Consider the following 54,539-nt stretch of genomic DNA (forward strand, 5'->3'; position numbering starts at 1 on the left):
ATAGACCACACTCCATTCATGACGCCGCTGGGGCCTAGCGACGGGGCGTTCGACCCGTCCATCGTAGAGGCTCCGGTCAGGGTCGAGGGGGTTACTCGGACCGTTCCAGGACCGCGTCGTCGCGCGGCCTGCCCGTCATGGGCGCCGGGAGTAGCCGCAAACAGCGGCGCCTGCCCCGAGCTCATGTCCAACTCTTCGCGCGGGGCGTCGGCCTTCGTCGAAACGGTAAAACTACAACCTCTCCGGGCGAAGGCCCGGCGCCCCGCCCAGCCCTCCGCCGCCCGCGATTTCGCGAGGCGGGCAGCGGCGTTCAGCCAAAGAAAAGGCCCGCTCCGGTTTCCCGGGGCGGGCCTTGATCTTTCAGCCGAGGCTGGAGCCGTATTAACGGCCGCCCGGAACCCGGGGCTTCGGAGCCGGCAGCAGGCCCTCGCGCTGGGCGCGCTTGCGAGCCAGCTTGCGGGCGCGACGGACAGCTTCAGCCTTTTGACGGGCGCGCTTTTCCGAAGGCTTTTCGAAGTGCACGTGGCGCTTCATTTCACGGAAGCTGCCTTCGCGTTGCATCTTCTTTTTCAGGGCCTTGAGGGCCTGATCGACGTTGTTGTCGCGGACGAAAATCTGAACCAGGGTTATCTCTCCTTTGGCCGCCCGCCGCGTCCTTTCGAAGGGAGACGGGCAGACAAAATAAAAACCTCTTCCGAAAGGCGGGGCTCTCGGATGAAGGCGCGCTGATACACGACCAGCCTGGGCCTGTCCAGATCGACACAGGCAATCGTGATGGGTCGAAAAGCCCGAAGGACAGGACTATTCTGGGGATATGACCGAAGCCGCCGACGCCGATCCCAAACCCGCCCCCAAGGACGATTGGGCCGCCCGCACGGAACAGGGCGTCCTGGACGCCGCTATAGAACGCGCGCCCGTGCTGGGCTGGAACAGCCGCCTGGTGCGCGCGGCGTGCGAGGCGAACGGCCTGTCGCTGGGCGACGAGGAGTTGCTGCTGCCCAACGGCGCGCGCGATCTCGCCGTCCTGCTGTCGCGCCGTCACGATTCGCGGGCGTTGAAGGCGCTGGAGGCCACGCCGCCGGACACGATGAAGATTCGCCAGCGAATCGCCGCCGCCGTCTCGGCGCGGATGGAGGCCGGGGCGCAGGACATCGAGGCGGCCAAGCGCTGCGCCGGTTTCCTAAGCCTGCCGACCAACGTCGACCTGGGCTTCAAGCTGGCCTGGGAGAGCGCCGACCACCTGTGGCGCTGGGCCGGGGACACGGCGACGGATCAGAACCACTATTCCAAGCGGGCCATCCTGGGCGGCATCCTGATTCCGGCCCTGACCATGCGCTGGTTCGACGGCAAGGAGGCGGCGGAGGCCTTCGTCGGCCGCCGCATCGAGAACGTCATGGCCTTCGAGAAGTGGAAGGCGGGCAAGGATTTCGACGCGCCGCTAAAGGCCGTGACGGATGCGCTGGGGCGGTTACGCTATGGGGCGAAGGAAGCGTAGCTCCCTCTCCCGATGGGAGAGGGCTTGAGCGCACGAGAGCGAAGCGATCGTCCTAGCGCGAAAGGGTGAGGGTTCCCGGCTTGCCGTTGTTTCTCGCGGCTTGCACACTCTAACCCCATGACATCCTTACGAGCCGACCGTGCGCGTGCGTTGCGCCAAGCTTCCGGACGCGCTGAGGAACGTGTCTGGTCGGCCCTGCGCGGCGGGCGGATCGACGGACACAAGTTCCGCCGTCAGCATCCTGTGGGACCGTATTTCGCGGACTTCGCTTGCGATCCACTACGCCTGATCATCGAGGTCGATGGCGGCGTGCATCGGCTGGATGAGGTCGCGGCGCGCGACCTTGAGCGGCAGCAGACGCTTGAGGCATTGGGTTGGACCTTGATCCGGGTGTCTAATAATCAGGTCTTCGGCGCGCCAGAAGAGTTGATCGAAGCCGTAAGGATGCACGCGCAGCGCTTGAACGGCTGACCGCCGACCCTCCCCCTTTCGCCTTGCCAATCGCTTCGCTCTTGGAGGCTCAAGCCCTCTCCCATCGGGAGAGGGATCAGAGGATGCGGTTCACATGCGCCATCTTGCGGCCGGCGCGAGCCTGATGCTTGCCGTAGAGGTGCAGTCGGGCGTTCGGCTCAGCAGCCAGGGCGCGCCACTGATCGACCTCGTCGCCCAGCAGATTGGTCATCTCGATCCGAGCGTGGGCCTCGGTGGGGCCGAGGGGCCAGCCGACGATTGCGCGGACGTGCTGTTCGAACTGATCGCAGACGCAGCCGTCCTGGGTCCAGTGGCCGGTGTTGTGGACGCGTGGGGCGACCTCGTTCACCAGCAGTTCGGGCTTTCCTTCAGAATTGGCGCCCATGTCGAACAGTTCGATGCCCATGACGCCGACATAGTCGAGGCCGTCGAGGACGGCGGCGGCGATCTCGTGGGCGCGCGCTTGCGTCTTCGCATCGACGGCGGCGGGTGCGAGGGTGGTCTTCAGCACCCCGTTGGCGTGGATGTTCTCGCCCAGCGGATAGACGGCGACCGCGCCGTCATGGTCGCGCGCGGCGATCACCGACAGTTCGCGGTTGAAGACGGCGGCGGCTTCAAGAATGGCGGGGCGGCGGCCGATGGCGTCAAAGGCGGCCTCGGCCTGGGCGGCGTCGCGGATCCAGACCTGACCCTTGCCGTCATAGCCTTCGCGGCGGGTCTTCAGCAGGGCGGGCAGGCCCAGAGCTTCGATGCCGGCGGTCAGGTCGTCCAGCGTGGCGACGGACGCGAAATCGACGGTCGGGGCGCCGACGGCGTTCAGATAGGTCTTCTCGTCCACTCGGTCCTGGGCGACGGCCAGAGCCGTCGGCCCGGGCGCGACCAGGGCGCCGGCCTCGGCCAACTGTTCCACCGACAGAGCGGGCACGTTCTCGAACTCGAAGGTGACGACGTCGCACAGTCGGCCCAGGGCCTGAAGCGCGTCAGGGTCGTCATAGGGGGCGGTGATCTGGGCGCGCGAGACGCGGGCGGCCGGGCAGTCGGGCTCGGGGTCGAGGATCACCACGTCGAAGCCCAGGCGCGAGGCGGCCTGGCTCAGCATCCGGCCCAGCTGGCCCCCGCCGAGAATGCCGAGGGTCGATCCGGGGGGCAGGGGCAACTGGGGCAAGTCAGTCCTCGACGGTTTCGGCGACGGATTCGGTCTGGGCGGTGCGGAAGGCGCTCAGGCGCTCGGCCAATGCGGGGTCCGACAGGGCCAGGATCTGCGCCGCCAGGATGCCGGCGTTGGCGGCGCCCGCCTCGCCGATGGCCAGGGTGGCGACCGGCACGCCGCCGGGCATCTGGACGATGGAGAGCAGGCTATCCAGCCCCTTCAGCGCCTTGGACTGGACCGGCACGCCCAGCACGGGCAGGTCGGTCATCGAGGCGGCCATGCCGGGCAGGTGGGCTGCGCCGCCGGCGCCGGCGATGATGACCTTGTGGCCGTTCGCCTTGGCGTTCGTGGCAAAGTCATACAGACGCTTCGGGGTGCGGTGGGCGCTGACGACCTTGGCTTCCCAGGCGACGCCCAACTGGTCCAGACGTTCGGCGGCCAGCTTCATGGTCGGCCAGTCGGAACGGCTGCCCATGATGATGGCGACAGGTGGCGTCGAGGCGGTCATGCGCGAAGGCTCCCCACACGGAAAGCGGCCCGTTACAGCACGCGCGTTGCGCCCGCAACCAAGGTCGCTAGAATCCCTAGCGTCGCGAGGGCCTGAGTCGCCCGCGATTCGCGATACCGGAGCCTGACTTGACCGACGTGGCCGAACCGACTGCAGAGACCGATCTGCACGCCGAGATCGAACGGCTGCGCGCCGAGGTCGTCGCCCTGACCGCCCGCGCCGAGGAGGCCGAGGCCCTGGCGGATCATGATGTCCTGACCCGGGCGCTGAACCGGCGCGGCTTCATGACGGTATTGAACCGCAGCATGGCCTTCTGCCGCCGTCACGAGGTTCAGGCGGTGCTGTTGTACCTCGATCTGGACGGGTTCAAGGGCGTCAATGACCGGCTGGGCCACGCCGCCGGGGACGCCGCCCTAGTGCGGGTCGCGGACCTGCTGCTGGAAAATGTGCGCGAGTCCGACGCCGTCGGGCGGTTGGGCGGCGACGAGTTCGCGCTGCTGCTGCTGCACGCCGGGGTCGAGGAAGGTCGCGACAAGGCCCGGCGTCTGGCGGAAACGCTCGAAGCCGACGGCTTCCAGTGGCAGGGCGAGCGCGCAGCTCTGGGCGGTTCGTTCGGCGTCCGGGCCTATTCCGGCCAGACCGATCCCGAGATCTGGCTGTCGGAAGCCGACGCGGCCATGTGGCTGAGGAAGAAGGGCCGCTGACGGCGCTTATCAGTCCGGCTCAGGCGATGATGTCGGGCAGGATGCGGTCTTCGACCTTCACGATCTCGTCGCGCAGGGCCAGCTTCTTCCGCTTCAGGCGCGCGATCAGCAGTTGATCGGGGATCGGCATATGACCCAGGGCGTCGATCGAGGCGTCCAGGTCGGCATGTTCTTGCAGGAGCGTTTTCAGCTCAGCCCGCAGCCGCTGGTCCTCATCGGACAGAAAAGGTTGGTCGTCGTTCATGGTTCGCCCCGGACCCGTTATCTTATAGCTGACCGGCCGTCAGGCGGGAAGGCGTTCGGCCAGGGTTGTCAGCGCGGGCCGCGGCACGATCCGGGTCCACTGCCGGGCGGTCTCGGCCAGACCGTCGATGGCGCGGCGCGGCGCGCCGGACGGGGCGGGGGCCAGGCTTTCCAGCTCCAGCATCAGGCGGCGCTCGGCGTCCAGCTCGACCGTCTTGACCTGTTGTCGCAGCGCCTCGCGCGCCGCATCGTCGATGTCGGGGATGGGCGCCTTCAGCGTGCGGCGAACGGCGCGCAGGTGGGCCACGATCACGGTGTCATAGGCTCTCGCCGTGTCGCAGGCGGCCTCAAGGGTTTCCTCGTCCGGGCGGCGGCCGGTCACGGCGACCCAGGCGGCCCACAGCAACAGGGGCACGTTCTGCTCGTTGTGGTCCTGCAGGCTCAGGCAGACCTCGGCGACGCCCGGCGCGTCATAGGCTGCGACGGCCCAGGTCCACAGGTCGCTCATGCTTCGCTTGCGCCCTTGAGGCCTTCCCAGCGGCGCACGGCGGACCAGTCCAGGCCGAACAGGTCCAGCGCCCGGCCGACCGACTGGTCCACCATGTCGGCGATGGAGGCGGGCTTGGCGTAGAAGGCGGGCAGGGGCGGGGCGATGACGGCTCCCATTTCGGCCAGGGCGGTCATGGTGCGCAGGTGGCCCAGGTGCAGCGGCGTCTCTCGCACCATCAGCACCAAGGGGCGGCGCTCCTTCAGCGCCACGTCGGCGGCGCGGGTCAGCAGGGTCGAGGTCACGCCGGTGGCGATCTCGCTCATGGTGCGCACCGAGCAGGGGGCCACGATCATGCCGAGCGTGCGGAAGGAGCCCGAGGCGATAGCGGCGCCGACATCGGCCAGTTTGTAGACGACGGAGGCCTTGGACATCAGGTCGTCGGGCGTCAGGTCTGTCTCCTGCGACAATGTGAGCAGGGCGGCCTTGCTGACCACCAGATGGCTCTCGATGCTCAGTTCCCGGAGCGCATCCAGCACCCGTGCGCCGTAGATCGCGCCGGAAGCGCCGGAGATTCCAACGACCAGCCGCAAGGGGGCCGGCTTGCTTATGGTCGAGTTCACATCATCGGCCATTTTGACTTCCACAGTGTCCGTGTTCGGAGCGGCGGAGGGTCACCGCAATGTGATTCCACAGCCCGTCGTTCCGGGCGCTCAGTGTAGTGGTCCCTTAGACATGGAGGCGCAAGCCATGACCATCGAGGCTCGTATTCGCGAACTGGGAAACCGTCACCGTTCGCTGGACGAAACGATCCAGCAGGAGGCGCGGAGACCCACCGCGGACCCGATCCAACTCAGGGAACTCAAGCAGCGAAAGCTCAGGCTGAAGGAAGAAATCACTAGTCTGGAGGCCAGGGCCCACTAGCCACTCCTCCCAAAACGAGAACGGCCCCGAAGAGCGATCCTCGGGGCCGTTTCTTGTTTCAGGGCAGAACGATCAGTCGTTCTTGCCGAACACCGACTCGGCGGTGGGCTCGGCGCCGGGGCGCACGCGCTCTTCCGGGACGAACTCGGGCTCTTCCGGTTCGGCTTGGATGGATTGCAGGGCGGCGCCGCCGGCCTTGGCGTCGTCCTTGGCCTTCTTGTCGGCGGCCTTCTTGACGATTTCATCGAGCTGCAGCTGGCCGACCAGGCCGAGCGTTACCGGATCGACCGGCTTGATGTTGGCCGAGTTCCAGTGGGTGCGGTTGCGCACGGTCTCGATGGTGGACTTGGTGGTGCCCAGCAGCTTGGCGATCTGGGCGTCGGTCACTTCCGGGTGGTTGCGCACGAACCAGGCGATGGCGTCCGGACGGTCCTGACGACGCGACACGGGCGTGTACTTGGGGCCGCTCTTGCTGGGCTTCATCAGGTCGGCGTGGCGGCTGACCACAGCCTTCATGCGGTAGTCGGGGTTGTCCTGGGCTTTTTCCAGTTCTTCACGCGTCAGTTGGCCGCCCGTGACCGGGTCCACGCCGCGGATGTCGCGGGCCACGTCGCCGTCGGCGATGCCGCGCACTTCCAGCGGGTGCAGGCCGCAAAAATCAGCGATCTGCTCGAAGGAGAGCGAGGTGTTGTCCACCAGCCAGACCGCGGTGGCCTTGGGCATCAGGATGTCGGTCATGGGGCGTGCGTCCCGGCGTTTGCGGCCCGAATATCGGGCGTTTGAATCGGCGGCGCCCGACCTTTCGGCCGGGCGCGAGAGCTTCTGTATAGGCGATTTTCCGGCAAATGAAAACGTCGTCTGACCTTGGCATACAGCCAAGGTTCATCCGTGATGGTGAACTGTGTGGCCGAGGGCGCGTTGTGCGCCCTGGGAGCAGCGGAGGAGACCGTCCCATGAGAAGGTTCTTGATTGCAGCCGCAGGTGTGGTCGCGGCGGTCGGCGGTCTGTCGGCAGTTACTGTCACGTCGGCGGACGCCCAGGCTCAGACGCGCGGCGCCCCGCGCGGCAGCTATGCGCAGAGCTGCTCCGGCTCCTACGTCAATCAGGGGCGCCTGTACGCCGACTGTCGCGACCGTTCCGGCCGGATGCGCGAGACGTCCATCGAACTGGCGCGCTGCTCCAGCAGCGACATCGGCAACGATAACGGCCTGCTGGTCTGCTACAATCATCGCGGCGACTATGAGAACGGCGGCCGTACAGGCGGCGGACCTGGCAACGGTCCCGGTCGGCCTGGCGGACCGGGCGGCGGCCACGGCGGGGGCTGGGGCAATGCTTCGATCACTGTCTATCGCGACGCCAATTTCCGCGGTCAGTCGATGACCTTCCGCGAAGACATCCCGAACCTGCGCAGTAGCGGTCTGAACGACGCGATCAGTTCGTTGCGTCTGGAGCGCGGCAGCTGGGAAGTCTGCGAGGACGCCAACTATCGCGGGCGTTGCCAGGTCATCAACGGCGACGTGCGGGACCTGGGCCGCTCGGGCATGAACGACCGGATTTCGTCGCTTCGCCCCGCCCGTCGCGGCTACTGACACCGGAAACGGGAGGCTTCGGTCTCCCGTTTTTGTTCGGGTGCTCAGAGCGTCAGGACGATCTTGCCGACATGATCGCCGGCTTCCAGCCGCTGATGTGCGGGGGCGGCCTGTTCCAGCGGAAAGGTCGCCTCGACCTTCGCCCGGATCTTGCCCGAAGCGACCCAGGGCCAGACGGTTTGCTCGAGGGCGGCCGCCAGGCGGGCCTTTTCGTCGGCGGGGCGGCTTCGCAGGGTCGAACCGGTCAGGACGATCCGTTTCAGCATCACCCGCATCAGGTCGATCTGCGCCAGGGCGCCGGTCAGGGTGGCGATGACGACCCAGCGGCCGCCGGGCTTGAGGGCGTTGAGGTTCAGTTCGGCATAGGCCGCCCCGACCATGTCCAGCACCACGTCGGCGCCGCCCGCAGCCTTGATCGCGGCCAGCAGGTCGCCGTCGGCGGCGTTCAGACTGACGTCGGCGCCGAGCGCGCGGGCGGCTTCGGCCTTGGCCTCGCCGCGCGAGGTGGCGATGACGCGCGCGCCCGCGGCCTTGGCCATCTGGATCGCCATGACGCCGATGCCGCTGGTCGCGCCGTGGATCAGCAGGGTCTCGCCGGCCTTCAGTCCCCCGCCCTCGAAGACGTTGGCGAAGACGGTGAAGGCGGTCTCGGGCAGGGCCGCGGCGTGAACGAAGTCCAGATCGTCGGGGACGGGCAGGGCGTGGCGGGCATCGGCCATGGCGTAGTCGGCGTAGCCGCCCCCGCCCAGTAAGGCGCAGACACGGTCGCCGACGCGCCAGCGGGCCACGCCTTCGCCCACCGCATCGACCTCGCCCGCGACTTCCAGCCCCAGAATGTCCGAGGCGCCGGGCGGGGCGGGGTAGAGCCCCAGACGCTGCACGATGTCGGGTCGGTTGACCCCGGCGGCGCGCACACGGATGCGGATTTCGCCGGGCGCGGGCGTCGGCCGCGGTCGTTCCGCCAGATGCAGGGCTTCGGCCGGACCCTTGCCGCCTTCGATCTCGATGACCCGCATGATGGCTCCGCCGCTTGCAATCGTCGTCATTGGGGCGTTTTCATACGGCTTCGTGCGGTCGCTGACCACGGAGGCGATGATGACGTTGGAAGATCTGGAGCCCCGGCCCCAACGCGGCGAGGCGCTGACGGCGCTGGAACGCGAGGACCTGGACCTCTACGCCGTGGACGAGTTGCACGAGCGTATCGCCGCCCTCGAGGCCGAGATCGCGCGCGCCAAGGCGGCCATTGAAGGCAAGTCCTCCAAGCGCAGCGCGGCGGACGCCCTGTTCAATTTCCGCTGAGAAGGCCCTCCCGCGATTTCGTAATCCGTGGCATGACGATTGCAGTTCCGGTCCGTGCGGCGTCCTTTCGACCCGCGAGTTCTGACGGACGCGCGTGACTTTTCATGGGTAGAACCGAGTTGACAGCCATCGACGCCGATGTGGCCGGGTCGCGTTCGCGCAGCGCCGAGGTGCTGGATTTCGCGCGTTCTGAGCTGTTCGATCGCACCTTCCGCGAGGGAATGGAGCTGGTCGAGGAGACGGCCGCCTACTTGGACGGCGACGGGCGTCAGGATTCGCGCCTGCTGTCGCGTGCGGCGGCCCTGGCCTATGCGGGCGAGAGCATGAAGCTGACGACGCGGCTGATGCAGATCGCGTCCTGGCTGCTGGTCCAGCGCGCCGTGCGCGAGGACGACATGAGCGCGGCCACGGCCTGCGAGCCGCGTTACCGGCTGGCGGATCGCCGGATCGAGACCGAACCGAGCCACCGTGAACTGCCCATCGCCCTGATCGAATACGCCGTGCGCGCCGAGAAGCTGTACGACCGTGTCCTGCATCTGGACCGGCGCATGTACCTCGACGGCGGCGATGAGCCGGCCGTCAATCCGGTCCAGAGCCAACTGGACCGGCTGCAGGCGGCCTTCGGGAGCTGACCTTCTAAAGCGTTCGTTACGGCCCGACGTCGTTGGCGTCGCTCGGCCCGTCGGCGATGACGCGCGGCAGGGTGACGGCGATGCCCAGGGCTTGCGCCAGCTTGGCGTCCCGCTGATAGACGTCTTCGCGGAAGGCGACCCGGCCCTGTCCGTCGACGAAGGCCGTCCAGTAGAGCAGGCGCACGGCGATTTCGCGGCCGGTGGTGACGCGCTTGGTCTCGCGGCTGTCCTGGGCGGCGTCGAATTCGGCCAGCTTGGTCGGATCGGGCGACAGCAGCAGGCGGGCGAACTCGACCGCGTCCTGCACCCGCACGCACCCGTGGCTGCGCTGACGCACCGTCAGGTTGAAGGCGGCCTTTGACGGGGTGTCGTGCAGGAAGATGGCGTAGCTGTCCCGCAACTCGAACTTCACATAGCCCAGCGACGACTTGGGCCCAGCGCGCTGCACCACCCATCCGTCGCTGTTGATGTACATGTCGTGGGCGGCCAGATAGCCGGGACCCTTGGGCAGGATTTCGCGGCGGGCGATGCCCATGGGCACGGTCCACGGCGGATTGGCCACGACCGAGGCGAAGGGTTTTTCCAGGCTGGGGGTCTGGTTCTCGTCCGTGCCGACGATGACGCGGTTGGAGTGAACCGGCTTGCCGTCCTTCCAGTAGACCATGATGGCGGCGGCGGTGTTGACCTCGATCCGCTCGGGATTCAGCTCGCGCTTCAGCCAGCGGCGGCGTTCCAGGTTGAGGGCGATCTGGCGAGCGCGGTCCTCGGCCGAGGCGCCGAGCGAGCGCTGGGTGCCGGGGCCGATGCGACCGTCCGGGCCCAGGCCGTGGCGGGTCTGGAAGCTGCGCACGGCCTGTTGCAGCTCGGAGCCGTAGGTCAGATTGCCTTTCAGGCGCGCACCGGCCGAGGCGCTGAGGTCGCCCTCGGCGACCAGACGGGCGATCAGGGCGGGGATGCGGTTGTCGCTGGTCCCCGGCTCGATCGTGCCGCCCTGACGGAAGGCGGGCCAGCCGCCCTGTCGGGCGATGCCGCGATAGCGGGCGTAGCCGGCCGACAGATTGGTGTAGCCGATGTCGGTCGGGGCCAGGCCGTCGAACCACTGGCTGAGTTGGTTGGCGCTGATCGCCTGGGTCAGGCCGGTGGGGATGTCGACGCTGTTCTTCTGCATCTCCCACAGGTCCTCCACCGTCTCGGGACGGACACGGCCCTCGGCCAGGACGCGGGCGTAGGCGACGGCGGCGGCGGTGGTGCGGATCTCGGCCGAGCCGGGATCAGCCGCCAGGCCGACGAAGTCGAAGAAGTCCCCGGCGGGCAGGGCGTGGCGCTCGGCCCCGGCGGCGACGTCCTGAAGGATACGCAGCCGGTCGGCGGTCCAGATCGGCTTGCCGCCGGTCAACTGATAGACGGCGCGGACGTCGGCCTGCTGCTCTGGCGGCAGGCGCAAAGCCTGGGCCTCGAAGCCGGCGACGAAGACCTGGGGGTCGATGGGCCGGTTTTGGGCCAAGGCGGTCGAGGCCGCGCCGAGGGTCAGGGTCGTCGTCGCGACGCCAAGGCCCAGTTCCCGTCGATTCATACTTGAAACTCTTGCAGTCCGATCCGGCGTCAGACCCGTCGCCTGCGCCCCGAAGGATCGAACGCGGCCATGTTATCGACGTTCCGGGCAAACAAAAAGCGCCGGCCCATCGGACCGGCGCTTCTGTGACGACTTTGTCGCAGCCCAGAGACGGGCTGAGGGCTTACTTCTTGATGAAGCCGCCGAACTTGTTGTTGAAGCGCGACACGCGGCCACCGCGGTCCAGCATGTGGGCGTTGCCGCCGGTCCAGGCCGGGTGCGTCGACGGGTCGATGTCGAGGGCCAGCGAGGCGCCTTCTTTGCCGTAGGTCGAACGGGTCTGGAAGGTGCTGCCGTCAGTCATCACAACCGTGATGAAGTGGTAGTCGGGGTGCGTGTCCGCTTTCATCGATCTGATCCGTCTCTGCGCGGCGACGATGCCGACCGTCAATGCGCGTAAATAGAGAAACCCGCCGAGGCTGCGGCGGGAATGAGCGGCGGCGTTTACACCGGGGGGCGTTCCGGGGCAAGAGCGCTGGCATGACCCAAGTTTCCTCGCCTTCCGCTTCGCAAGAGGCCAACGCCCAAGCGGCCCGCGGTCGCCCCGGCGCCGGCGCCCTTCTGGCCGAACAGATGGACGAGGCGGGCGGCAAGCGCGCCAAGACCCGCAACATCAGGCCCCTGGGGCGTTTGCTGCCCTTCATGATGCGACACCGGCTGGACGCAGGGATCGCCGGCCTGTGGCTGCTGTTCTCGACGGCGGCGTCCCTGGGGCTGACGGCGACGGCGCGCGGGGCCATCGACAACGGCTTCGAGAACGCTGGCCGCGACATCAATACCTGGTTCCTGATTCTGGGGGCGAACGCCCTGATTCTGGGGCTGGCGACGGCCTTCCGCTATTTCTACGTGACCAAGACGGGCGAGCGGGTCATCGCCGACCTGCGCACGGCCCTGTTCCAGCGCATCCTGACGCTGGACCCGGTCTTCTTCGCCCATATGCGGACCGGCGAGGTGCTGTCGCGCCTGACGACCGACATCCAGTTGGTCGACACCCTGCTGACCACCTCGGTCAGCTATGCCCTGCGCAACTTCTTCACCCTGATCGGCGGGGTGATTCTGCTGTTCTTCGTCAGCCCCAAGCTGACCGGGTTCGTGCTGCTGATCGTGCCGGTGCTGATCGTGCCGCTGTTCATCTTCGGGCGTCAGGTGCGCAAGCTGACGGTCAAGTCGCAGGACACCTTCGCCAACGCCGTCGGCTTCGCCGGCGAGAGCGTGGACGCCATCGAGACGGTTCAGGCCTTCGGGCGTGAAAAGAGCGCCATCGGCCGCTTCGGCGCGGCGGTGGAGGAGGCCTTCGGCGTCTCCCTGGTTCGGATGCGGGCGCGGGCGGTGATGACCGCCATGATCATCGTCGTCATGTTCGGCGGCGTGACCCTGGTGCTGTGGCTGGGGGCGCAGGACGTGATCGCCGGGACCATGACGCCGGGGGCGCTGTTGCAGTTCGTCCTGCTGTCGGTCTTCGCCGCCGGGGCCGTGGGCGCGCTCGGCGAAAGCTGGGGCGACGTGCAGAAGGCCGCCGGGGCCATGGAGCGGATCGACGAACTGATGCGGGCCGTCCCCGCCATCGCCCCGCCCGCCAAGCCTGTGGCCCTGCCGCAGCCGCCGCTGGGCGAGGTGTCGATGTCGGCGGTGGACTTCGCCTATCCGGGCCGTCCCGACCTGCCGGCGCTGAAGGGTTTCAGCCTGACCGTGCGGCCGGGCGAGACCGTGGCCCTGGTCGGGCCGTCAGGCGCGGGCAAGTCGACGGTCTTCCGTCTGTTGCTGCGTTTCTATGATCCGCAATCCGGTCTGGTGTCGGTGGACGGCGTGGACGTGCGCGCGGCCGACCCGGTCGCGGTGCGCGAGCGCTTCGCCTGGGTGTCGCAGGAGGCGCCCCTGTTCTCGGGCTCGGCGCTGGAGAACATCCGGTTCGGCCGCGAGGCCGCGACCCTGGCCGAGGCCCGCGCCGTGGCCGACGAGGCCCAGGCGCTGGGCTTCCTCGAGGCCCTGCCGCAGGGCTTCGACACGCCGCTGGGCGAGCGCGGCAAGAGCCTGTCGGGCGGTCAGCGGCAACGTCTGGCCATCGCGCGGGCTCTGGTCCGCGAAGCCCCGATCCTGCTGCTGGACGAAGCCACCAGCGCTCTGGACGCCGAGAACGAGCGTCTGGTGCAGGCGGCGCTGGATCAGGCCATGTCCGAGCGCACCACCTTGGTCATCGCCCACCGTCTGGCCACCGTGCTGCGGGCCGACCGCATCGTCGTCATGGACGGCGGCAGGGTGGTCGAGGAAGGCACCCACGCCGAACTGACGGCGCGGGGCGGGCTGTATGCGCGGTTGGCGGCCTTGCAGTTTCAGGGGACGTAAATAGTTCACCCTCTCCCGGCGGGAGAGGGCTTGAGGCTCGGAGAGCCGAAGGCGATCCGCCTGCCGAAAGGGTGAGGGGCTAAGGGCGCCGTCGGCGAAGCCGTCGCGCTTGGATTCGGTTGGTTGGGCTGCGGCGTTACGGCTTGCGCCGACTGGGGGTGGGAACCCTCACCCTTTCGCCTTCGCCAATCGCTGCGCTCTTGGAGGCTCAAGCCCTCTCCCATCGGGAGAGGGGGTAACGCCGAGATTGCACTGCGATCCGAAAAAAACAGTTCAATTGGGGCAATCTTCGCCGGGGTGACCGGCGATCCTTCCCTGCGGAGCGGGGGAGGATTGAGGGACGTTTGCGGCTGCGACGATGTCAAAGAACGCGAGCATGATAACGCGGTCTGGGATGGTGCCATGAGTTGCGCGGCTGGACGCTGGAAAAGGCTTTGAGATCAAGGCGCGAGCCAGCGTCGTTGTGATGGCTGGCGGGCCTTTCCCCCCTGTTCGCGGCGCGAATGGGGAGGTGGATCGGCGGCGCAGCCGACGAGACGGAGGGGGCGACTCGACGGTGGACGTTTGCGCCGCCCCCTCCACCGCTACGCGGTCCCCCTCCCCATGAAATGGGGAGGAAAGAGGCGCTGTTACCTCGCCGCGACCGCTACGCCCGGAAAGTCGCTGAACACGGCGTCGACGCCGAGGGCGTAGAAGGTCTTCAGATAGCCGCTCAGGTCGCCGTGGCTGGCGGGGGCATCGCCAACCCGGCGTTCCAGCGGCAGGAAGGCGTTTTCGGCGCGGAAGGTCCAGACCACGACCTGCAGCCCCGCGGCATGGGCGTCGGCGATGAGGGATGTCGACGGCAGGCTCCGGCCCTCGTCGCGCGGCAGGATCAGGCCGGTCTCGACGCCGATAGCATCGGCATAGGCGGCGACGGCGCTCAGGCCCTCGGGGCTGCTCATGGCGGCGTAGGTCAGGTCGGGACGGTCGGCGGGGCCGCCGGAGACGCTCATCAGTTGCAGCAGCGGCGCGTCGATGCGGGTCTTGAGCCGTTGCAGCGGCCCGACCTCGAAACACTGGATCAGGATGGGGGCGTCGGCGCCGGTCAGGCCGTGACGCTCCAGCGCGGCGACGAAGGCGTTCTCCATCGGCAGGCCGATGCCGGCAAAATAGGAGGGGTGCTTCAGCTCCGGCGCGACGCCGATGACGCGGCCGGTGCGGGCGGTCGCCTCGCGCGCGATGGCCACGACCTCGTCGAAGGTCAGGATGGCGTCCTGGCCGTCCCAGGCGGTGTTGGCGGGGCGCAGCAGGGGCAGGCGCTCGCGCGCGCGCAGGGTCTTCAGTTCGGCCAGGGTGAAGTCTTCGGTGAACCAGCCGGTGGTCTCATTGCCGTCGATGGTCTTGGTGGCGCGGCGGGCGGCGAACTCAGGGTGGTCGGCCGCGTCGGTCGTGCCGCCGATCTCGTTCTCGTGGCGGACGACGAACTGGCCGTCGCGGGTCATGACCAGATCGGGCTCGATGAAGTCCGCGCCCTGTTCGATGGCTAGTCGATAGGCCGAGGCGGTGTGCTCGGGCCGTTCGCCGGAGGCGCCGCGATGGGCGATGACCTTGGCAACGACTGGGGGGGCGGGCGCAGACATGGCCGGGGTTCCGCTGAGGAGGAGGGCGGCGGTCAGGATGAGACGGATCATGCGCCGAGGGTAGGGGCGGGACGTGACGCGCGTGTGATTTCTCCCTCCCCTTCATGGGGAGGGTGGTCGTCGCGAAGCGGCGAGCGGGTGGGGAGGGCTAGATACGACAAGGGCGGCGGGTCAATGACCACGCCGCCCCCACCCGGCCTCGCCTGACGGCTCGGCCACCCTCCCCATGAAGGGGAGGGAGAGTTCTAGTTAGGCCGCCTGCAGGATCTTGCGCAGTTGCGGGTGCAGTTCGGGGTTGGCGGCGACGATCTGCTTGCCCGACTTGGGGTCGCCGTCGATGTCGATGGTGGTGACGGTGCCGCCGGCTTCGGTGACGAACAGGATGCCCGCCGCCACGTCCCAGGGCTGCAGGTTACGCTCGAAATAGGCGTCGTAGCGGCCGGCGGCGACCCAGGCGAAGTCCAGCGAGGCGGCGCCCAGGCGACGGATGCCGGCGACGCGCTGGCCGACCGCGTGGATGTCCTTGATCGCCTGGGAGTGGCCGATCTTGCCGATGAAGGGCAGGCCGGTCGAGATCAGGCTCTCGGACAGGTCGCGACGGCCCGAGACGCGGATGCGCTGGTCGTTCAGATAGCAACCCTTGCCCTTTTCGGCCCAGAACAGCTCGTTCATCACGGGGTTGTAGGTGACGCCGGCGACGATCTCGGACGAGCCGTCGGGGTGCTTGCGCTCCAGGCCCACCGTGATGGCGAAGTGGGGCATGGCGTGCATGAAGTTGGTGGTGCCGTCGATTGGGTCGACGATCCAGGTGTGCGACTTGTCGGTGCCTTCGACCATGCCGCGTTCCTCGCCGAGGAAGCTGTAGCCGGGGCGGGCCTTCATCAGCAGTTCGAACAGCGTGTCTTCGGCCTTGAGGTCGGCGGCGGTGACGAAATCACCCGGACCTTTGCGCGAGACCTGAAGCTGGGCGACTTCGCCGAAGTCGCGAAGCATGGGGCGGGCGGTCTTGCGCACTGCGCCGATGATGACCTGAACGAGGGCGGAGGCGAGAGCCATGAGTATCTCCTGGTCCGGCTGTCCTTGAAGGCCCTGTCGGCCCGGAGAGACGGAGAAGCAAAAGGGGCGCGGACCATCCGCGCCCCTGTAACTGTCTTATAGCGCCCGACCTTGGCCGGGAAAGACGGTGTTTGTTAGTCCGCGCGGCGGACGTATTCGCCCGTCGTCGTGTCGACGATGATGCGCTCGCCGGCCGACATATAGGGCGGGATCATGATGCGGACGCCGTTGTTGGCGATCGCGGGCTTGTAGGACGACGACGCCGTCTGGCCCTTCACGGTGGGCTCGGTCTCGGCGACTTCCAGAACGACCTGTTCCGGGAGTTCCAGGCCGATCGGACGCTCTTCGTGCATCTCGATGATGACCTTCATGCCCTCCTGCAGGTAGGGGATGCGTTCGTCGCCGACCCAGTCCTTGCGCAGTTCGATCTGCTCATAGGTGGCGTCGTCCATGAAGACGAGGCTGTCGCCGTTGTCGAACAGATAGGAGAAATCCTTCTGTTCGAGCGTGACGCGCTCGACCTTGTCTTCCGAACGGAAGCGTTCGTTCAGCTTGTTGCCGGTTTCGAGGTTCTTGGCCTCGACGTTGGCGAAGGCGCCGCCCTTGCCGGGCTTGACGTGGCTGGCCTTGGTGACGACCCAGAGGCCGCCGTTGTGCTGCAGGACCATGCCGGGCTTGATGGTGTTGCCGTTGATTTTCATTGAAACCGCTGGGATCGAAGGGCTGGGGGCGGCCCGGCCGCTTCGTGGGCGGGCGCGCGAAATCGCGGCGAGCCGTAGAGGAACGGCGGAAAAAGGGCAATGGGGGGCGAACGCTGTCGTCGCCAGGGCGGCCCCTGGCGCGACAGCGAAGGCAGGATCAGTTGCCGGTGGCGGCGCTGTCCGTCTTGATCTCGCTCATGGCGGACTGAAGGTAGTTCTGGGCGCCCAGCAGTTCGATCAACTTGTGCTGGTTCTCGAGGAAGTCGATGTGCTCCTCGGTGTCGGACAGGATCTTCATCAGCAGGTCGCGGCTGACGAAGTCGCCTGCGGCTTCACATTGGGCGACGGCGGCGGCGGTCGTGGCGCGGCTGTCGATTTCCAGTTGCAGGTCGGCGCCCAGGCATTCGATCGGCTCTTCGCCGACCTTGAGCTTGTGCAGGTCCTGAAGGTTGGGCAGGCCGTCGAGGAAGAGGATGCGCTTGATCAGCATGTCGGCGTGCTTCATCTCGCCGATCGATTCTTCGTAGATGACGTGGCCGAGGTGGGCCAGGCCCCAGCTCTCGAACATGCGAGCGTGCAGGAAGTACTGGTTGACCGCCGTCAGCTCGTTGGTCAGCACCGCGTTGAGGGTGCGGATGATCGCCGGATCGCCCTTCATGGTCGTCGCCTTTCGTCGTCGGCGGCGGACGGGAGGCCGGAACGGCGCTCCAGACTCGATCGCTGCCTGATGCCAAAGGCTTTTACCACGGCAAAGGCGTCGTGGATTATTTGCGAGTATTTATCACTGCATTGATAGTGCGAGTGAAATTCGCTGCCGGGAGTAGAGACTATTCGGCCGCGAGGGCGAAGGCCGCCTGGGTGTCCTGAATCATCTGACGCATTTCGCAAACGCACTTGGCGCATTGCGGAGCGCATTGATTGGTCGCGAAAATATCCTTCGGACGGGTCGCACCCGCCTCGATGGCTTGAGCGACGTCACGTTGGCGAAGGCCGTTACAGTTGCAGACGTACAAGGCGACAAGCCCCGAAGCAGTTCTTGAGAATGGCTCGCTATAGCATTTCTTAAGGCGAGTGCAAATCGTTCGCATGAGGTTGCGACATTGACGCCCGCCGCGGGGACGGGCAGGGCGAGGGCATGGCTCGTCAACCCGCTCTTCCGCCCCGTCCGCCCTGTCAGCTATATCTGATCACGCCGCCGGCCATCGCCGACCTGGAGGCCTTCGCCGGCCTGCTGGAGCAGGCGCTGTCGGCGGGCGAGGTCGCGGCCCTGCAGATCCGGCTCAAGGACGTTTCGGATGATCAGGTGCGCGCCGCCGTGGCGCGGCTGGCGCCGATCGCCCGGGCCCACGGCGTGGCCGTGATCCTGAATGACCGGCCGGACCTGGCGAAGGCCACGGGCTGCGACGGGGTGCATGTCGGCCAGGACGATATGTCAGTGGCCGAGGCGCGGCGCATCATGGGACCGGACGCGATGATCGGCGCCACCTGCCACGATAGCCGTCACCTGGGCATGGAGGCCGCCGAGGCGGGCGCGGACTATGTCGCCTTCGGCGCCTTCTTCCCGACGGACACCAAGGAAACGACGCACCGGCCCGAACTGGCGGAACTGACCATCTGGCAGGAGACGATGGAGACCCCGTGCGTCGCCATCGGCGGCATTACGGTCGACAACGCCGCCCAGGTAGCCGCTGCGGGCGCGGATTTCGTCGCGGTCAGCGCGGGCGTGTGGAAGCATCCCGAAGGCCCTGCGGCGGCGGTGCGGGCGCTTAACGCCGTTCTGGCGACCGCGTTCTGACTTCAGAGGATGTTTAGGAAGCTTGGGCAGGATGGGGTGTTAGTCGCGTACACCGGACCCGATCATGACCATGAGCCGCGCGCTCGACAGGCCTGAATACGTCATCGACGCCGACGCGGAGCGCGGCGCGGTCGGCGTTGTCGCCGCGCCAAACGCCAGCTTCTTCCGCCAGCCGTTGGCGCCGATCCTGACTGCGGTGGGGGTGACGGTGCTGGTGGTTCTGGCGATCAGCTTCGCCCGCACCAACGGTCTGGTCGCAGCCCTGTGGGGCGCGGGCGGGCTGGCTCTCGCGGTCTGGCTGCGCAGTGGTCGCGGCACGGCCTATGATTTCGGCTTCGGCGCCCTGGTGGTCACGGGCGTTTTGGCGGGCGAGTTCCTGGTCGGCAACGGCCCGGCCCTGTCCCTCATGTTCACCGCCATGAACCTGCTGGAGATCACTCTGGCGGTCGTGCTGACCCGTCGGTTCGTGTCCGGCCTCAACGTCAACAGCGTCGAAGGACTGACCCGTTTCCTGGCGGTCTGCGCTGCATCGGCCCTGCCTTCGGCGATTCTCAGTGCGCTGGCGCTTGAGGCCATGGTCGGCGCGGACGTGCTGGACGGGTTCAGAATCTGGTGGTTCGGCCATTCGCTGGGGTTCGCGGTGATCGGCGTCTTCGGCCTGGCGCTGCAGTCGCGGCATTTGGCCATCCTGCGCCAGCCCGCGCGGCTGGCCGAAGGCGTCGCCATATGCGGTCTGGTCGGCGCCGCCTGCTATGCGATCTTCTCCCAACTGAGCTTGCCTTACGGCTTCCTGCTGTTGCCCCTGCTGGTCCTGATGGCTGTGCGTTTCCGTGTGGCCGGGACGGCCACCGCGCTGTTGATCGTTTCGGTCATGGCGATCGGCGGCACGATGGTCGGTCATGGCCCCTATCATGCCTTCAGCGCTGAGCACCGAGCCCTGCTCGGGCAGCTTCTGGTGCTGTTGGGCTATATGCCGATCCTGATGGTCGCAGCCCTGCTGGAAGAACGCGACCGTCTGGCGGAACGCGCCCGCGCCGGACGGGACCGCGCCGAACGCGCCTCGGCGGCGAAGTCGCGCCTGCTGGCCAACGTCGCCCATGAGATCAAGAGCCCGGTCGGCGGCATCATCGGCATCGGCGAACTGTGGGCCGGCGGCCAGCTGGGCGAAGCCTCCGCCGGTCAGGTCGAAATGGCGCAGATGCTGGTCAAGACCGCGCGTCAGGTGGAGGCCCTGGCCCATGATCTTCTGGATGTGGCGCGCGCCGAGTCGGGCGCCCTCAGGGTCGATCTGCGTCCCACGGACGTGGTCGGCGTCCTGGAAGACGTGCGCCGCGCCGTGATGCTGAAGCCGGAGGCGGCGAACGTGGCCGTCGACGTGGCGGTCGAAGGCGACGCCCTGATCGCTCAGGCGGATTCGCAGCGTCTGGCCCAGGTGATCGGCAATCTGGCCAACAACGCCATCAAATACGGCGCGTCGGGCGGGGTAGTGAGACTATGCGCCCTGTGGGCCGATGGCCGAGTCCGGATCGAGGTCCGGGACCAGGGCTCCGGCCTGTCCCTGGAGAAGCAGGCGCAGTTGTTCGAGCCGTTCAACAGGCTGGGGCTGGAACGCTCGGCCATCGAGGGGCACGGCATCGGCCTGGCTCTGGCCAAGCGCCTGACCGAGCTTCAGGGCGGCGAGATCGGCGTGATCTCCGCGCCTGGCGAAGGCGCGACCTTCTGGGTGGAGCTTGAGGCGGCTTGACCGCTTCCCGCGCTCCGCGCCAAGGTCGACGCATGAGAACCTTGCTGATCGCTTCCGCCCTCCTGACCGTTCCCGCCTCGGCCCTGGCGCAGAACCCCAGCGCCGAGGAACTGACGCGGCTGCTGAACGGCGCGCCGCCGGCCGCTGTTCGGCCCGCGCCTCAGGCTCAGCCCCAGAACCCACGTCCGAGCGCGGCTCCGACGCCCGCGATCAGTTCGTCCCCGACCCCGACCCCGACCCAGGCGGCGCCGGTTCGCGCGACCGCAGCGCCCGCTCCGGTGGCCGCGGCGCCGGTTGTTCCCGTTCGGGCGCCGGCTCCGAGCTCGACCCCCGCCCCGGCTCCTGCTTCGGCCGCCGCCGCGTCGGCGACGGGCGCGCTGAACGCCGCCGCCGTCGCCGCCCTGCCGTTCCGTATTGAACTGCCCGCGGGCTTCCAACTGTTCGAAGGCCGGGGGGCGCCGGATTCGCGTGTCTGGTCGGTGCGCAAGGCGGGCAAGACCTTCGCCATGATCTACGCCGGGCCATCGTCGCAGTTTCCCATCTATGACGGCGAGCGAGTTCAGGCGGCGGGCCGCGTCAGCGTCGTCGTGCCCGAGGGCATGCGCCGAATCGCCATGGAACATCTGTTCCAGCGTCCGGGCGCCCCGGCCGAAATCCACGTCTGGCTGATGAGCCTCGACGGCGCCGACCGCGACGCCGCCGAGCGGATCGCCCAGTCGATCGATCCGAAATAGGGCCTAGGTCTCGGACCAGACGGCCAGTTCGTTGCCGGACGGGTCGCGGAAATGGAAACGGCGTCCGCCGGGGAAGGCGAAAATCGGGTGGAGGATTTCTGCGCCCGCCGCCTGAACCTTGGCCAGCATGGCCTCCAGGTCGTGGGCGTAGAGGATGGGCAGGGGCTTGGGCGTCATCGCCTCGGTGGTGAAGCCGCCGTCCAGCCCCTCGCCGAAGGCGGCGTAGTCGGGACCAAAGTCCTGGAACACCCAGCCGAAGGCGGCGGCGTAGAAGGCCTTGTGCGCCGCCATGTCGGTGGCGGGCAGTTCGAGATAATCCAGTTTTCCGTCTTCGCGCATGGGGCGTTCCTTTTGCGGGATTGAAGGTCAGGCTCCCACGCCGCGCGGCTCCGCGCAAACGGGGGCGGCAGGCAGGACCCGCCGCCCTGACATCATCCCGCGTTAGGCCAGTTCCACGGCCATGGCCACGGCTTCGCCGCCGCCGATGCACAGCGAGGCCACGCCCTTCTTGCCGCCGCGCGCCTGAAGCGCCGCCAGCAGGGTGGACAGGATGCGCGCGCCGGATGCGCCGATGGGGTGGCCCAGGGCGGTGGCGCCGCCGTTGACGTTCAGCTTGGCGCGGTCGATGCCCAGTTCCTGCTGCGCGATCATGGCGACGACGGCGAAGGCCTCGTTGACCTCCCACAGATCGACGTCCTCGACCGACCAGCCGGCCTTCTTCAGGGCTTTGCGCATGGCGGGGACGGGGGCGGTGGTGAACAGGCCTGGCTCATGGGCGTGGGCGGCGTGGGCGACGACGCGGGCGACGATCGGCAGGCCGAGCGCCTTGGCCGTTCTTTCGCGCGTCATGACCAGAGCGGCTGCGCCGTCCGAGATCGAGGAGGCGTTGGCGGCGGTGATGGCTCCGTCCTTGGTGAAGGCGGGGCGCAGGGTGGGGATCTTGGCCGGGTCGGCCTTGCCGGGCTGCTCGTCCTCGCTGACGGTGACGGGGCCCTTGCGGGTGGCGACCTCGACCGGGACGATCTCGGCCCTGAAGGCGCCCGAGGCGATGGCGGCCTTGGCGCGGGTCAGGCTTTCGATGGCGTATTCGTCCATCTGTTCACGCGTGAACTGATACTGGGCGGCGGAGTCCTCGGCGAAGACGCCCATGGCCTTGCCGGGGGAATAGGCGTCTTCCAGACCGTCCATCATCATGCTGTCGACGATGACGTCGTGGCCGATGCGGGCGCCGGCGCGGTGCTTGTTCATCAGGTAGGGGGCGCCGCTCATCGACTCCATGCCGCCGGCGACGATGACGTCAGCCGTACCGGCGAGAAGGGCGTCGTGCGCCATCATGGCGGCTTGCAGGCCCGAGCCGCACATCTTGTTCACCGTCGTCGCCTCGACGTGCTTGCCGAGCCCTGCGCCGATGGCGGCCTGACGCGCCGGGGCCTGGCCCAGGCCAGCGGGCAGGACGCAGCCCATGTAGATCTGCTCGACCTTTTCAGGGGCGAGGCCCGCGCGCTCGACGGCGGCCTTGACCGCGGCGGCGCCCAGATCGGTCGCCTTGACCGTGGACAGCGCGCCCTGGAAGCCGCCCATCGGCGTGCGGGCGAAGGAGACGATGACGACGGGGTCTTGGGCGCTGTTCGGGGCAGTCATGGCGGTTCGTCCTGATGGAAACTCTGTGGGGGCTAGATCGGGCGCCGAGCAATGCGGCGCAAGGCGTAATGGGACGCAGGTTGACCGCTGCTCGCCGGGCGGTGTTGTTAACCTTTGCTGTAAAATCGATTCGCCGGGCGTCGCCGAGGCAGGATCAGAAAGCTGACATCATGCTTCGTTGCCTGTCGGGCGCCGCTCTGGCCGCCGCCGTTTTCGCCTGCGCCGCGCCGGCCCTCGCCCAGAACGTGACCATGAGCGCGTCCTATGCCTCGCCGGGCGTCAATCCGGGCGGCAGCATCCAGCTGAAGTTCTTCCTCTACACCTCCGAGGTGTCGCCGGACCCGATGAGCGGCGGCGCTTTCACCTATACGGTTCCGGCAGGGCTGACGGCGACGGGCTATGCGCTGTCGCCCTTCTGCCCGGCGACCGGATCCAGTCTGGTCGGCAACGTCCTGTCGGTCAGCGGCATCAGCCAGACCGCCTCCTTCATCTGCGAAATCGTGCTGGACCTGCAGGCGGACGGCACTTTGACCACCTATCCCCTGACGCCGACGACGTTGACCTTCGCCACGCCGACGGGCGGCAGCTTCGCCATGGTCGGCGGGTCCAATGCGACCCTGACGGTCACCCATGCGCCGGTGGTCGGCCAGCTTTCGCCGGCGTCCGGTCCGCTGGAGGGCGGGACCAGCGTCGTCATCACCGGAACCAATTTCAACGGGGTGACCTCGGTGACCTTTGGCGGAATCCCGGCGGGTTTCACGGTCAACAGCCCGACCCAGATCACCGCCGTCGCTCCACCCGCCGCCAAGGGCGCGCGCAACATCTCGATCTCGGCCCTGGGCGGTCCCAGCCTGGTGTCGCCCAGCAGCAGCTTCATCTACGCCGAGCAGGTGCCGACCCTGACGGAATGGGCGATGATCCTGATGGCGACGGTGCTGGCCGGGTGCGGCGCCCTGTTCGTGCAGCGCCGTCGCGCCGCCTGACGCGATGTTCGGCATCTAGAGCAGCTTGCGACGCTGGCGGGCGATGGCCAGAGGCCGCCCGTCGGCGCCCCAGGCTGTCGCCTCGTCCACCGACCAGCCGAGGCCGTGATCCAGCAGCCGGTATTCAAAGAAGGCCCAGCCGTCGGGCGCGGTCTCGGGCGTCGGATCGCCAAGAAAATCGTAGCGAAGATCGACCGAGGTCATCATCGGCGGCGCCTTGAAGGCCGTCCACGCCGGGGGATAGAGGGCGTCCAGCAGGTAGGATAGCCGCAGTTCGTCCAGCGGCGCCCCGTCGCGGGTGCGCATCCAGACGCGCTCGACGGCGGGCTTGCCTTCGTTGCCGCCGAGGATGTTGGGGCCGCCGTCGAAGCGATAGTCAACGTGCTGCGAGAAGCGCGGGGCCATGGGGCCGCTGAGGCCCGGCGCGTCACGGTGCAGCGCGGGCGGCGGCGCCGCAAGCGGGCTGAGGGTTTCGGCGCTGTCGCCGTCCACGCCATAGGTGGCGCTGGCGTGGTGGGTCAGGCGCGAGCCTTGCCCGCCCTCAACCACGGCATAGGCCACGTTGCGCCCGCCGCGCAGCAGGCGGGGGCGGAACTGGATCGGCTGGCCATAGCGGGCGGCGGCCAGATACTGGACGCTCAGGCTGCGCAGCGGCGCCTTGATCCCCAGCCCCTGACGCATGGCCCCGGCGCACAGGGCCGCCAGCAGACCGCCGAAGGGAAACCCCGCCTCGGGCGGGGCGGCGATCGGTCCGTTGGAGAATTCTCCGGACAGGTGGGCGGCCAGCCCGTCTTCATCGGGCGTCAGGGTCAGGGCGTCGTGCAGAAGGTCGGCTTCGGTCATCGGTCCACGCAACAGCAGGCGAAAGAGGCGCGGGTGGAGACTGAAGCGTCGCCGCCCGCAAGTCGAGGAATGCAGGAACCGCGACTGGGGAGTCGCATGTTGGTTGCCTAAGAAAACTGACAAACTGCGTCCCGATTGGCAACCTACTTGTCAAAAGCCTGACGCGGGGTCACTTTCCGCCCATGGGACGCACCGCCGACTATAGCCGCCAGAGCTGCTCGATCGCCGCCACGCTGGAGGTGATCGGCGACCCTTGGACCCTGCTGGTCGTCCGCGACGCCTTCAACGGCGTGCGCCGGTTCGAACAATGGCAGGAGCGTCTGGGCGTGGCGCGCAACGTCCTGGCTGCACGGCTGAAGTCGCTGGTGCAGCACGGGGTGCTGGAGCCGCAGCTCTATTCGGAACGCCCGCCGCGCAACGAATATATCCTGACCGCCAAGGGCAAGGATCTGTACGGCGTGCTGGTGACTCTGCACGCCTGGGGCGAGAAGCACGTCTACGGCGACGCCGACAGCGGCATTTCCATGATCCACAAGACCTGCGGCCACGACCTCAAGCCGCGCATCGCCTGCGGCCACTGCAACGAGATCGTCAAACCCCGCGACATCGAACTGACCTGGGCCGAGAACCGGCCGACCGTCGGGGACGTGATGCCCAAGGATGAGGCGGCCTGAGCCTCAGGCCGCCGGTTCGCCTTTCAGCGCCATCAGGGGGATGACGATGTCCTCCTCGTCGTCGAGGTGGCGGGTCAGACCGGGCGCGGCGCGGTCCAGCGCATCGGCGAGCCGGTGGGCGTGGTCAGGCGCGTCGGGGGACTGGCCGGCGACCCCCTGATGGAAGGCGACGGCGTAATGGTAGAGGGCGTCCAGATGGGCGTGGATGGCGTCGTGGTCGCGGTCCAGCAGGTCGAGGCCGGTCTGGATGCGCGGCTCGATGCGGCGGAAGTGCGGGAAGTAGTGGCCGCTCTCGACCCGGTGGTGGCCGTCCAGATGCTGGAGGAAGGCTTGGAGCGTCGGCAGCAGGGCGGCGTGCAGGCCGCGCGGGTCCAGGGCGCCTGACCGCCAGCGCGTCGCGGCGGCGGCCATCTGGGCCTGCTGGGCGCGGAAGCCGGCGTGCATCTGCAGCCAGAAGGCCGCGGTTTCGGGCAGTGCGCCGGTCCAGCGCTCACGCGGGAAGGCGTCGCGCAGATACAGCATGTCGTCGGGCAGGCAGGCGCGGACGCCCAGCGCCAGGCTGTCCGTCGGCGCGTCGTTGTGCGGCTCAGGCGACAGCGGTAGTGCTCTGGATGAAGCCGCCGCCCAGGACGCGGTCGGGATCGGCCGGGTCGTAGAGGGCGCAGGCCTGGCCGGGGGCGACGCCTTCCTCGCCCTCATCGAAGACGACCGAGACGACGCCGTCCTCGTCCATGCTCAGACGGGCGGGGGAGGGCTGGCGGGTCGAGCGGACGCGGGCCAGGACGGGCGCGCCGTCGCGGGCGGCTTCCTCGATCGTGGCCTGGTCGCCCAGCCAGTTGGTTTCTTCCAGCGTCAGGCTGGCGGTCAGCAGGGCCTCGCGCGGGCCGACGATGACGCGGCGGTTTTCGGGGTCCAGCCTGGTGACGAACAGAGGCTCGCCCACGGCGACGTTCAGGCCGCGGCGCTGGCCGATGGTGTAGTCGGTGATGCCGCCGTGCTGGCCCAGCACCCGGCCGTCCATGTGGACGATTTCGCCGGCCTCACGCCCCTGCGGACGCAGACGGTCGATCAGGGTGCGGTAGTCGCCGGATGGGACGAAGCAGATGTCCTGGCTGTCGGGCTTGGCGGCGATGCGCAGGCCCAGCGCCGCAGCGACGCCGCGCACCTGGGGCTTTTCAAGGTCGGCCAGAGGGAAGCGCAGATAGTCGAGCTGGGCCTGGGTCGTGGCGAACAGGAAGTAGGACTGGTCGCGCGAATGATCGACGGCCTTCCTCATCTGCGAGCGGTTGCCGACGGCGGCGCGGCGGACGTAGTGGCCGGTGGCCATGGCCTCGGCGCCCAGGTCGCGGGCGACGTCGAGCAGGTCGCGGAACTTGACCGTCTGGTTGCAGCGGATGCAGGGGACCGGGGTCTGGCCCTTCAGATAGGAGTCCGCGAACTGGTCGATCACCGCGTCCTTGAAGCGGCTTTCGTAGTCGAGGACGTAGTGGGGAATGCCGAGCATCTCGGCGGCCAGACGGGCGTCGTGGATGTCCTGACCGGCGCAGCAGGCGCCCTTTTTCTTCAGCGCCGCGCCGTGGTCGTAGAGCTGGAGGGTGACGCCGACCACGTCATAGCCCGCCTTGGCCAGCAGGGCGGCGACGACGGTGGAATCCACCCCGCCCGACATGGCCGCGACCACGCGCGATCCGACCGGCAGGCCGACCGCCTGTCGCGCGCTCTCGATCGCAGCGTCCATGTCGGCGGCGCCGGACATGGGGGCGATGGTCGGGATGGGGCAGATGTCGTCAGCCAGGGTCATCGCCGCCATATAGAGGTCCCTGCGTTCGATTTCGAGGCATGGGCTTCTCCTCCCCATAAAATGGAGGTGGATCGGCCGCGCGAGCGGACGAGACGGAGGGGCTGCTTACACAGAGAGAGCCCCTCCACCGCTACGCGGTCCCCCTCCCCACAGAGTGGGGGGGAGAAAATAGAAAGGCCGCCTCCGTCGCCGGAAGCGGCCACTATCCTTGGGCCTATCGCGCGTTGCGCTACTTGAGGCCCATTAATCCCGGTAGCTCTGGATGCGCGTGGTGCGCAGGCCCTGCATGCCCCATTTGTCGATCGCCTGTTGCCAGGCGATGAATTCCTCGGCCGTCAGGCGATATTTCGCCAGGGCGTCTTCCAGGTTGATCAGTCCGCCGCGAACGGCGGCGACCACTTCGGCCTTGCGGCGGATCACCCAGCGGTTCGTATCCGCCGGCGGGAGATCCCGCAGGGTCAGCGGCGTGCCCGTCGGGCCGACCACGTACTGTTCGCCTCTATTATTAAGGCGTCGCTCTTGCAGCATGGGCTTAAGCCTCTTTCACCACCACCATCGACGCGTAGGCTAGGCCCCTGGCCGCTAAGGGCCTTTTAAGCGTCGTGGTGAAGGAATGGCTAAGACGCATCGTCCGCTTCCGGCGCGCGCGGCGCGACGGAAACGAAGGATTCATCGAGTCTAACGAAGGCTTACTCATCGATTCCCGGTGGGCGATCAGCGCTTGATGTTGATCAGTTCCGCCAGCATCTCGTCGGCGGTGGTGATGATCTTGGACGAGGCCGAATAGGCGCGCTGAGTGGTGATCAGGCCGGTGAACTCGGTCGACAGGTCGACGGTCGAGGCCTCCAGCTGTTGCGAGCCCAGCAGGCCCGCGCCGCCGGTGCCGGGCGCCTTCAGGTTGAAGGTGCCGGAGTTCTGGCTGACGCGGAAGGCGTTGCCCGACACCTCGGTCAGGCTGTCCGCGCTGGGGAAGGTCGCCAGGGCGACCTGGGCGATCTTGCGCATCACGCCGTTGTCGAAGATGGCCGTGACGAAGCCCGCCTCGTCGATCTTGACCTCGGTCAGATTTCCGAAGGCCGTGCCGTTCGTATAGGTGGCCTGAACGATCGAGGTGCTGTCGTACTGGGTCAGGCCGCCGGCCGAGGCATTCATGTCGAACGCGATGTTCTGGGCGGCGATGCCCAGGGCCGGATCCCAGGTGCCGTCCAGCGCGCCGGCCGTCGTGCCGTCCGAGGCGCCGAGCGTCAGGCTGGCGTTGGTCGGATCGTCGAACAGGCCGGTGCCGGCCGGCCAGCCCTGCATCTTGGTGACGTCCAGGCGTCCGTCCTGAGTGAAGGCGATCTTGCCGGCGCGCAACTGGCCGTCGGGGTGGGTCACCGTGCCGGCGGGGGCGCGGATTTCGGCGTACCATTCGTTGGCGACGTCGCTCTTCAGGAAGGAGACGCTGATGTTGCGCTGGCCGCCCTTGGAGTCCGAGACCGGGATCGTGATCTCGAAGTCCGGCTTGACGCCCGTGCCGGTCACCGGGTCCCACATCGCCATGGAGTTGGCCGCCGGGTCGTAGGCCAGGGGCCCGACAGGAGCCAGCGCGGCGTCCTTGGCGGCGTCGGAGATGGTCTGGCTCGACTTCAGGTTGGCGTTCAGGCTGACGCGGGTGGTCGGTTCCGCCGCGCCGCCGACCGAGCCGACGTTGATGGTGCGCAGGCGGCTCATGTCGGAGGGGTCGCTGTTGACCGTGCCGTCGGCGGCCACCGGCCAGCCCTGCAGATAGAGGCCGGAAGTGTTCTTCAGATAGCCCAGGTCGTCGATCTTGAAGGCCCCGGCGCGGGTGAACAGGCGCGCGTCGCTCAGGGTCAGGTTTTCGGACTTCTCGGTGACGACGAAGAAGCCCTGGCCCGAAATGGCCAGGTCGGTGCCCGAGGTGGTGCGCTGCAACTGACCCGCCTGGCTGATGAAGTGGCGGGCCGAGGCCTGAACGCCGCCGGCCGAGAAACCGACGCCCTGGGTCTGGCTGTTGACGACGGTGGCGAACTCGGTCGAGGCGCGCTTGTAGCCCACGGTGTTCACGTTGGCGATATTCTGGGAAATCGTCGACAGGGCCGCGGCGTTCGCGGTCAGGCCGGACACGCCGGCCAGCATGGCGCCGTTGATGCTCATGACTGGGCTTCCTTACGAGAGAAGAGTGAGGGGATTGATGCGGGAGGCGAAGGCCGAGAGGCCGTTGGCGTCCTCGCCTTCGGGAGTGGCGATAGGGGGCGTGACGGCCGTCTTTTGTTCTTCCAGCGCGATCAGGCTGGAGACGGGCATGATGGATTTTCCGATCGTGACGTAGGGGGCGCCGTCGTACATTTCGACGCCGGTGACCCGGCCGCGGATAATGACCTGGCCGTCGACGGCCTTGCCGGCGCCGTCCTTGGCGAAAACCTTCAGCGTATAGACGCCGCCGTTGTCGACCTGACCGCCGCCGGTGGTTTTGCCGTCCCACTTGAAGTCGTGCATGCCGTTGGTTTTGGCGGGCGCGTCGCCTGTCCAGACCACCTTGCCGCCGGCGTCCAGCACCTGAAGCGTCGCCGTCGCGGCGTTGCCGCCCAGTTCGTAGCTCCAGTTCGCCGCGCCGTCCTCATAGCGGGTGGCGGACCAGACGGCGGTGGCGTCCTTGCCGATATACTGCGCCGCGCCGGTCAGGCCGTCGCCCTGCTGGGCCTGAAGCAGGCTGTTCAGCAGGGTGTTGGTCAGCAACTGCTGCTCGACCCCGGCCATCTGGGTCAACTGGGCGGTGAACTGATTGGAATCCACCGGCGACAGCGGGTCCTGGTTCTTCAACTGGGAGGTCAACAGCGACAGGAAGGTCTCGAAATTCGAGGCCAGCATGGTCGAGCCGGTGTTGATCTTGCCCGTGGCGGCGTTGGCGGAGACGGCGTTGACCATCGTCAGACCTTCAGATCGACGCGGTCAGGCGTCAGCGAGAGGGATGTCCAGGCTCCGTGCGCCCCGGAAAGAGGCGGCGGAACGGCGAGATCGGCGTCGGCGGCGAGGCGCGCGGCGCCGGCGAAGGCGCGGCGATCCGGCGGGCGGTCAAAGGCGCCGCCGCCGAAGCCGGACGAAGGGTTCCGTTCGGCGAACTCCAGCGAGTCCTGCGACAGCTGGAAGCCGGCCTCCTGAAGCTGACGGCGCAGTTCGTCGGCGCGGCCGCGCAGGTCTGTGGCGGCGGCCGGATTGTCGAAGGCCAGACGCGCGGTCAGCCGCCCGTCGGAATCGATCTCCAGGCTCACGTCGACGCGGCCCAGGTCTTCGGGCGTCAGCGCCATGTCGAAGCGGGTCGAGCGGCCGTCCAGCTTCTTGAGGATCTGGGCGGCGATCTGGGCCGTGGTCTCGACCGTGGCGCGCGACAGCATCGACAGGCCCAGGTCGCGATTGGCGGCGGGCGCGCCGGCCTGGCTTTCCAGCGGCGGCAGGGCGGGGGGCGCGGCGGCGTCGCCTTCGGTCGAGGCCGGAGCGTCACCGGACGGGGCGGGAAGCGCCGTTGCGGCGTCGGCGCGCGGCGTAGAGGCGGCGAAACTGGCGGCCATGGCGTTCGAGGTCGAAGGCGCGGCGGCGGTTGGGGTCAGGGACGAGGCTGACGCTGACGCGCTGTCGCCGTCAGGCGAGGCGGCCGCGTTGGAGGGACGGTCCTCGCCACGACCCTGCGCATCACGGAGCCGCGGCGCGGGGGGCGGCGTCAGGTTCTGGGCAGGCGCGGGAGCGGGAGCGGCTGTGGCGGATGTCGTCGAGGCCGTCGTTGTGGCGGCCGAAGGCGAAGCGGGCGGAACGGGTTGAGCCGGTTCCGCCGGTTCCGCCGGGGGCGGCGGCTCGGCGGTCATCGGCGGGACGGCGGCCATGGGCCGATTGGCGGTGAGCGCCGCCGCCAGGGCCGTAGACGGGGCGGGCGTCGGCGTCGCCAGTCCGCGCGCGGGGCTTGCCTTCGGTTCGGTCGAGGTGGCGGCGGGCGCGGCGGGCGGGCCAACGTCCTGATCCGGCTGTGGCGTCGAGGTTTCGGCCGGCGTCGCGACCTCTGACGTCACGAGCGCGGCGCTGTGGGCGGTCGCGTCAGGCGCCGAGGTCTGGGGCGAAGAGGCCAGGGGCGCGGAAACCGGCGGTTGGTCCGGCGCGGCGGCTGTCGGCGTCGGGGACGTCATTGGCGGCTGCGTCGATGCCTCGACATCGATCGCGGGCGCTGTCGGCGCGGCTTCGAGCCACGGGGCGGCGGGCGCACCAGTTATGGAGTCTGCGCTGGCCGTTTCGGCGACGAGCGCTTCGGCCGTCATTGGCGGGATGATCGGGGCTGGGATGGGCGCCAGCAACCAACCTGGCGCGGCGGCGTCAGCCGTCGGAGCCTCGCTGTCGAGGGGCGCAACCTCGGCCGAAGCCGTCGGCGCCGCGTCGGAGCTCCCGTCGCCCTGAGTCGCGGAAGCATCCGCCACCAGGGCGGCGAACAGGGAGGCGAACAGGGCGCCGTCGGCCGCCGTGTCGTCGGACACGCCGATGCCCGCCGCGGTCGAGGCGGCGGGGGCGATGACGGACATGACGCTTTGGGCTGACATGGGGCGCAGGGCGGCTTTCAATGGGGTCGGCGCCTGCTGCGCCCAAGGTGTTCGGCAAGGGGCTGCGCAAGCCTTGGGCCAAGTTGGGAGGCTGACTGCAACGGTCTGAAAACAAACGATTTTGTCCGCGCGTCTCGTCACTGTCGGGGCGGCTTGCGGTCGGCCCTTCTTGCCGCGCCGCTACGCTTTTTGCCGGGTGGACCCGGCGCCGTTCCGCATGGCCCGCGATTTGCCCCTGTGAATACGAACGTACAGAGGCTGAAAGTCGATGTTTAATAAAATCAGAGGGTTGGCCAGAAGGCTGAACCGGAAAACCGGGCAAGATTTGCGCGCAGGCCAGCAAGGCTTGCCGGGCGCGGCCCAGCGCGGAGGGCGTGGCTGATGTCGCTCAGCTCGATCATGAACATCGCCACGTCGGGCATGACCGCCGCCCAGACGCAGTTGCGGGTGGTTTCGGACAACGTCTCGAACGTCAACACGCCGGGCTATATCCGCAAGATCGCCGACCAGCAGTCCTACGCCAACCAGGGCGTCGGCGCGGGCGTCGAGATCACGCGCATCCGCCTAGCCACCGACCGTTTCCTCCAGGCCGCCAGCCTGAGCGCCGGCGCCGAGGCCGGGCGCCAGAACGTGCGCTATGAATTGTACGATCGCATCCAGTCGCTGTTCGGCGACCCGGGCGCGGACAGCGGCTTCTTCTCGCAGATCGACAGCATCTTTTCGGCCTTCGCCGACTCTGCGGAAAACGCCATTTCGGGCCCGCTGCGCCAGGACGCCATCTACAAGACACAGACCGCTTTCAACGAAGCCGGGCGTATCGCCAAACAGATCCAGGCCGTGCGCGAGGACGCGGACGGCCGTATCCAGAGCGCCGTCGAACGGGCCAACGGCCTGCTGGAGCAGATCGAGAAGCTGAACGTCGAGATCGCCAAGGCCGCCGCGGTCGGCGCCGACTCCACCGGTGCCGAGACGGCCCAGGCCTCGCTGGTCAATGAACTGTCCGGACTAATGGACGTGCGCATCACCACCCGATCCGTCGGCGGGATCGAGATCCGCACCGGCGCCGGCATTCTTCTGGCTGGGCAGGGCGCGGCCAAGCTGGATTACAGGCGCGCGGGAGCCGTCTCGTCCGAGACCGCGTTCAACGAGGTCTGGGTCACCGAGGCCAACGGTCAGAAGAAGGCCCTGTCCGAGGGGATCACCTCGGGCGAGATCAAGGGGTTGATGGAGTTGCGCGACGTCGAGGCGCCGGCGGCGGCCGATCGTCTGGGCGAGTTGATGACGCGGCTGGCCGACGAGCTGAACCGGGCGCACAACGCCTCGTCTTCGGTCCCCGCCCCGACCGTCCTGAACGGCCGCAATATCGGCCAGTCGCTCGAGACGGCGCTGGCGGGCTTCACCGGCAAGACCACGATCGCTATCGTCGACGCTCAGGGCGTGATCCAGAACTCGGCGGCGATCGATTTCTCGGGCGGGATGATCACGATCAACGGCGTGGCGACCACGCCCGCCAACTTCCTGACCACGCTGAACGGCCAACTGGGCGGGGCGACAGCCAGCTTTGTCGGGGGGGTGTTGAGCATCAATGCGGGCGGAACCAACGGCGTCGCCATCGCCGACGACGCCGCGGCGCCCAGCACCAAGGCCGGACGCGGGTTCTCGCACTATTTCGGCATGAACGATCTGGTCTCGACGGATCGCCTGGCGCTCTACGATACGGGCCTGACGCCGGGCTCGCTGCACGGTTTCACGGCGGGCGAGACCCTGACCTTGCGGTTCAACGACGCCTCCGGGACGAAGATCCGAGACATCGCCGTGGCGGTGCCGGCAGGCGCGGGCACGGTGGCCGAATTGCTGACGGCGTTGAACGACCCCGTGACCGGCGCCGGCCGTCAGGGCACGTTCAGCATGAATGCTTCGGGCGAGGTGATCTTCACCGGCCGGGGCGACCCGGCCCCGACCATGTCGGTTCTTGAGGACCGCACGACCCAGGTTCCCTCGGGCGTGTCCATGAGCGAACTGTTCGGCCTCGGCGGGGTGCGCGCCTCGCGGGCCGACGGCTTCTCCTTGCGCGGCGACATCGCCAAGGACCCGTTGAAGCTGGCGCTGGCCAGACTGGATCTGGGCGTGGCCGCCGGCACGGCCGCTCTGAGCAAGAACGACGGGCGCGGCGCCCGCTTGCTGGCCAGCGCGGATCAGAACGCGACGGCCTTTTCGGCCGCCGGGGGCTCGGCCAGCGGTTCGATGTCGGTGTCGCGTTATGCATCGGAACTGTCGGGCGAGATCGGCGGCAAGGCGACCATCGCCAAGAACCGTGCGACCGGCGCCCAGGCTCTGTTTACCGAGGCGGCCGCGCGGCGGACCTCGGTGGAGGGCGTGAACATGGACGAGGAACTGGTGCTGATGACCACCTATCAGCAAGCCTTTAACGCTTCGGCGCGCCTTATTCAGGCGGCGTCGGAAATGTACGACACGCTGATCGGAATGATGCGATGAACCGCGTAGCGACATTCGGAAACTATCAGTCGGCCCTGCTGCAACTGATGGCGGCGCAGTCGCGCGGCGAGGAAGCGCAGAACAAGGTCAACACCAAGAAGAACGCCACCGATCTGGTCGGCTTCGGGCGGCAGTCGGAGACGATCACCGCGCTGAAGTCCAGCCAGACGCGCATTCAGGGTTTCATCGACACGTCCAAGACGGTCGCGGACCGATTGACGACGCAGGACTTGGGGCTGGACCGGGTCGCCGACGCCGCGACCGCCGCGCGTCTCGCCATCGCCAACGCCATCGCCGCCGGGCGACTGGATGGTTTGATGACCGAACTGGAGTCGCAGTTTCAGATCGCCCAGGACGGGCTGAACACGAAACACCAGGGCAAGTATGTCTTTTCGGGCGGCGCCGTTGATCAGCGGCCTGTCAATATCGCCGACCTGACCGCTCTGACCGCCCTGCCGGCGACCACGGACGCCTTCAAGAACGATCAGCTGAAACAGACGTCGTGGCTGGACGAGACGGTCACCATGGACACGGGTTTCCTGGCCAGCGACATCGGCCAGGCGCTGTTCGACGTGTTCCGGGACGTCCAGGCCTTCCATCTGGCCACGCCGCTGACGGGGCAGTTGACCGACGCCCAGCGGACGTTCCTGACCGCGCAGATGACGCGCTTCGAAACGGCCGCCAAGGGGGTCGTCGACATCCAGGCCCGCAACGGGGCCATGCAGGCTCGGGTCGATACGCTGATCGAATCGCAGGAGACGCGAAAAATCTCGATCGACACCATCCTCTCGGGCAAGACCGACGCCAATATGGCCGAGGCGGTGACGGAACTGGAGATGGCCCAGATCGCCATCCAGGCCTCGGCCCAGGTGATCAGTCAGCTGCGTCAGGTGTCGCTGCTCAACTATCTGAGGTGATCCTGATCATCGACCGGGCGCCTCCTCGCTGAACGAAACGCCGCGGCCAGCGTTGAAGCTCCGCCGTGGCAGGGAGGGCGAAGGTTGCAGGGTCAAGCGTCGGACTCTTCGGCGACAGAAAGTCATCGCCCGTTGACAGGATCGGCGCGGCTGGGTCTAAGCCTCGCTGTATCGGCGATGCCGACGGCGACCGGATTTCGCGCTAAAGGAGGATGCGAGCCTATGTCTATGCGCCTTCCTTCATCTGTGGCGGTGATCTGAGCGATGAGTCGGGCGGCCCAGTTCCAGATACAGGACGGCGAAGGACAGGGCACCGCGACGCTGCGCCTGACCGGCGACTGGTCCACCACAGGCATCGGCCGGCAGGGCGACCGTCTCGGCGCCGAACTGGGCGGCAGGGCCGTGGGCGCGCTGGATCTGACGGAACTCGGCCGCTTCGATACCGCCGGCGCCCTGGCCGTGGCCCAGGCGACGACGCGGCCTATTCCCGAGGCGGCCTGGGCCGACCGGCCCGAGGCGGGCCGCATCTACGCCATGGTCGAGAAGCTGGAACGCGAATCCATCGCGCCGCCCCGGCGCTCCCACCCCTTCACCCGCACCTTCGCCAAGATCGGCCTGGGCGTTTACGACTTCGGGGCCGAAGCGGTGCTGTCGCTGGCCTTCCTGGGGCGGCTGATCGTGGCCGTCGGCTCGGCGCTGAAACATCCCGGCGCCATCCGCTGGCCCGCCTGGTTCAGCCAGGCCGAGCGGTCGGGGCTGGACGCCATCCCCATCATCGCCGTGACCAACTTCTTCATCGGCGCGGTCATCGCCTTCCTGGGGGCCAACATGCTGACCCAGTTCGGGGCGGGGGTGTTCACGGTCCAACTGATCGCCGTCTCGGTGTTGCGCGAGTTCGCCGTGGTCATCACCTCCGTCCTTCTGGCGGGTCGGTCGGCCTCGTCCTTCGCCGCCGAGATCGGCTCGATGCGGATGAACCAGGAAGTCGACGCCATGCAGGTGATGGGCGTCAGTCCGTTCCAGGCCCTGGTGATCCCCCGCCTGGCGGCCATGCTTCTCATGCTGCCGCTGCTGACCTTCGTCGGCATGGTGGCGGGTCTGTTCGGCGGCATGCTGGTGACCTGGAACGAACTGGCCTACGGCCCGGCCTTCTTCATCCAGCGCATCACCGAAGACCCGACGATGGACACGCATCTGATGGTCGGCCTGGTCAAGGCGCCCGTCTTCGCCGTGGTGATCGCCGCCATCGGCTGCCGCCAGGGGATGTCGGTGGCCGGCGACGTCGAGAGCCTGGGGCGGCGGGTCACGGCGGCGGTGGTGCAGGCCATCTTCGCCATCATCTTCCTCGACGCCGTCTTCGCCATGATCTTCCTGGAGCTCAACCTGTGACCGCGCCGATGGACAAGCCGGCGCGCGAAAACCTCATCGAGGTGCGCGGCCTGCTGAGCCAGTTTGGCGACCGGGTGATCCATCAGGATCTCGATCTGGATGTGCGGCGCGGGGAGGTCCTCGGCGTGGTCGGCGGCTCGGGCACCGGCAAGACGGTGCTGCTGAACTCCATCATCGGCCTGAAACAGCCCGAGGGCGGATCGGTGAAGCTGTTAGGTTATGACCGCGATCTCATGACCAAGGCCGAGGCGGCCGACGTCGAACGGCGCACGGGGGTGCTGTTCCAGCAGGGGGCCTTGTTCTCGTCCCTGAGCGTGCTGGACAATGTCGCCGCGCCCCTGGTCGAGCACACCAAGCTGCCGCGCAACGTGATCCGCGAGCTGGCCGAGATGAAGATCGCCATGGTCGGGCTGAAGCCCGAGGCGCTTTATCTGAAGCCGGCCGAGCTGTCGGGAGGAATGCGCAAACGCGTCGGACTGGCCCGCGCCCTGGCGCTGGACCCCGAACTGATTTTTCTGGACGAACCGACAGCGGGGCTGGACCCCATCGGCGCGGCGGCCTTCGATCAACTGATCCACGATCTGTCGGACGACCTGGACCTGACCGTCTTCATGATCACTCACGACCTCGACAGCCTCTACGCCATCTGTGACGAGGTGGCGGTTCTGGCCGACAAGCGCGTCGTTGAAAAGGCCACGGTTCAGGAGCTTGAGCGTTCCGAACATCCGTGGATCAAGGAATACTTCCTCGGGCCGCGCGGACGCGCCGCCCACAAGAGCGCCGCCTGAGGAGAGCGGGAAGAGATGGAAAGAGACGCCCACTACGCCGCCGTCGGCATCGCCACCGTGGCCCTGATGCTGGCGCTGGCCGTGTTCACAATCTGGCTGGCTCGCCTGCAGTTCAACAACGACTACGACGTCTATGACATCGTCTTCTCCGGCCCTGTTCGCGGCCTGTCGGAAGGCGGCGAGGTGCATTTCAACGGCATCCGCGTCGGCGAGGTCACGGCGTTGAACCTGGACCCGAAGAAGGGCGATCAGGTTATCGCCCGCGTCCGGCTGAACGGCACGACGCCGGTGCGCACGACCTCGCGGGCCCAACTGGAGCCGCAGGGCATCACCGGCCTGAACTACATCCAGATCACGGCGGGCGAGCCGAACAGCCCCCTGCTGAAAACCCAGTATCCCGAGAACGTCATCCCGGTGATCCAGAGCCAGCCCAGCCCCATCGCGGAACTGCTCAGCGGCTCGGGCACGGTGCTGGCCCAGACGGTGGACGCCCTGAACCGGATCAACCGGGTCATGTCGGACGACAACATCCGGTCCTTCTCGACCAGCCTCAAGAATGTCGAGGAACTGACCGTCCAACTGGAGGCCCGCAAGGGCATGTTCCAGCAGTTGGAAGAAACCCTGACCAAGGCCAACGCCGCCGTCGGCGAGTATCAGAAGCTGGGCGCTACCGCGCGGCAACTGGTCGAGACGGATGGTCGTCAGGCCATCGCCAACATCAACAAGGCGACGCAGGAAGCCCAGACCGCCATGGCCTCGATCAACCGCTCGGCTTCGGGACTGGAGGGGCCGCTGGGCGACTTCGGAACCCAGACGGCGCCGCAACTGAGCGACACCATCCGTCAGCTGGATCAGGCGACGCGCTCGCTGCAGTCGCTGATCGACAACGTGCGCGAAAGCCCGCGCGACTTCATCAGCAAGGCGCCGTCCAAGGAAATCGAGGTGCAGCCATGATCCGATCCTTCATGACCCAGTCCTTTATGGCCCAGTCCTTCATGACTAGGGCGCTGCTGATCGCCTCGGCGTCCGTCGCCCTTTCCGGCTGCGCCCTGCTGGCGTCGCCCGAGCCGGTGCAGCTCTATCGTTTCGGCGGCGCGTCGGCGTTCGCGGGGACCGGGATGATGTCCGCCTGTCCTGACGTCAGCGTCAGCCTGCGCCGGGTGGACTTCACAGAGGCGGCCCGCGGCGACCGTCTGCTGGCCGTGACCGGGGCCGAGGCGGCCTATATCAAGGGCGCGCGCTGGGTGTCGCCGGCCGAGACCCTGTTCGAGGAAGCCCTGCGCAACGCCTTCGCGGACGGCGCGGCCTGCACGGTCCTGAGTTCCGGCCAGCTGACGCGCGACGGTCTGCTGCTGAGCGTGGACGTGCGCCGGTTCGAGGCGGATTACGCCGCGCCGGGCGCCGTGCCGGAGGTCAATATCGTGGTGCTGCTGCGTCTGGTTCGACCGGGTGATCGGACGGTCGTGGCCGAGGAGCGGATGTCGGTCAGCGAGAACGCGGGCGAGAACCGGCAGTCGGCCATCGTCGCGGCATTCGATCGGGCGAGCGCGGAGGTTAACCGCCGCATCGTGGTCTGGACCGATCAACAGGCGGGACGGGCGACGAAGTAGAACCCTTCTCTCCTTGAGGGAGAAGGGAGAAATAGAAACCCCGGCGGCCTCGCGGTCGCCGGGGTTTCTGTTTTCAGACGGGGAGGGCGATTCAGCCCAGGCCCGGCGCGACGGTGTAGGTCGCCTCGGTCTTGGCTGCGACCTCGTCCAGGGTCACGCCCTCGGCCAGTTCGATCAGTTCCAGACCCGAACCGTCCGGCTTGACGTCAAAGACGGCCAGATCGGTGATGATGCGGCTGACCACGCCCGTGCCCGTCAGCGGCAGGGTGCAGGATTTCAGCACCTTGGACTGGCCGTGCTTGTTGGCGTGATCCATGACCACGACCACGCGCTTAACGCCCGCGACCAGGTCCATGGCGCCGCCCATGCCCTTCACCAGCTTGCCGGGGATCATCCAGTTGGCGATGTCGCCGTTCTGGGCCACTTCCATGGCTCCGAGGATCGACAGGTTGATGTGGCCGCCGCGGATCATGGCGAAGCTGTCGGCGCTGCTGAAATAGGCGCTCTCGGCGATCTCGGTGATCGTCTGTTTGCCGGCGTTGATCAGGTCGGGGTCTTCCTCGCCCTCATAGGGGAAGGGGCCCATGCCCAGCATGCCGTTCTCGGACTGCAGGGTCACTTCCATGCCGACGGGGATGTAGTTGGCCACCAGGGTCGGGATGCCGATGCCCAGGTTGACGTAGAAGCCGTCCTGCAACTCCTTGGCGGCGCGCTCGGCCAGTTGTTCGCGTGTGCGAGCCATGGTTCAGGCCTCCTTCTGACGGACAGTGCGCTGTTCGATGCGCTTCTCGGACACGGTCTGGATCAGGCGGTCGACATAGACGCCCGGCGTGTGGATGTGGTCAGGGTCCAGCGAGCCGGTCGGGACGATCTCCTCGACCTCGACGACCGTGACCTTGCCGGCGGTGGCCATCATCGGGTTGAAGTTGCGGGCTGTCTTGCGGAAGACGAGGTTGCCGCGTTCGTCGGCCTTCCACGCCTTGATGATGGCGAGGTCGGCGATCAGGCCGGTTTCCATGACGTAGTCCCTGCCATCAAAGTTGCGCACTTCCTTGCCTTCGGCCACCAGGGTGCCGACGCCGGTGGCGGTGAAGAAGGCGGGGATGCCGGCGCCGCCCGCGCGGATGCGCTCGGCCAGGGTGCCCTGGGGGTTGAACTCGAGCTGCAGTTCGCCGGCGAGGTATTGCCGCTCGAACTCCTTGTTCTCGCCGACGTAGGACGAGATCATCTTGGCGATCTGCTTGGTCTCCAGCAGCTGGCCCAGGCCGAAGCCGTCCACGCCTGCGTTGTTGGAGATGACGGTCAGCCCCTTCACGCCCGAGGCCTTGAGCCCGGCGATCAGGTTTTCGGGAATGCCGCACAGGCCGAAACCGCCGGACATGACGGTCATCCCGTCAAAGGTCAGGCCCTCCAGCGCGGACGTCACGTCAGCGTAGATCTTGCGCATCACTCTCCCTTTTTCACCGTCTGATGAATATTGCGGTCTTATCCGTCCATAAAGCGGGCGAGGGCAGGGAGCAAGCGCCCGCATTCCGGTCGAAGAGCTCCAGCAAAGCCTTTCGGGTTGACCCCTGGGCAAGCTGACCCCTAGACCAAGGCGCTCTGAAAGTTTGGGGCGTCCATATCCTTTGGGGGGAAGCGTTAATGCGTCGTCAACTGTTGAAGCAGGCCCTGCCTGTCCTGGTCCTTCTGGCCGCCGTGCCCGCCCTGGCCATGCCGGCCGCCGCCCAGGCGCCCGCCGCGTCCACCACCTATCATCAGCCGCCGCAGCCGATCGCCCAGATCCTGGACTCCAAGCCCAATCCCACGGCCAGCGTCAGCCCGGACCGCCGCACCCTGCTGCTGCAAGACCGGTCGAACCTGCCGACCATCGCCGAACTGGCGGAGCCCATGCTGCGCCTGGCCGGCTACCGCATCAATCCGCAGAACAACGGCCCGGCCAACAGCCGCGTCACCTGGCTGACCGGTCTCAGCTTCCAGGCGGTCGATGGCGGCGCGGCCCGCGTCGTGGCGGGTCTGCCCGCCAATGCGCGGCTGACGAACGTCAGCTGGGCGCCGAACGGCAAGGCCGTGGCCTTCCTGCTGAACACGCCGACCGGCCTTGAGCTGTGGACCGCCGACGTGGCCTCGGCCCAGGCGCGCCGCCTGACGGGACCGACTGTCAACGCCGCAGCGGGCGCCGGCTTCAGCTGGCTGCCCGACGCCTCGAGTCTGTTGGTTCAGGCCGTGCCCGCGGGCCGCCGCGCCGCGCCCGACGTGACCCGCCCGCCCTCGGGCCCGACCGTGGCCGAGACCGGCGGTCGCGCGGCGCCGGTGCGCACCTATCAGGACCTGCTGGCCGACGCCGGCGACGAGGCCCTGTTCGAGCACTACTTCACCAGCCAACTGACCGTCGTGCCGCTGAACGGCCGCGCCCGCACCCTGGGCCAGCCCGGCGTCATTCTGGGCGCTTCGGTGTCGCCGGACGGCCGTTATGTCCTGCAGACGCGGGTCAAGAAGCCCTATTCCTATGTCGTGCCGGCCAACCTGTTCCCGGCGGACGTCGTCATCACCGACCTGAACGGGCGTGAAGTGCACCGCGTCGCCGACCTGCCGCTGCGCGACAACGTGCCGACGCCGTTCGACGCCGTGGCCCCCGGCCCCCGCGCGGCCCAGTGGCGCGCCGACGCCGACGCGACCCTGGTCTGGGTCGAGGCTCAGGACGGCGGCGATCCGCGCAACGCCGCGGAGGTCCGCGACCGTGTCCTGATGCTGCAAGCGCCGTTCAACGACCGTCCGCGCACCCTGATCGACCTGAAGGAACGCTATTCCGGCGTGAACTGGGGCCGCGACGACACGGCCATCGTCAACAGCCGCTGGTTCAACACCCGCCACGAGACCCGCACCCTGGTCGATCCGTCCAACCCCGGCGCAGGCCGCGTTCTGGTCGATCGCAACTATCAGGACCGTTACAACGATCCGGGCTCGGTCGTCGTCGAGCCGAACGCGCGCGGCCGCTCGGTCATCCGCTTCACCGCCGACGGTACAAAGGTCTTCGTCGAGGGCGACGGCGCGACGCGTCAGGGCGAGTATCCCTTCCTCGACACTCTGGACTTGAAAACCGGCGAGACGGCGCGTCTCTGGCGCTCGGCCCAGGGCGAATACGAAAGCGTCGTCGGCATCCTGGACGACGCGGGCCGTAAACTGGTCACCTATCGCGAAAGCCGCACCGACCCGGCCAACCTGCGTCTGCGCGACCTCGACGGCGGCGTGACGCAACTGACCCAGTTTCCCGATCCGGCCCCGCAACTGGCCGAGGTGAAGCGCGAACTGATCACCTATACCCGCGACGATGGCGTCCAACTGTCGGGCACCCTCTATCTGCCGGCCGGTTACGACAAGGATCGCGACGGTCCGCTGCCGCTGCTGATGTGGGCCTATCCGGCCGAGTTCACCGACGCCGCCGTGGCCGGTCAGGTGGTCGACACCGAGAACCGCTTCGTGCGCCCGGCGGGCATCAGCCACCTGTTCCTGCTGACCCAGGGCTATGCTGTCCTGGACAATCCCTCCATGCCCATCGTCGGCAAGGACGGGGCCGAGCCGAACGACACCTATATCGAGCAACTGTCGGCCAGCGCCAAGGCGGCGGTCGATGCGGTGGTGGCCCTGGGCGTCGCCGACCGCGACCGGATCGCCGTGGGCGGGCACTCCTACGGCGCCTTCATGACGGCCAACCTGCTGGCCCACACCGACCTGTTCAAGACCGGCATCGCGCGTTCAGGCGCCTATAACCGCACCCTGACGCCGTTCGGCTTCCAGGCCGAGCAGCGGAACTACTGGGAGGCGACCGAGACCTATAACGAGATGTCGCCCTTCACCTACGCCAACAAGGTCAATGAGCCGATCCTGCTGATCCACGGCGGCGCCGACGACAACTCCGGCACCTTCCCGGTGCAGTCCGAGCGCTTCTATGCGGCGCTGAAGGGCAATGGCGCGACGGTGCGCTATGTCGTCTTGCCGCTGGAAGCCCACGGCTACCGCGCGCGGGAGTCGGTCGGGCATACGCAGTGGGAGATGGTCACCTGGCTGGATCGGTATCTGAAGCCGAAGACGGCGGTGGCGCAGTAAGTCTCTTTCCTCCCCACTTTGTGGGGAGGGGGACCGCGTAGCGGTGGAGGGGGCGACGCAAACGTCGGTCGTCGAGTCGCCCCCTCCGTCGCGTTGCTATCGCGACGCGCCACCTCCCCATGGCATGGGGAGGAAAGATGTTATTTGTCCCATTCTGGCACATCGCCGTACAGGCCCGCCAGAAATTCGATAAAGGCCCGCACCCGGTTTTCGGCCCGCGCCCGCCCGGCGGTCAGGGCGAAGACGGCCACGTCCGACGCCCCGGCATATTGCGGCAGCACCCGGCTCAACCGCCCGTCGCGCAACTCTTCGCCCACGTCCCAGGTCGAGCGCAGGGCGATGCCGGCCCCGGCCAGGACCAGTTCACGCGCGACTTCACTGGAGTTGGTCCGCACCCGACTGCGGGCGCGGAAGACGACGGGGCCGTCGGGGCCTTCCAGCCGCCAGGCGGACTGGTTCTCGGCCGCCAGTTGGGCGTGGGCGCGCAGATCGTCCAGCGTCCGAGGCGCGCCGTGTTCGGCCAGATAGGCGGGCGTCGCGCACAGGACCCGCCGGTTCGGGGCCAGCCGGTGCATGGCCGGGTTGTCGCCTTCATAACTGCCGATGCGGACGGCGACATCGACGTCCTCGGCCATCAGATCGACGAAGGCGTCGGTCAGGTTCAACTCCAGCGTCAGCCGGGGATGGGCGTCGAGAAAGGGCGCCAGCAGCGGCGCAAGCCGCCGCCGCCCGAACGAGGTCGGGGCCGAGACCCGCAGCATGCCGCGAGCCTGGGTGGTGCGGCGCGACACCAGGCTTTCCAGATCATCCACGCCGTCGAGGATGCGCACCGCGCGATCATAGACCATGCGCCCGGCCTCGGTCGGGGCCAGTTGGCGCGAGGTGCGCTCGATCAGCCGCACCCCCAGCCGGTCCTCCAGCCGCGCCAGCCGCCGCGAGGCCACGGCGGGCGACAGGTCCAGCCGCCGGGCGGCGGCGGACAGGCTGCCTTCCTCCAGACTGCGGACGAAGATCTCGTACTCGTCGAGCATGACGCGGTCTCATCATTGCTGTTTCAGCAAAGATAGCCGTCCTTCTTTGTCGTGGATAGGGCGCGGGCGCGCGGCTAGGGTCGAGGCTCAAGGAGAACCCGCCATGTCCGCCATCTATGTCCGCCACGGAAGCCTGAACGTCGCCGCCGAACTGGACGCCTTCGTGCGCGACGAGGCGGCGCCGGGGACGGGCGTGACGGCGGAGGCCTTCTGGGCCGGGTTCGAGGGGTTTCTGGCCGACCATGCGCCGACGAACCGGGCGCTGCTGGCGCGGCGCGACGACCTGCAGGCACGGCTGGACGACTGGCACCGCGCCCATCCGGGTCCGCCGGACCCCGACGCCTATCAGGCCTTCCTGCGTGAGATCGGCTACATCGAGCCCGAGCGGACCGACGCGCGCGCCGAGACGGCCAATGTCGATCCCGAGATCGCGACCTTGACCGGACCGCAACTGGTCGTGCCCCTGACCAACGCCCGCTATCTGCTGAACGCCGCCAACGCGCGCTGGGGCAGCCTGTACGACGCCCTCTACGGCACGGATGCCTTGGGTGAAGCGCCCAAGGGCGGCGCATATGACTCTGAGCGCGGTGGCAAGGTCATCGCGCGCGCCCGCGCCTTGCTGGATCAGGCGGCGCCATTGGCGGTCGGCTCGCATGCCCAGGCGACGGGTTATCGCGTCGAGCATGGACGGCTGGTCGTGACGCTGGACGGCGGGATCGAGACTGGCCTGTCCAGCGCGGCCGCCTTCGTCGGCTATGCGGGCGAGGCTGCGGCGCCCTCGGGCGTGCTGCTGCGTCACAACGGCCTGCATCTGGAGATCGTTATCGACCGCGCCCATCCGATTGGCCGCACCGATCCGGCGGGCGTGGCGGATGTCGTGGTCGAGGCGGCCCTGTCGGTCATCGCCGACGCCGAGGACAGCGTCGCGGCGGTGGACGCCGAGGACAAGCGGCTGGTCTATGCCAACTGGCTGGGTCTGATGCGCGGCGACCTGTCGGCAGGCTTCGTCAAGGACGGCCAGACGGTGCAGCGGCGCATGAACGGCGACCGGGCCTATGCGGCGGCGGACGGGACGGCCTTCGCCCTGAAGGGGCGCAGCCTGCTGATGGTGCGCAACGTCGGCCTGCACTTGACGACCGACGCGGTGCTGGACGGGGAGGGGCGCGAGGTCCCCGAGAGCCTGCTGGATATCGCCATGACCGGCTTGATCGGCCTGCACGACCTGAAGCGGCCGGCGGATCAGCGCAACAGCCCGGCGGGCTCCATCTACGTCGTGCGGCCCAAGATGCACGGGTCGGAGGAGGTCGCCTTCGCTGACGCCGTGTTCGACGCGGTCGAGGCCATGGTCGGCCTGCCGCCGTTGACGCTGAAGATGGGCATCATGGACGAGGAGCGGCGCACCAGCGTCAACCTGATGAACTGCATCGCGGCGGCCAAGGGGCGGGTGGCCTTCATCAACACCGGCTTCCTGGACCGCACCGGCGACGAGATCCATTCGGTGATGGAGGGCGGGCCGGTGGTCAGGAAAGAGGCTGTCCGCAACACCGGCTGGATCAAGGCCTATGAGGACCGCAACGTCGATATCGGCCTGAAGGCGGGGTTGTCCGGCCGCGCCCAGATCGGCAAGGGGATGTGGGCCGCGCCCGACCGCATGGGCGAGATGCTGGCGACCAAGGCGGGTCATCCGCGCGCCGGGGCCTCGACCGCCTGGGTTCCGTCGCCGACGGCAGCGACCCTGCACGCGCTGCATTATCATGAGGTCGACGTCTGGGCGCGGCAGGCCGAGATAAGGATGCGTCCCGCCACGGGACTGACGCCGCTGCTGACCCCGCCGTTTGCGACGGGAACGCCGAGCGCCGACGATATCCGCCAGGAACTGGACAACAACGCCCAGGGCATCCTCGGCTACGTTGTGCGTTGGATCGATCAGGGCGTCGGCTGCTCCAAGGTGCCGGACATCCACGACGTCGGCCTGATGGAGGACCGCGCCACGCTGCGTATCTCCAGCCAGCACCTGGCCAACTGGCTGCGCCACGGCGTGGTGACGGAGGGCGAGGTGAGGGCGGCGCTGGAGCGGATGGCCGTCGTGGTCGATCGCCAGAACGCGGGCGATCCCGCCTACCGTACGCTGGCCCCGGCCTTCGACGGGCCGGCGTGGCGCGCGGCCAGCGATCTGGTGTTCAAGGGCCTGGAGCAGCCCAACGGCTACACCGAACACCTGCTGACCGCCTGGCGACGCCGCGCCAAGGCCAGCTGAGGCGCCTCTTCCCTAAACCGACAATTTCCCAAAATGGGGCAATTGCTTGCCAAAGCTTAACGACACCCGTAGAACGGCGATCGTTAACGTTTCATTAACCCTTGCACGCAGGGGGCCTGACGCCGTGCTTGCTGCAAGGGCGTGCCAAAACGGGATGGCACATCTCTTGGAACGCTGACCAACAAACCCCCTCCTGGTGGCGGGGGCGCTGCGAGATTGCGGCTTGGGGGGCGAATGGTGGGCTGGTTTCTGACCACTTCAGAAGTGAAGCGCGCAGCTGTGCGTCCGATGGCGCGCGTCGGCGGCCTGATGGCGCTGGTGCTGGCGGCGGCCGCTTCGGCGGCGTCGGCCGAGCCCATGATCGACAGCGGCCTGGTCGGCAGTCTGGACGTCATCGTGAAGGGCAAGATCACCCCCAGTTGCCGTCTGTCGGGCGGCGGCGACATCGACTTCGGCGAACTGACCGGCGGCCAGCAGGTCGAGGCCGACTTCGGCCTGTCGTGCAACGTCCCCTTCGACATCAGCTTCCAGTCGATGCGTGGCGGTCTGGCCCACGCGGTCAGGCCGGGCGGAGAGGGGCCGTTCGCAGGCGTTCTCGGTTACACGCTGAACGTGGCTATCCCGACCGTCAGCCCCCAGGCGGCGACGCTGGGCGGCAGCTTCGCCAGTGAAGACCTGGTGGCTAAAAAGACGCTCAGCAGCGGCGAGGGCATCGCCCAAGGCGGCGGCCGCATCCAGATCCGCACCGATCAGCTCAAGGGGGTGGGTTTGTTGGCGGGTGAGTATTCAGAAGTTCTCAATATCACCGTGGCGCCTCGCGTTTAGTATAAAATCTCATAACTGCGCGCCGAAAGCGGCCTGTTTCAGGAGTATCGTGAAGTCCATCATGAGTGTGATGGTCTTCTTTTGCGTTTTAATTGGGCGTTTTGTTTATCCCCTGTGGGTTGAGTGAAATAAAAGATGCCTAACAACGGTTTATACGCATTGACTTGTCTTTTTACATTTTGGTAACTTCTGTGCAGATCGAGGGGGCGTCTCCATCTCGGTCGACAAGTTTCGTCAGAACCTCATTTGGAGAATTCCTATGAAAATCGCTTCGATCCTCGCCGGCGTCGCTATCGCCGCCCTGTCCGCCTCGGCCGCTTCGGCCGACATCGTCAACTTCGGTCAGAAGACCGTCGGCGGCGTCACCACCAACTCCACGCCGGGTGATTTCAACCTCGGCAACAGCTTCAACGTCAACGCGCCCCACGCTGCCTGGCAGGCGTTCGGCGCTTCGATGAGCAACAACGGCACGGCGTCGACCTCGGACGGCGCCTCCTTCACCCTGAAGGGCTCGGTCACCCCCGACTGCGCCTACTATTCGGGCGACAGCGCCAGCAAGATCGTCGACTTCGGCCAGATCGGCATTCACGCCACGGACGACGCCGGTCCGGTCGCCGCCTTCACCATGACTGGCCCGGCTATCGTCACGATCAGCACCAACCTTGCCGGCTGCAACACCGCCAGCAAGGTTCAGATCACCAAGTCGAACATCGGCGGCATGGTGAACTCGTCGGGCACCGGCTATGACACCGGCGTCTTCCAAGCCAACCTGCCCTATTCGGTGGAGGCCCTGTACACGGCGAGCGGCAACGGCGCTCCGGCCGCCGGCACGTCGCAGACGCTTGAAGTCGCGGCGAACCAACTGGCCAACACCTCGGCTCAGCACGGCGCTTGGAAGTCCAACATGACGATGTTCGTTACGGTGCCGCAGCCCGCCAAGGCTCTGCTGGCCGGCGCCTATGAAGGTTCGTTCAGCGTCCTGATCTCGACCGGCCTCTAAGCCGCCCGAAAATGGACGACTTCGGGGAGGGCCTTGGCCCTCCCCGTTTTCGTTTCGGTGATCATTGCTCGTTAGGCTTTCAGCCGCGCGGCGTGTCGCCGTAACGGCGGGTTTCGGTCCGCAAGAATTTTCTTGAGACGGCGGTCCGCGGACGGCCTCGGGGAGTAACGATTGATGCTGCGATCTGGCTTTCGCTTCATGCGCTTCAGCCGGCTGGGCGCCGTAGTCGGCGGCCTAGCGGCCGGGTTGCTGGTCATGTCCGCCGCCTGGGCCATGCGCGTCTCGCCCATGGTGTCCGAACTGTCGACGACGGGCGCCGGATCGGCCGCCCGGATCGAGGTCGGCAATATCGGCTCGGCGGCGCTCCCGTTCGAAACCATGATCACCCGCATCGAGGTCGACGCGGACGGCAATATCGTCGAGACCCCGGCGGACGAGGACTTCCTGGTCTTCCCGCCGCAAGGCCTGGTCCCGGTGGGCGGCCGTCAGGTCGTGCGTGTGCAATGGGTCGGCGAGCCGACCATCGATTCTTCGCACGCCTACTATCTGTGGGTGAAGCAACTGCCGGTCGCGACCGATCCGAGCATTCCTGACAGCGGCGGCGTCGTGTCGGTTCAGGTTCTCTATACGATGAAGGCCTTGATCGTCGTGGCTCCTCCCGGCGCCGAGCCCAAGGTCGAGGTCGTTTCAGCGACGCCGGCCATGGTCACGCCGCCGAGCGCCGAGATCGATCCCAGCCTGACTGGCGGCGCAGCGGTGGCGCCGCCGCCAGCCGAACCGGGCGTCGAAATCGTGGTCGGCAACTCCGGCAAGCGCTACGCCCTGATGAGCGGGGCAACTTGGGTTGTGGAAGGCACGGGCAAGACGGGCGAGCCCTTCCGCCGCGAATACGCCGGCAGCGAGATCTCGCAGTTGGTCGGCGTCGGCTATCTGGCGCCCCTGGGCGGCAAGCGGACGTTCAAACTGCCGACCGGCGTCGAACTGGACCCGGCCAAGCCGGTGAGCGTGCGGTTCGCACGATGAGGACGACGGGGGGGAAGGCGCTGCGGGGCGCGGCGTCGAGGATCGCGCTGGCCACGGCCGTGATGGCCGTGCCTGGCGGCTGGGCGCACGCCCAGGCCGCGAGCCTGTTGCAGGCTGCATCGCAGGCCGTCGCCCAGGCGGCGGAAGCCCTAGCGCCGGTCCAGGCTGCGTCGGTTCAGGCGGCGTCACCCGCGCCGCAGACGCGCCCGAACATCAATCCTTACGACCGCGACATCGCCATGACGGTGCCGCTGAATTTCAATCGTCGTGTACTGGGCGAGATGCCGGTGCTGTTGACGCGCGACGACCGTTTCATCGTTGAAAGCGCCGGGTTCCGGGCGCTGATCGACCCCTTGCTGACGCCCGAGGCGCAGGAAGAACTGAAGACGCGGTTGGCCGGCGTGGAATCCTTCGCGCCGGAGGAGATCAACGCCACCGGAATTTCACTGGACTACGATCCCGACCAACTGGCGGTGCTGGTGCTGCGCATCGACCCGACCAAGCGATCGGTCGAGTCCCTGTTCCAGGGCGGACAACCAGAAACGCCGGGCGAGGCGCCCGAGGATTTCACCGCCTATCTGAACACCAATCTTGCCGTGTCGCGGCGTCAGTCGACCGGCGAGGTGACGTCGCCTAACGTCTTCCTCAACGGCGCGGTGCGCTACAAGAGCCTTGTGTTCGAGGCTGACGTCCAGGGGCGCGAGGACCAGTTCTCGGGCGAGTATGAGGTTCAGCGTCGCTATGCGCGCTTCGTCTTCGATCAGCCGGAGGACTACCGCCGTTGGTATCTGGGCGACCTGAGCGTCGAAACGCGCGGTCGCCAGGGTTTCGTCGAAATGGGCGGCATCGGCGTGACGCGCCAGAAGCAGCGTTTCGACAGCTTCCGCAACAATGTCCTGTCCGGCGGCCGCCAACTGGTGCTGCAGGAGACCTCGACTGTTCGCGTGCTGCGCAATGGTGTCTTCGTGCGAGAGTTCAAGCTGGATCCGGGCCAGTACGACCTGTCCAACCTGCCGCTCGACGCCGGCTCGAACGATGTCCAATTGGAGATCCAGAACGAGTCGGGCCGTCGCGAGACGGTCGCCTACAGCGCCTATCTGGATACGATCCAGCTAGAGCCGGGCGACTATGAATACGGCGCCTATCTGGGCGTCACCAATTCAGGGACGTTTGGTTCGCCGGATTATTCCGACGGCGATATGGCCTTCAGCGGCTTTTGGCGTAAGGCCTTCGTGAACAAGCCGGCCGTCGGCGTCGGCTTCCAGGCGTCGGAAGCTGTCCAGAACGTCACCGGTCAGACTCAGTTCATCCTGAAAAACGGCGCTCGCCTGCAACTGGACGCCTCGGTCAGCAACGGAGATGCGGGCGCGGGCTATGCCTCTGCGCTCAGCTACGATCACTTCGTCGATCTGGGCGGCACATATGATAGCTGGACGGTCGTGGCTGATTTCACGTCCAAAGACTATGCCACGCTCGGCAATGCGTTTGGAGAGAACCCGACATCCTGGGCCTTCACTGGCGCCTATTCCCACCAGTTCTCGGAGGACTGGACGACGTCGCTGAGCGCCTCCTATCGCATGAGCCGGGGGGCGGCGCGCGATTCCTATATCCTCAACGTCATCAACTCCTATCGCTTCACTCCGCAATGGAGCATTCAGGTCGGCGCTGAATGGGTCGACTTCGGCAACAACTTCGGCACGCGCAGCGCCAACGGCGCCGGCGTGACCGTCGCCCTGGTGTGGCAGCCGCGCTATGATCGTCGCGGCGAGGCGCGCTACAGCACGGCCCGCAACAGCGGCAGCATGCGGTTCCAGCAATCGACGGAGAACCGCGTCGGATCGTTCGGTTACTCGGTCGCTTCGACCTACGACGACGGCCCCGGCACCTTGAGCGGGCAGGTCGACTATATCGCCAACCGCTTCGACGCCAGCCTGACGCACACGACCTTCGGCCGGAGCTTCAGCAGCATTACCGACGAGCAGGTGACCTCGCTGCGCGTCGGCTCGTCGATCGCCACGGCGGGCGGCAAGGTCGCCATCGGCCGCAATATCTATGACAGCTTCGCCATCCTGTATCCGCACCAGTCGCTGGCGGACAGGCCGGTGATCGTCGGGGAATCGTTCGAACGCGGGAATTACACCTCGCGCAGCGGCGCCCTCGGGCCGGCGGTGTCCAACACCCTGACGTCCTATGTCGATCAGTCCGTGCGCTATGACGTCCTGGGCGTGCCGCCGGGCTACGACATCGGCGAGGGCGTGCGGCGCGTGCGGCCGGCCTACAAGAGCGGTTACGCTATCCAGGTCGGCAGCGACGCCTTCGTGTCGGCCCTGGGGCGGATGGTCGGCAACGCCGGCAAGCCTGCCGCGTTGATCTCCGGTCGCGTCCGTCTGGTCGACGATCCGACGGCCGAGCCGGAGCTGTTCTTCACCAACTCGGTGGGGCGGTTCGCCATCCAGAAGCTGATTCCGGGCAAGACCTATCGGGTCGAGCTCTTCACTTCGCCCGCCGCCGGGTTCGAGTTCACGGTTCCAGCCGACAACGAAGGCCTGCTGGACCTCAAGACTGTCGCCGTGCCGGTCGACATCACCGACCAATGAACGGAAGGAAGACGATCATGGTCTCCACCCTCTCGAAATCCTTCGCCGCCGCAGCTGCGTTCGGTCTTCTGGCGTTGATCCCGGCTGAGGCCTCCGCTCAGGCCAAGTGCGAACTGTCGATCCAACCTGCGTTGGAGCAATGGACGATCCGCTACAATCCGCTGGAAGACGAAGTCGCCCAGCGCCAATTCGACGTGATGCTGGTGAACCGGGGCGGAAGCCCCTGCAACGGCAATATCCTGGCGTCGCTGCAGGGTGAGGCTTTCGGTCTGGCCAGTCCCGGCAATGTGACCCGCGTTCGTTACGCGCTTGTCGATGTCGATTTCGGCAGCGTCGACATCACGCCGCGCACCGGCGAGAGCGCGCGTCGAGCCGGCACCAGCGTCTCGATCAAGCAGGACGAGCAGAAGCTCGCGCGTTTGACTTTCGCCGCCTTCCCTGACGCGGGCGTCGCCCAGGGGCTGTACACGCAGGTCGTCTATCTGTCGCTTGAGCAGGCCAATACGAACGTCCACGCCATGCGTCCGGTCACCCTGGCGCTGGACCTCGCCGCCGCCGCCGCGATCGGCCTGAAGGGCGAGTTTTCTCGTCCGCACGGCACGGCGGTCATCGACCTGGGTGAACTGACCGAGGGGCCGCAGCCGCTGAACACCACGCTATATGTGCACAGCACAGGCGGCTATCGTGTCTCCGTCACCTCGGCCAATCGCGGCCGACTGCGCCAGGGCGCCACGGCCTGGTACGTCGACTACAACCTGAAGGTCGGGACCCAGGACATGAACCTCCAGCGCACGGACACCATCAATGTCGTGTCCCAGACCGCGCGCAGGGACGACTATCCGCTTAGCGTGCGGATCGGCGACGTCGCGGGCAAGCGGGCCGGCGATTACAGCGACACTCTGACCTTCACGGTCGCCGCGATCTGACCTGGCGTCGGATCGTTGGATGCCAAAACGCCCCGCAGATCCTGCGGGGCGTTTCAGTATTCGGACTGCGATCTCCCTAGATAGGCTGGATCGTCAGCGCCAGGATCAGGGGCTGTTCCAGTTCAACTTCCTCGAAACGATAGTCGACGGTGCGGATGGTCGCCATGTTGGAGCGGCGCAGTTCCAGCAGGCCGCTTTTGGCCAGGCTCATGGAGCGGTCGCCATAGATGATCTTGGCCTTTTCCGTACCTGACAGGGGGCGGTACTGGGCCGAGACGGTGAAGCCGCCGGGGCTGTTGCAGGCCTCGACGACCGAGCCCATGCGGCCGGTCACGGCCAGGACCGTTCCGGTTGGTCGAACCCAGCAGGCGACTGGAACGGTGGCGCGCAGTTGATAAGACTGTCCCCCCGTCGGGCCCGCGGCCGCGACTTGCGGCGCGAGGAGGGCGGTCAGGCCGGCGGCGATCGCCAGAAACGTACGGCGTTTTGCCGACTTCAGCTTGGTCATGACGTCCTCATCACCCTTGATTTCAACAGGACGATACTTGTCGGCTCTTAACTTCAGGCGATCAGACAGGCTTAGCCGGGCCTTAAGCCGCATCGTAAACCGTCGCTAACCTTGTCGACCTGAGGACGCCCATACGCGGCGACGTTCGCGGGCTGGAACGCATGAAAAAGGGGGCGCGATCCGGATCGCGCCCCCGATAAGATGGGGTAGGGCCTGTCTGGTCAGGCGCTCAGGTCTTGGCGCCGGCTCGCCCCTGGGCGAGCTCGCGGTTCAGCCACAGCGCCAGCAGGGTGCAGATCGCGCCCGACAGCAGGTAGCCGCCGCCCGCAACCAGTCCGAACTTGCTCGACAGGGCGAGCGCCGCCAGGGGGGCGAAGCCGGCGCCGAACAGCCAGGCGAGGTCCGAGGTCAGGGCCGAGGCGGTGTAGCGGTTGGTCAGGCTGAAGCTGGAGGCGACGGCGCCCGAGGCTTGGCCGAACGACAGGCCCAGAAGCACGAAGCCGAGGATCATATAGGCCAGTTCGCCCGCCGCGCCGCCGTCCAGAAGTTGCGGCGCGAAGCCGCTGAAGGCCGCAATGCCCGCCGCCGTGACGGCCAGCACGGCGCGCCGGCCGTAGCGGTCGGCCAGCCAGCCCGAGGCCATGATGGCGGCCAGGCCGAACACGGCGCCGATCAGTTCGATGATCAGGAAGCGGTTGGGCGCCTCGCGCGTGAACAGGAAGACCCAGGACAGGGGGAAGACGGTCACCATGTGGAACATGGCGAAGCTGGCCAGGGGAGCGAAGGCGCCGATGACGATGCTGGACCCTTCTTCGCGCACGGCCTTGGTCACGGGGGTGGGGTGCAGTTCCAGAGTCTCGAAGGCGGCCTGGAAGGCGGGCGTGACCACGATGCGCAGGCGGGCGAACAGGGCCACGACGTTGATGGCGAAGGCGACGAAGAAGGGATAGCGCCAGCCCCAGTCCAGAAAATCGGCCGCCGACAGCTTGCTGATGAAATAGACGAACAGGGCGCTGGCCACGATCAGGCCGAAGGGCGCGCCGAGTTGGGGTACCATCGCGTACCAGCCGCGGCGGTTTGCCGGGGCGCTGACAGCGAGCAGCGACGCCATGCCGTCCCAGGCGCCGCCCAGGGCCACGCCCTGGCCGATGCGCAGCACGATCAGGACGACCGCCGCCCAGTGGCCGACCTGCGCATAGCTGGGCAGGAAGCCGAGGCAGACCGTGGACAGGCCCATCAGGACCAGGGCGATGGTCAGCTTGGTCCCCCGTCCGAAGCGCCGGTCGATGGCGATGAACAGGGCCGTGCCGAAGGGGCGGGCGATGAAGGCCACGGCGAACACCGCGAACGACAGCAACGTTCCGCCCAGCGGTCCCGCATAGGGGAAGACCAACTGCGGAAACACTACGACCGAGGCGATCGCATAGACGAAGA

Annotated in this window: 56 protein-coding genes (1 of these 56 running past the window's edge); 26 read left to right on the forward strand and 30 right to left on the reverse strand. The window is 67.5% G+C overall.

Annotated features, from left to right (window positions below; all coding sequences use genetic code 11):
• Together AC1DJ5_RS10550 and rpsU are read right to left on the reverse strand one after the other, a co-directional pair.
• Positions 1-185 (reverse strand): hypothetical protein (locus tag AC1DJ5_RS10550; protein ID WP_477020557.1); only part of this gene is annotated, 185 nt, incomplete at its 3' end.
• Positions 186-381: 196 nt separating this feature from the next.
• Positions 382-624, reverse strand: a complete 243-nt coding sequence (gene rpsU, locus AC1DJ5_RS10555; RefSeq protein WP_184271562.1) for a 30S ribosomal protein S21 — start codon at positions 622-624, stop codon at positions 382-384.
• 190 nt (positions 625-814) lie between these two features.
• On the opposite strand from rpsU, the gene AC1DJ5_RS10560 reads away from it, so the two are divergent.
• Both AC1DJ5_RS10560 and AC1DJ5_RS10565 read left to right on the forward strand, forming a co-directional pair.
• A complete protein-coding gene (locus tag AC1DJ5_RS10560; protein WP_477020558.1) occupies positions 815-1,495 on the forward strand; it encodes a COQ9 family protein in 681 nt (226 codons plus the stop codon).
• Between the two features lie 117 nt (positions 1,496-1,612).
• Positions 1,613-1,966 (forward strand): endonuclease domain-containing protein, encoded by a 354-nt coding sequence (locus AC1DJ5_RS10565; protein ID WP_477020559.1) that lies wholly within the window; start codon positions 1,613-1,615, stop codon positions 1,964-1,966.
• A 76-nt stretch (positions 1,967-2,042) separates the two neighbouring features.
• Here the strand turns inward: AC1DJ5_RS10565 and AC1DJ5_RS10570 are convergent, their stop codons facing one another.
• Both AC1DJ5_RS10570 and purE read right to left on the reverse strand, forming a co-directional pair.
• Positions 2,043-3,131, reverse strand: coding sequence for a 5-(carboxyamino)imidazole ribonucleotide synthase (locus AC1DJ5_RS10570; RefSeq protein ID WP_477020560.1), 1,089 nt, complete (start codon positions 3,129-3,131; stop codon positions 2,043-2,045).
• Position 3,132: 1 nt separating this feature from the next.
• Positions 3,133-3,624: a 5-(carboxyamino)imidazole ribonucleotide mutase gene (gene purE / locus AC1DJ5_RS10575; RefSeq protein ID WP_441455444.1), complete on the reverse strand. Its 492-nt coding sequence runs from the start codon at positions 3,622-3,624 to the stop codon at positions 3,133-3,135.
• Positions 3,625-3,761: 137 nt separating this feature from the next.
• On the opposite strand from purE, the gene AC1DJ5_RS10580 reads away from it, so the two are divergent.
• Positions 3,762-4,328 (forward strand): GGDEF domain-containing protein, encoded by a 567-nt coding sequence (locus AC1DJ5_RS10580; protein WP_441455618.1) that lies wholly within the window; start codon positions 3,762-3,764, stop codon positions 4,326-4,328.
• A gap of 19 nt (positions 4,329-4,347) precedes the next feature.
• Here AC1DJ5_RS10580 and AC1DJ5_RS10585 read toward each other — a convergent pair whose 3' ends face one another.
• Genes AC1DJ5_RS10585 through AC1DJ5_RS10595 form a run of 3 tightly spaced genes read right to left on the reverse strand, consistent with a single transcriptional unit; the run spans position 4,348 to position 5,693 of the window.
• The gene (locus AC1DJ5_RS10585) at positions 4,348-4,572 is read right to left on the reverse strand and encodes a YdcH family protein (RefSeq protein ID WP_441455446.1); all 225 of its coding nucleotides are present in this window, start codon (positions 4,570-4,572) and stop codon (positions 4,348-4,350) included.
• A 39-nt stretch (positions 4,573-4,611) separates the two neighbouring features.
• Positions 4,612-5,079 (reverse strand): TIGR02444 family protein, encoded by a 468-nt coding sequence (locus AC1DJ5_RS10590; RefSeq protein WP_477020561.1) that lies wholly within the window; start codon positions 5,077-5,079, stop codon positions 4,612-4,614.
• Positions 5,076-5,693, reverse strand: a complete 618-nt coding sequence (locus tag AC1DJ5_RS10595; protein WP_441455448.1) for a UbiX family flavin prenyltransferase — start codon at positions 5,691-5,693, stop codon at positions 5,076-5,078. The genes AC1DJ5_RS10590 and AC1DJ5_RS10595 overlap by 4 nt, the downstream gene beginning before the upstream one ends.
• Before the next feature lie 115 nt (positions 5,694-5,808).
• On the opposite strand from AC1DJ5_RS10595, the gene AC1DJ5_RS10600 reads away from it, so the two are divergent.
• On the forward strand, positions 5,809-5,982 hold the full coding sequence (locus AC1DJ5_RS10600) for a YdcH family protein (RefSeq protein ID WP_441455449.1): 174 nt from the start codon (positions 5,809-5,811) through the stop codon (positions 5,980-5,982).
• 72 nt (positions 5,983-6,054) lie between these two features.
• Here the strand turns inward: AC1DJ5_RS10600 and AC1DJ5_RS10605 are convergent, their stop codons facing one another.
• Positions 6,055-6,720 (reverse strand): DUF1013 domain-containing protein, encoded by a 666-nt coding sequence (locus AC1DJ5_RS10605; protein WP_477020562.1) that lies wholly within the window; start codon positions 6,718-6,720, stop codon positions 6,055-6,057.
• Positions 6,721-6,935: 215 nt separating this feature from the next.
• Between AC1DJ5_RS10605 and AC1DJ5_RS10610 the strand changes: the two genes are divergently transcribed.
• The gene (locus tag AC1DJ5_RS10610; protein WP_477020563.1) at positions 6,936-7,571 is read left to right on the forward strand and encodes a beta/gamma crystallin-related protein; all 636 of its coding nucleotides are present in this window, start codon (positions 6,936-6,938) and stop codon (positions 7,569-7,571) included.
• A gap of 44 nt (positions 7,572-7,615) precedes the next feature.
• On the opposite strand, the gene AC1DJ5_RS10615 is transcribed toward AC1DJ5_RS10610, so the two are convergent.
• The gene (locus AC1DJ5_RS10615; protein WP_477020634.1) at positions 7,616-8,587 is read right to left on the reverse strand and encodes an NAD(P)H-quinone oxidoreductase; all 972 of its coding nucleotides are present in this window, start codon (positions 8,585-8,587) and stop codon (positions 7,616-7,618) included.
• A 79-nt stretch (positions 8,588-8,666) separates the two neighbouring features.
• On the opposite strand from AC1DJ5_RS10615, the gene AC1DJ5_RS10620 reads away from it, so the two are divergent.
• The gene (locus tag AC1DJ5_RS10620) at positions 8,667-8,870 is read left to right on the forward strand and encodes a DUF1192 domain-containing protein (RefSeq protein WP_477020564.1); all 204 of its coding nucleotides are present in this window, start codon (positions 8,667-8,669) and stop codon (positions 8,868-8,870) included.
• Between the two features lie 104 nt (positions 8,871-8,974).
• Positions 8,975-9,502 (forward strand): protease adaptor protein RcdA, encoded by a 528-nt coding sequence (gene rcdA, locus AC1DJ5_RS10625; RefSeq protein ID WP_477020565.1) that lies wholly within the window; start codon positions 8,975-8,977, stop codon positions 9,500-9,502.
• Between the two features lie 16 nt (positions 9,503-9,518).
• Here rcdA and AC1DJ5_RS10630 read toward each other — a convergent pair whose 3' ends face one another.
• On the reverse strand, positions 9,519-11,075 hold the full coding sequence (locus tag AC1DJ5_RS10630; RefSeq protein ID WP_477020566.1) for a L,D-transpeptidase family protein: 1,557 nt from the start codon (positions 11,073-11,075) through the stop codon (positions 9,519-9,521).
• A 163-nt stretch (positions 11,076-11,238) separates the two neighbouring features.
• On the reverse strand, positions 11,239-11,463 hold the full coding sequence (gene rpmE, locus AC1DJ5_RS10635) for a 50S ribosomal protein L31 (protein ID WP_441455458.1): 225 nt from the start codon (positions 11,461-11,463) through the stop codon (positions 11,239-11,241).
• A 131-nt stretch (positions 11,464-11,594) separates the two neighbouring features.
• On the opposite strand from rpmE, the gene AC1DJ5_RS10640 reads away from it, so the two are divergent.
• The gene (locus AC1DJ5_RS10640) at positions 11,595-13,457 is read left to right on the forward strand and encodes an ABC transporter transmembrane domain-containing protein (RefSeq protein ID WP_441455459.1); all 1,863 of its coding nucleotides are present in this window, start codon (positions 11,595-11,597) and stop codon (positions 13,455-13,457) included.
• Between the two features lie 629 nt (positions 13,458-14,086).
• Here AC1DJ5_RS10640 and AC1DJ5_RS10645 read toward each other — a convergent pair.
• The 5 genes from AC1DJ5_RS10645 to AC1DJ5_RS10665 form a co-directional block, all read right to left on the reverse strand.
• On the reverse strand, positions 14,087-15,130 hold the full coding sequence (locus tag AC1DJ5_RS10645; RefSeq protein ID WP_477020567.1) for a glycerophosphodiester phosphodiesterase: 1,044 nt from the start codon (positions 15,128-15,130) through the stop codon (positions 14,087-14,089).
• A 198-nt stretch (positions 15,131-15,328) separates the two neighbouring features.
• The gene (locus AC1DJ5_RS10650; RefSeq protein WP_441455462.1) at positions 15,329-16,135 is read right to left on the reverse strand and encodes an inositol monophosphatase family protein; all 807 of its coding nucleotides are present in this window, start codon (positions 16,133-16,135) and stop codon (positions 15,329-15,331) included.
• A 134-nt stretch (positions 16,136-16,269) separates the two neighbouring features.
• Positions 16,270-16,836, reverse strand: a complete 567-nt coding sequence (gene efp, locus AC1DJ5_RS10655; protein ID WP_441455463.1) for an elongation factor P — start codon at positions 16,834-16,836, stop codon at positions 16,270-16,272.
• Between the two features lie 157 nt (positions 16,837-16,993).
• Entirely contained in the window at positions 16,994-17,494 is a 501-nt protein-coding gene (bfr, locus tag AC1DJ5_RS10660; RefSeq protein ID WP_441455466.1) for a bacterioferritin, read from the reverse strand.
• A gap of 169 nt (positions 17,495-17,663) precedes the next feature.
• Positions 17,664-17,849, reverse strand: a complete 186-nt coding sequence (locus AC1DJ5_RS10665; RefSeq protein WP_441455467.1) for a (2Fe-2S)-binding protein — start codon at positions 17,847-17,849, stop codon at positions 17,664-17,666.
• A gap of 122 nt (positions 17,850-17,971) precedes the next feature.
• On the opposite strand from AC1DJ5_RS10665, the gene thiE reads away from it, so the two are divergent.
• From thiE to AC1DJ5_RS10680, 3 genes are all read left to right on the forward strand, one after another.
• Positions 17,972-18,631: a thiamine phosphate synthase gene (gene thiE / locus AC1DJ5_RS10670; protein ID WP_441455469.1), complete on the forward strand. Its 660-nt coding sequence runs from the start codon at positions 17,972-17,974 to the stop codon at positions 18,629-18,631.
• A 64-nt stretch (positions 18,632-18,695) separates the two neighbouring features.
• Positions 18,696-20,375: a sensor histidine kinase gene (locus tag AC1DJ5_RS10675; protein ID WP_477020568.1), complete on the forward strand. Its 1,680-nt coding sequence runs from the start codon at positions 18,696-18,698 to the stop codon at positions 20,373-20,375.
• Between the two features lie 32 nt (positions 20,376-20,407).
• Positions 20,408-21,109 (forward strand): hypothetical protein, encoded by a 702-nt coding sequence (locus AC1DJ5_RS10680; protein ID WP_477020569.1) that lies wholly within the window; start codon positions 20,408-20,410, stop codon positions 21,107-21,109.
• A 3-nt stretch (positions 21,110-21,112) separates the two neighbouring features.
• Here AC1DJ5_RS10680 and AC1DJ5_RS10685 read toward each other — a convergent pair whose 3' ends face one another.
• Both AC1DJ5_RS10685 and AC1DJ5_RS10690 read right to left on the reverse strand, forming a co-directional pair.
• Positions 21,113-21,448 (reverse strand): VOC family protein, encoded by a 336-nt coding sequence (locus AC1DJ5_RS10685; protein WP_477020570.1) that lies wholly within the window; start codon positions 21,446-21,448, stop codon positions 21,113-21,115.
• Positions 21,449-21,550: 102 nt separating this feature from the next.
• Positions 21,551-22,750 (reverse strand): thiolase family protein, encoded by a 1,200-nt coding sequence (locus AC1DJ5_RS10690; protein ID WP_477020571.1) that lies wholly within the window; start codon positions 22,748-22,750, stop codon positions 21,551-21,553.
• Positions 22,751-22,920: 170 nt separating this feature from the next.
• Between AC1DJ5_RS10690 and AC1DJ5_RS10695 the strand changes: the two genes are divergently transcribed.
• The gene (locus AC1DJ5_RS10695; RefSeq protein WP_477020572.1) at positions 22,921-23,733 is read left to right on the forward strand and encodes an IPT/TIG domain-containing protein; all 813 of its coding nucleotides are present in this window, start codon (positions 22,921-22,923) and stop codon (positions 23,731-23,733) included.
• 15 nt (positions 23,734-23,748) lie between these two features.
• Here the strand turns inward: AC1DJ5_RS10695 and AC1DJ5_RS10700 are convergent, their stop codons facing one another.
• Positions 23,749-24,576, reverse strand: a complete 828-nt coding sequence (locus tag AC1DJ5_RS10700; protein ID WP_477020573.1) for an acyl-CoA thioesterase — start codon at positions 24,574-24,576, stop codon at positions 23,749-23,751.
• Between the two features lie 182 nt (positions 24,577-24,758).
• Here AC1DJ5_RS10700 and AC1DJ5_RS10705 point away from each other — a divergent pair, with 182 nt between their 5' ends.
• A complete protein-coding gene (locus AC1DJ5_RS10705) occupies positions 24,759-25,250 on the forward strand; it encodes a winged helix-turn-helix transcriptional regulator (RefSeq protein ID WP_441455477.1) in 492 nt (163 codons plus the stop codon).
• Between the two features lie 3 nt (positions 25,251-25,253).
• Here the strand turns inward: AC1DJ5_RS10705 and AC1DJ5_RS10710 are convergent, their stop codons facing one another.
• The 6 genes from AC1DJ5_RS10710 to AC1DJ5_RS10735 form a co-directional block, all read right to left on the reverse strand.
• Complete coding sequence (locus AC1DJ5_RS10710; protein WP_441455479.1) at positions 25,254-25,772, reverse strand: hemerythrin domain-containing protein; 519 nt, start codon at positions 25,770-25,772, stop codon at positions 25,254-25,256.
• Between the two features lie 64 nt (positions 25,773-25,836).
• Positions 25,837-27,060 (reverse strand): tRNA 2-thiouridine(34) synthase MnmA, encoded by a 1,224-nt coding sequence (gene mnmA, locus AC1DJ5_RS10715; protein ID WP_477020574.1) that lies wholly within the window; start codon positions 27,058-27,060, stop codon positions 25,837-25,839.
• A gap of 234 nt (positions 27,061-27,294) precedes the next feature.
• The gene (sciP, locus tag AC1DJ5_RS10720; RefSeq protein WP_441455482.1) at positions 27,295-27,579 is read right to left on the reverse strand and encodes a CtrA inhibitor SciP; all 285 of its coding nucleotides are present in this window, start codon (positions 27,577-27,579) and stop codon (positions 27,295-27,297) included.
• A 186-nt stretch (positions 27,580-27,765) separates the two neighbouring features.
• Positions 27,766-29,208, reverse strand: coding sequence for a flagellar hook protein FlgE (flgE, locus tag AC1DJ5_RS10725; RefSeq protein WP_441455483.1), 1,443 nt, complete (start codon positions 29,206-29,208; stop codon positions 27,766-27,768).
• A gap of 12 nt (positions 29,209-29,220) precedes the next feature.
• On the reverse strand, positions 29,221-29,979 hold the full coding sequence (locus AC1DJ5_RS10730) for a flagellar hook assembly protein FlgD (protein ID WP_441455484.1): 759 nt from the start codon (positions 29,977-29,979) through the stop codon (positions 29,221-29,223).
• Positions 29,980-29,981: 2 nt separating this feature from the next.
• Entirely contained in the window at positions 29,982-31,613 is a 1,632-nt protein-coding gene (locus tag AC1DJ5_RS10735) for a flagellar hook-length control protein FliK (protein WP_477020575.1), read from the reverse strand.
• A 399-nt stretch (positions 31,614-32,012) separates the two neighbouring features.
• Between AC1DJ5_RS10735 and flgK the strand changes: the two genes are divergently transcribed.
• The 6 genes from flgK to AC1DJ5_RS10765 all read left to right on the forward strand — a co-directional run bounded on the left by flgK (position 32,013) and on the right by AC1DJ5_RS10765 (position 38,831).
• A complete protein-coding gene (gene flgK, locus AC1DJ5_RS10740; RefSeq protein ID WP_441455486.1) occupies positions 32,013-34,127 on the forward strand; it encodes a flagellar hook-associated protein FlgK in 2,115 nt (704 codons plus the stop codon).
• Positions 34,124-35,044 carry a flagellin gene (locus AC1DJ5_RS10745; protein WP_477020576.1) on the forward strand — a complete coding sequence of 307 codons (921 nt, stop codon included), beginning with the start codon at positions 34,124-34,126 and terminating at the stop codon, positions 35,042-35,044. The genes flgK and AC1DJ5_RS10745 overlap by 4 nt, the downstream gene beginning before the upstream one ends.
• A gap of 264 nt (positions 35,045-35,308) precedes the next feature.
• Positions 35,309-36,433, forward strand: coding sequence for an MlaE family ABC transporter permease (locus tag AC1DJ5_RS10750; protein ID WP_477020577.1), 1,125 nt, complete (start codon positions 35,309-35,311; stop codon positions 36,431-36,433).
• An 8-nt stretch (positions 36,434-36,441) separates the two neighbouring features.
• Entirely contained in the window at positions 36,442-37,221 is a 780-nt protein-coding gene (locus tag AC1DJ5_RS10755) for an ABC transporter ATP-binding protein (protein ID WP_477020635.1), read from the forward strand.
• 15 nt (positions 37,222-37,236) lie between these two features.
• On the forward strand, positions 37,237-38,175 hold the full coding sequence (locus AC1DJ5_RS10760) for an MlaD family protein (protein WP_441455490.1): 939 nt from the start codon (positions 37,237-37,239) through the stop codon (positions 38,173-38,175).
• Entirely contained in the window at positions 38,172-38,831 is a 660-nt protein-coding gene (locus AC1DJ5_RS10765) for an ABC-type transport auxiliary lipoprotein family protein (protein WP_477020578.1), read from the forward strand. The genes AC1DJ5_RS10760 and AC1DJ5_RS10765 overlap by 4 nt, the downstream gene beginning before the upstream one ends.
• 91 nt (positions 38,832-38,922) lie before the next feature.
• Here the strand turns inward: AC1DJ5_RS10765 and AC1DJ5_RS10770 are convergent, their stop codons facing one another.
• Positions 38,923-39,573: a 3-oxoacid CoA-transferase subunit B gene (locus AC1DJ5_RS10770; protein ID WP_477020579.1), complete on the reverse strand. Its 651-nt coding sequence runs from the start codon at positions 39,571-39,573 to the stop codon at positions 38,923-38,925.
• A gap of 3 nt (positions 39,574-39,576) precedes the next feature.
• Positions 39,577-40,278: a CoA transferase subunit A gene (locus tag AC1DJ5_RS10775; protein WP_178826065.1), complete on the reverse strand. Its 702-nt coding sequence runs from the start codon at positions 40,276-40,278 to the stop codon at positions 39,577-39,579.
• 197 nt (positions 40,279-40,475) lie between these two features.
• Between AC1DJ5_RS10775 and AC1DJ5_RS10780 the strand changes: the two genes are divergently transcribed.
• On the forward strand, positions 40,476-42,938 hold the full coding sequence (locus AC1DJ5_RS10780; RefSeq protein ID WP_477020580.1) for a S9 family peptidase: 2,463 nt from the start codon (positions 40,476-40,478) through the stop codon (positions 42,936-42,938).
• A 140-nt stretch (positions 42,939-43,078) separates the two neighbouring features.
• Here the strand turns inward: AC1DJ5_RS10780 and AC1DJ5_RS10785 are convergent, their stop codons facing one another.
• Positions 43,079-43,969 (reverse strand): LysR family transcriptional regulator, encoded by an 891-nt coding sequence (locus AC1DJ5_RS10785; RefSeq protein WP_477020581.1) that lies wholly within the window; start codon positions 43,967-43,969, stop codon positions 43,079-43,081.
• Positions 43,970-44,072: 103 nt separating this feature from the next.
• On the opposite strand from AC1DJ5_RS10785, the gene AC1DJ5_RS10790 reads away from it, so the two are divergent.
• From AC1DJ5_RS10790 to AC1DJ5_RS10815, 6 genes are all read left to right on the forward strand, one after another.
• Positions 44,073-46,226 (forward strand): malate synthase G, encoded by a 2,154-nt coding sequence (locus AC1DJ5_RS10790; protein ID WP_477020582.1) that lies wholly within the window; start codon positions 44,073-44,075, stop codon positions 46,224-46,226.
• Between the two features lie 264 nt (positions 46,227-46,490).
• On the forward strand, positions 46,491-47,051 hold the full coding sequence (locus AC1DJ5_RS10795; protein WP_477020583.1) for a hypothetical protein: 561 nt from the start codon (positions 46,491-46,493) through the stop codon (positions 47,049-47,051).
• A 259-nt stretch (positions 47,052-47,310) separates the two neighbouring features.
• A complete protein-coding gene (locus tag AC1DJ5_RS10800) occupies positions 47,311-48,051 on the forward strand; it encodes a hypothetical protein (protein WP_477020584.1) in 741 nt (246 codons plus the stop codon).
• Between the two features lie 171 nt (positions 48,052-48,222).
• Positions 48,223-49,074, forward strand: coding sequence for a fimbrial biogenesis chaperone (locus AC1DJ5_RS10805; RefSeq protein ID WP_477020585.1), 852 nt, complete (start codon positions 48,223-48,225; stop codon positions 49,072-49,074).
• Positions 49,071-51,671 carry a fimbria/pilus outer membrane usher protein gene (locus tag AC1DJ5_RS10810; RefSeq protein ID WP_477020586.1) on the forward strand — a complete coding sequence of 867 codons (2,601 nt, stop codon included), beginning with the start codon at positions 49,071-49,073 and terminating at the stop codon, positions 51,669-51,671. Before AC1DJ5_RS10805 ends, AC1DJ5_RS10810 begins: the two co-directional genes overlap by 4 nt.
• Positions 51,672-51,688: 17 nt before the next feature.
• The gene (locus tag AC1DJ5_RS10815; RefSeq protein WP_477020587.1) at positions 51,689-52,597 is read left to right on the forward strand and encodes a hypothetical protein; all 909 of its coding nucleotides are present in this window, start codon (positions 51,689-51,691) and stop codon (positions 52,595-52,597) included.
• A gap of 76 nt (positions 52,598-52,673) precedes the next feature.
• Here AC1DJ5_RS10815 and AC1DJ5_RS10820 read toward each other — a convergent pair whose 3' ends face one another.
• Both AC1DJ5_RS10820 and AC1DJ5_RS10825 read right to left on the reverse strand, forming a co-directional pair.
• Complete coding sequence (locus AC1DJ5_RS10820; protein ID WP_477020588.1) at positions 52,674-53,105, reverse strand: hypothetical protein; 432 nt, start codon at positions 53,103-53,105, stop codon at positions 52,674-52,676.
• Between the two features lie 229 nt (positions 53,106-53,334).
• On the reverse strand, positions 53,335-54,539 hold the 3' portion of the coding sequence (locus AC1DJ5_RS10825) for an MFS transporter (protein ID WP_441455508.1). It continues 139 nt past the right edge of the window; 1,205 of the gene's 1,344 nt are visible here — the last part of the coding sequence; its start codon lies beyond the right edge, outside the window — the gene reads right to left on this strand; the stop codon is at positions 53,335-53,337.

The organism is Brevundimonas sp. 01N35, from assembly GCF_056399785.1.

Bases quoted from the DNA above. Each gene is read 5' to 3' on its own strand.
- AC1DJ5_RS10645 (WP_477020567.1), bottom strand. From the start codon at position 15,130: ATGATCCGTCTCATCCTGACCGCCGCCCTCCTCCTCAGCGGAACCCCG.
- AC1DJ5_RS10590 (WP_477020561.1), bottom strand. From the start codon at position 5,079: ATGAGCGACCTGTGGACCTGGGCCGTCGCAGCCTATGACGCGCCGGGC.
- AC1DJ5_RS10690 (WP_477020571.1), bottom strand. From the start codon at position 22,750: ATGACTGCCCCGAACAGCGCCCAAGACCCCGTCGTCATCGTCTCCTTC.
- AC1DJ5_RS10710 (WP_441455479.1), bottom strand. From the start codon at position 25,772: ATGCTGTATCTGCGCGACGCCTTCCCGCGTGAGCGCTGGACCGGCGCA.
- flgE (WP_441455483.1), bottom strand. From the start codon at position 29,208: ATGAGCATCAACGGCGCCATGCTGGCCGGCGTGTCCGGCCTGACCGCG.
- flgK (WP_441455486.1), top strand. From the start codon at position 32,013: ATGTCGCTCAGCTCGATCATGAACATCGCCACGTCGGGCATGACCGCC.
- AC1DJ5_RS10605 (WP_477020562.1), bottom strand. From the start codon at position 6,720: ATGACCGACATCCTGATGCCCAAGGCCACCGCGGTCTGGCTGGTGGAC.
- thiE (WP_441455469.1), top strand. From the start codon at position 17,972: ATGGCTCGTCAACCCGCTCTTCCGCCCCGTCCGCCCTGTCAGCTATAT.
- AC1DJ5_RS10650 (WP_441455462.1), bottom strand. From the start codon at position 16,135: ATGGCTCTCGCCTCCGCCCTCGTTCAGGTCATCATCGGCGCAGTGCGC.
- AC1DJ5_RS10595 (WP_441455448.1), bottom strand. From the start codon at position 5,693: ATGGCCGATGATGTGAACTCGACCATAAGCAAGCCGGCCCCCTTGCGG.
- AC1DJ5_RS10630 (WP_477020566.1), bottom strand. From the start codon at position 11,075: ATGAATCGACGGGAACTGGGCCTTGGCGTCGCGACGACGACCCTGACC.
- AC1DJ5_RS10765 (WP_477020578.1), top strand. From the start codon at position 38,172: ATGATCCGATCCTTCATGACCCAGTCCTTTATGGCCCAGTCCTTCATG.
- mnmA (WP_477020574.1), bottom strand. From the start codon at position 27,060: ATGGCGGCGATGACCCTGGCTGACGACATCTGCCCCATCCCGACCATC.
- AC1DJ5_RS10675 (WP_477020568.1), top strand. From the start codon at position 18,696: ATGACCATGAGCCGCGCGCTCGACAGGCCTGAATACGTCATCGACGCC.
- AC1DJ5_RS10640 (WP_441455459.1), top strand. From the start codon at position 11,595: ATGACCCAAGTTTCCTCGCCTTCCGCTTCGCAAGAGGCCAACGCCCAA.
- AC1DJ5_RS10610 (WP_477020563.1), top strand. From the start codon at position 6,936: ATGAGAAGGTTCTTGATTGCAGCCGCAGGTGTGGTCGCGGCGGTCGGC.
- AC1DJ5_RS10820 (WP_477020588.1), bottom strand. From the start codon at position 53,105: ATGACCAAGCTGAAGTCGGCAAAACGCCGTACGTTTCTGGCGATCGCC.
- sciP (WP_441455482.1), bottom strand. From the start codon at position 27,579: ATGCTGCAAGAGCGACGCCTTAATAATAGAGGCGAACAGTACGTGGTC.
- AC1DJ5_RS10730 (WP_441455484.1), bottom strand. From the start codon at position 29,979: ATGGTCAACGCCGTCTCCGCCAACGCCGCCACGGGCAAGATCAACACC.
- AC1DJ5_RS10705 (WP_441455477.1), top strand. From the start codon at position 24,759: ATGGGACGCACCGCCGACTATAGCCGCCAGAGCTGCTCGATCGCCGCC.
- AC1DJ5_RS10585 (WP_441455446.1), bottom strand. From the start codon at position 4,572: ATGAACGACGACCAACCTTTTCTGTCCGATGAGGACCAGCGGCTGCGG.
- AC1DJ5_RS10695 (WP_477020572.1), top strand. From the start codon at position 22,921: ATGCTTCGTTGCCTGTCGGGCGCCGCTCTGGCCGCCGCCGTTTTCGCC.
- AC1DJ5_RS10780 (WP_477020580.1), top strand. From the start codon at position 40,476: ATGCGTCGTCAACTGTTGAAGCAGGCCCTGCCTGTCCTGGTCCTTCTG.
- AC1DJ5_RS10745 (WP_477020576.1), top strand. From the start codon at position 34,124: ATGAACCGCGTAGCGACATTCGGAAACTATCAGTCGGCCCTGCTGCAA.
- AC1DJ5_RS10815 (WP_477020587.1), top strand. From the start codon at position 51,689: ATGGTCTCCACCCTCTCGAAATCCTTCGCCGCCGCAGCTGCGTTCGGT.
- AC1DJ5_RS10600 (WP_441455449.1), top strand. From the start codon at position 5,809: ATGACCATCGAGGCTCGTATTCGCGAACTGGGAAACCGTCACCGTTCG.
- AC1DJ5_RS10565 (WP_477020559.1), top strand. From the start codon at position 1,613: ATGACATCCTTACGAGCCGACCGTGCGCGTGCGTTGCGCCAAGCTTCC.
- AC1DJ5_RS10700 (WP_477020573.1), bottom strand. From the start codon at position 24,576: ATGACCGAAGCCGACCTTCTGCACGACGCCCTGACCCTGACGCCCGAT.
- AC1DJ5_RS10620 (WP_477020564.1), top strand. From the start codon at position 8,667: ATGACGTTGGAAGATCTGGAGCCCCGGCCCCAACGCGGCGAGGCGCTG.
- AC1DJ5_RS10735 (WP_477020575.1), bottom strand. From the start codon at position 31,613: ATGTCCGTCATCGCCCCCGCCGCCTCGACCGCGGCGGGCATCGGCGTG.
- efp (WP_441455463.1), bottom strand. From the start codon at position 16,836: ATGAAAATCAACGGCAACACCATCAAGCCCGGCATGGTCCTGCAGCAC.
- AC1DJ5_RS10755 (WP_477020635.1), top strand. From the start codon at position 36,442: ATGGACAAGCCGGCGCGCGAAAACCTCATCGAGGTGCGCGGCCTGCTG.
- AC1DJ5_RS10680 (WP_477020569.1), top strand. From the start codon at position 20,408: ATGAGAACCTTGCTGATCGCTTCCGCCCTCCTGACCGTTCCCGCCTCG.
- AC1DJ5_RS10785 (WP_477020581.1), bottom strand. From the start codon at position 43,969: ATGCTCGACGAGTACGAGATCTTCGTCCGCAGTCTGGAGGAAGGCAGC.
- purE (WP_441455444.1), bottom strand. From the start codon at position 3,624: ATGACCGCCTCGACGCCACCTGTCGCCATCATCATGGGCAGCCGTTCC.
- AC1DJ5_RS10800 (WP_477020584.1), top strand. From the start codon at position 47,311: ATGAAAATCGCTTCGATCCTCGCCGGCGTCGCTATCGCCGCCCTGTCC.
- AC1DJ5_RS10685 (WP_477020570.1), bottom strand. From the start codon at position 21,448: ATGCGCGAAGACGGAAAACTGGATTATCTCGAACTGCCCGCCACCGAC.
- AC1DJ5_RS10775 (WP_178826065.1), bottom strand. From the start codon at position 40,278: ATGCGCAAGATCTACGCTGACGTGACGTCCGCGCTGGAGGGCCTGACC.
- AC1DJ5_RS10560 (WP_477020558.1), top strand. From the start codon at position 815: ATGACCGAAGCCGCCGACGCCGATCCCAAACCCGCCCCCAAGGACGAT.
- AC1DJ5_RS10760 (WP_441455490.1), top strand. From the start codon at position 37,237: ATGGAAAGAGACGCCCACTACGCCGCCGTCGGCATCGCCACCGTGGCC.
- AC1DJ5_RS10770 (WP_477020579.1), bottom strand. From the start codon at position 39,573: ATGGCTCGCACACGCGAACAACTGGCCGAGCGCGCCGCCAAGGAGTTG.
- AC1DJ5_RS10750 (WP_477020577.1), top strand. From the start codon at position 35,309: ATGAGTCGGGCGGCCCAGTTCCAGATACAGGACGGCGAAGGACAGGGC.
- AC1DJ5_RS10810 (WP_477020586.1), top strand. From the start codon at position 49,071: ATGAGGACGACGGGGGGGAAGGCGCTGCGGGGCGCGGCGTCGAGGATC.
- rcdA (WP_477020565.1), top strand. From the start codon at position 8,975: ATGGGTAGAACCGAGTTGACAGCCATCGACGCCGATGTGGCCGGGTCG.
- AC1DJ5_RS10790 (WP_477020582.1), top strand. From the start codon at position 44,073: ATGTCCGCCATCTATGTCCGCCACGGAAGCCTGAACGTCGCCGCCGAA.
- AC1DJ5_RS10615 (WP_477020634.1), bottom strand. From the start codon at position 8,587: ATGCGGGTCATCGAGATCGAAGGCGGCAAGGGTCCGGCCGAAGCCCTG.
- rpmE (WP_441455458.1), bottom strand. From the start codon at position 11,463: ATGAAAGCGGACACGCACCCCGACTACCACTTCATCACGGTTGTGATG.
- bfr (WP_441455466.1), bottom strand. From the start codon at position 17,494: ATGAAGGGCGATCCGGCGATCATCCGCACCCTCAACGCGGTGCTGACC.